Raw genomic sequence first — 56,051 nt, forward strand, 5'->3', positions numbered from 1 at the left:
TCATAGGAACGGCATCCTGAAGCTGAGTTCGACCGAGCTTCACGACCGTTGCGAAGGCCGCGGCACGCTCCTCGAACGACGCAACCAAGGAGAGCAGCGCAACTTCCAGGCTTTCGTGCGCCAGGATGAGTGAAAGACGGACGGCGGTCGGATAGACGTCGTTCGTCGACTGTGAGCGATTAACGTCGTCGTTAGGATGCAATGGCCCATTACTGCCGCGAGTGTTTCCGAGCCACTCATTTGCGAGACTCGCGATCACCTCGTTGGCGTTCATGTTCATTGATGTCCCGGCGCCACCTTGGATAGGGTCGAGTGGAAAGGCGTCGTGGTGGCGCCCTGCGATAATCTCGTCACAGGCAGCGGAAATCGCCGCACGCTTTTCCTGTGAAAGAATACCCAGTTGTGCATTGGCGTTGGCGGCAGCCTGCTTCGTCATCGCCAGTGCAATGAGGATATGGGGGAAACGGCTGATTTTCATTCCGGAGATGCGGAAATTCTCGCGCGCACGCTGCGTCTGGGGACCCCACAATGCGTCCGTCGGAACTTCGACGAATCCAAGGCTGTCGTATTCGCGTCGAGACTGTCCGTTCATTGCGACATCTTCCGCCAATCATGCCTTGAAGGGGCCTGCCCACGCGCATCAGGTTAATGGCGTTGGCAGTGCCATTCCCAAATCCCTCGTCCTGCGAACGGCGAATACGATGTGAATGTCATAGTCGCCAGTGGCGGCAGCCCTCTTTTTCCCAATCCCGCGCTTCGAAAAATAAGATGATCCTGCGTGCTGCAAGCGAGCTAAACATGACCGATCGCAAATGAACCGAAGTCGAACAATGTCCATTCATCGAGCGGTTGAAATACTCGATCGCCTTATCGCTTTTGCCACCGTTAGCCGCGCCTCCAATCTCGACTTGATCCAATACGTGCGAGGGTTCTTGGGGCAGATCGGGATCGATTCCGAGCTCGTTCACAATGAAGAGGGCACGAAAGCCAACATCTATGCGACCTTGGGCAATCCCAATGCCTCAGGTGTCCTCCTTTCAGGCCACACTGACGTCGTACCCGTCGATGGTCAGGCATGGAGTAGCGATCCCTTCCGCATGACAAGTCGGGACGATCGCCTCTTCGGACGCGGAACCGCCGACATGAAGGGCTTCATAGCCTGTGTGCTCGCTCTGATCGAAGAAACCGCCGGACGAACTTTCCAACGCCCGCTGCATGTCGCCTTCAGCTACGACGAGGAGATCGGCTGTGTGGGCGTTAGACGCCTCATCGACATTCTGGCCAATAACTCGACTCGTCCGTCCATGTGCGTGATTGGCGAACCGACCAGCATGCAAACTGTTATCGCTCACAAGGGAAAGGTGGCTGGGCGAATTACCTGCACGGGCCGCGAGTGCCATTCCAGCCATGCCCCTGAGGGACTGAACGCAATCCACCTCGCAACGGACATGGTGTCGATGATACGCGAACTGCAGGACAGAATTGTCGCCGGCGAGGACCACGACCCTGGCTTCGTGGTTCCATTCACGACACTTCACGTTGGCACAATCAGTGGCGGAACGGCTCTGAACATCGTCCCCAACCATTGCAGTCTCGACTTCGAGATCCGCAATATTCCAACTGATAATCCGGAGCGTCTCCTTCAGCGCATCGCCGGCAAAGCGAGCGAACTGACGGAAGGATCACAGGCACGCTTTGCCAATACCGGCATCACTGTGGAAATCGTCAACACCTATCCGGGGCTGAACACGAATTCCGAAGCGGCCGTGGTACGGCACGTGCAGAAGCTCACCAATGGCAGCTCACTCGGAAAGATAGCATTCGGCACCGAGGGCGGGCTTTTTCATGAACGTCTCGGTATTCCGACAGTTATCTGTGGTCCAGGAGATATTCGCCAAGCGCACCAGCCTGACGAGTTCATCAGCCTCGATCAACTGTCGCAATGCATGACGATGTTGCGTAGGCTCGGCGATGAATTAACGGTGTAGACGAGCCGCTATCGCCAAGGCAACATGCCGGGCAACTCGCCAGTGGAGATCAGTGCCCGACAGTGATCTTCGAAACATTCCGTCGCCCGCGTCTTGCGCAATCCTTTTAGGCTAGCAATGCCTAGAACCATGGGAGGGTGGTTTCCGCCGAGACGGACATAAGCAAGCTTCTTCCCATTTACGGCATGCATGTTCATAGGCCTCGACGTCATTAGCGAATAGCCGAACCCGCAAGCGACGAAACTGCGCACAGTCTCAGGATATTCGGAACTGGCCACTGTGTTCGGCGTCAGCCCCTGCGTCATGAACAGCGAGAGGAAATATTCCTTGCTGAGTGGCATGTCCAACAGGATGAACGGCCTCTCGGCTAAATCGGACAGCTCAATCGAGTTCCGACCTGCAAATGGGTCATCGGCCGCCAGCAAAATATAGGTCGGCAGCTCGGCCAATGGCTCAAAGCTTATGTCATCTGTGAGATGTATGGCATAGGTCAGCGCCAAGTTGATTTCAGCGTGGCGCAGCTTGGCGATCAAAGCTGCTTCATCATCTTCGGAAACCCGTAGCTTGACTGCCGGATACTGCGCAAGAAACGCTTTGCACAATTCGGGTATGAGCATTGGGGCAAACGTTCGGAATGACCCGACATGCAGCGGGCCAGATACCGACTTGGCTACTTCGTCGGCAATGCCGTGGAGTTCTTCCGCTTGCAACAGCAGCGCCTTGGCTGCGTGCATCAGCCTCTGGCCCGCCGGCGTCAGCGACAAGCCCTGGGCGTGATGACGGACGAAAAGCTGTAGACCGAATTCAGACTCTAGCTGTGAAATCGCGGCGGAAATCGACGGCTGCGAGATATTGATGCGCTCCGACGCCAGGGTAACGCCCCCGACCTCGCCGGCAGCTACAAAATAAGAGAGCTGCCTAAGCGTAAAGCGCATCGAGAAACTACGCGGATCCAGGTCGTTCACGAGACCCTGCGCCAAGCTCAGATTCAAGCCAGTTCCTCGCCGCGTTCGGACGATTGTATCAGGAACCGCAGCAAACGATGGCTGCTGCACGATTCACTGTCAAGGTCTATTCGCCGGCTACTCGTCACCGGGTACGCCGTATGAGGGAGCGGCCGACGGGTTCAGCCCGCGCGCCACGTAGGCGTCCATTTGCGGCTCCCACAACTCCCACAGCCGCTCAAGCTCTCCTATCGGATCGGTTTCGCGCCAATCAACACGAAGGTCCGCCACCGGCCATGCCACGTCTCTAACCAGCAGCATGCCGACCGAATGGACCGGGCCCTCCTCGCCTCCTGCTGCCAGAGCAGCCTTCATCGCAGCGATCAGCCGGGCACCGAGCGGAGCACTGACCTCGGCCAAAAAAGCATCGACCATCCGCTCCGGCACGACCGGACTCGAGAGTAGATTCCCGGCGGCCACGACATCCTGCGCGATGACGGTTCGGTGCGTGCCGAGCGTGTTCTTGCCGGAAAACGTTGCTCCGTTGCCCTGCCTATCGACCAGAGCAAGCTGTCGATAGTCGAGGAACTTGGCCTCGGCTTTGATCTGCTCCAGGGCCCTGGCTGCGCTGAGACCTGAGGCCATCAGATCAAGGCCGCGCGGCCCAAGCGTCGGATCCGTGATGTTTTGGGTTGCTACCGCCCCGACGCCTGCGCGTGCGTGAGCGCAACGCGCCGCGACGCAAGGGCTGGAGGACGAAACTGCGATACCGAACATGCCGGTCTTTGCGCACCGGGCTGAAATCGAAAAGGTCAAGTTAGGTCTCCATTCACGCCGCGTCGGGGATCACAGCAGTCACCTCGATCTCGACGACCCATTCCGGCCGCGCCAGTGCCGGGACGACCAAGCCGGTAGAGCAAGGGTGAACGCCCTTCAGCCACTTGCCCATCTCCTGATAGACGGCTTCCCGATAGCGGATGTCCGTCAGGTAGACCACGATGCGGCAGATGTGGGCCATCTCACTGCCCGCTTCTTCGAGCAGCATCTTGATGTTCTGCATCGTCTTGGCAGTTTGTGCGCCGGCGTCGCCAACGTGAAGGCATTCCCGCGTATCGAGATCCTGCGATACCTGTCCGCGCAGAAAAACCATGGTGCCGCGTGCGACGACGCCTTGGGACAGATCGTTGTCGAGCTTCTGCTCGGGATAGGTCGTGCGCGTGTTGAAGGGGCGAAGGCGCTTGTGGATCATGATGACAACTCTTTTCGGGGAATAGAAAGGCTCGCACCAACTGAATGGGCAATCGGCGCGAGCGTGGGAGGAAAGCTAGCTGGCCGCTGCTGACAGTTTCGACGGCCCGTAGACACGATCCGACAGGTCTGCGGCCTCTTTGGTAAAGCGAAGCGGCTCGTTCCAGTCGAAATTGTTATAAACCGCCGCGAGATGGGCGAAGGGAGGCGCCTGGGCGAACAGTTGGAAGGTCAAACGGTGCCCGGCATAGTCAGAATTCAGCAGATCGCGCGCGAAGGCGAGCAACTTACGTCTGTCCTCCGCCTGCCAGTTATCGTTCAGGGTGTAGAACTTCTTCAGCCATGGTCCAGCCTCGGGATCGCGGAAACTTGCTGCATCGGGCGTGACGCAGATTTGGCCACCGCAGAGTTCCCTTGCGATATGCATCATGAGATGAAGTTGCGAGCAGGCTAGAACACGGCCAGTCATGAGGAACGACTGGTTCGGCATCATCAGTCCAGCAGGGCTCCGTTCCGCCTCCGCGATAGCGGCCGTCAGGTGGGCATTGATACCCTCTCGATAGCAAGCGAGCGTGGCCAGTTTCTCCTGTACCGCCTGCTGCTTCTCCAGGCCCGTCTGGCGGACGTTCCAAAGGGCGGCGCCAATCATCATGTCGGCAAGCTTCAAATTGCGCTGGACGAAGGCAAAGGCAGAATAACGGTGCAGGGTGGACCGGATGAACTGAGCGGCTTTCGTGTACTGATAAAACAGTACATTCTCCCAAGGGATCAGGACGTTGTCGTAGATAACCAGAGCGTCGATTTCGTCGACACGATTGGACAACGGATAGTCCTCCGCCGGCGCGCGTCCGGCAAAGCCGGTACGGGTGATGAAGCGGAGATCCGGTGAGGAGAAATCGCAGATGAAGCCGACGGCATAGTCGGACAGCTTCTCATCGCCCCAGTTGGCGATAGTGGGCTTTGTAAAAGCCTGGTTGGCATAGGCGGCAGCAGTTTCGTATTTAGCGCCGCGAACGATGATGCCGGCGTCCGTCTCTTTGACGACATGCAGCAGCATGTCTGGGTCTTGATCCTGCGGCCGCTTCGAACGATCCCCCTTGGGATCGGTGTTTGCCGATACGTGGAATGGATCATTCTTGAGGACTGTGTTGATGTGCCGCTCGATGTTGGCGCCAAAACGCGGATCCACCTCGTTTAGCATTTCCCGGCCGTCGAACAGCGACCACATTTCGCCGACGGTCTCGTCGCCGACTCGAGTGACAATGCCCTTCACATCTTCCAGCACAGCATCGGTCGAGCGACGTTTGTCATGCCAGTCCTGCTGCGTGTAGGGTAACTTCAGCCCGATTGCATAGCGCTCGCCGCCATCTTCATAGGTCATCGTCGCGCTATGCTGCGGCTCATGGGCCATGTCGTAGATGCGCGCCCTTACATCGACGATGGGCTTGAACATCGGATGAGTGGTGACGTCCTTGACACGCTCGCCATTGATCCACACCCGTCGACCATCACGGATGGACTCCCGATATTGGTTGCCGGTTCTGATCATTGAAATGCCTTCCTTTCAGGACTTCACGTCTGCGCGCTGGCAGTGCTAGTTGCTCGTTGGCAATGTGGCCGGGTGGCAATACGCCCGCCGACAATGCGCCAGTGGCGCTCTCTGGGTGGCGGTCACGTCCACCACACGGCCAACAAAAATGGTGTGGGTTCCGACGTCGTGACTGCTATGCACGACGCAGTCGAAGGTGCTTGCAGCGTCAGGCAGACGCGCGGCGCCAGTCGCGGCAGGTTCCCATTCCGCACAGCTGAAGTCGAAAGCCTGGCCCTCGCGTGGATGACCAGCAAACACATCGGAGATGCTATCTTGGTGGGCGGCGAGAAGATTGACGCAGAACACTCCGTTTGCGTCGATTGCCTCACGGGCAGGACTGCGACGATTGACACATACGAGTAGCATTGGCGGATCCGCTGAAACGGAAGCCATCGCGCTGACGGTCACACCGAACAAACCGGCCTGCCCATCGGTGGTAATGATGTTGACACTAGTCACCGCGCCACTCATCGCGGAAACAAAGGCCGTGCGATCGACGGTCGGAAATCTCGGCTCGACAGCCGTCAATGCCGGCGAAGGGGTATCCGATTTTTGAAGTGTCGACATTTTTTCGTCTTTCGACTTGCCTATCGAGAATGCTCAATGGGCAAAATATCGCGGCAAAAGCGTCATTTGTATAATAGAACTTAGATATCCGTTGGCTCGGTATTCCTGATCCAACGCGGCTGTCGAAAATCAGATTTCTTTGAAATGGCGTATGATCGCTTCAATCGCGAACTCGTATCCGGCAGGCCCCAAGCCTATCAGGCATCCGGAGATGACATGGGAAATAAAGGAATGGTGGCGGATCGGTTCACGCTTGAAGACGTTGCTTACATGGACCTGGAAGACAGGACCGCTAAACCCGACTAAGGCGTCCATCAAGCCGAGGGATGTATAGGAGAGGCTGCCGCCGTTGATGACCAAACCGTCAGCCTCCCTTCGCGCGTCGTGAATCCAATCGATAAGGGTGCCCTCGTTGCTCGACTGGCGAAAACGTAGGGACGCGCCACTCTGTTGCGCTCTGTCACGGCATAAGCGTTCAATGTCCGGAAGAGTAAGCCGGCCATACAACCCGGAGGGGTCCAACCCGTAGAGATTGGTGTTCGGGCCGTTCAGAACGTCAATCTTTAATGTGTCCGACATTCTTTCCCTCGAGTTGAAACATGGTCCCGATCACCGGCAACTTTGGCACGCCAGGGTCCCAGTGAGGCGCGACAGCGGCTGCAGTTGGCGAGGTGCCTCCGCGCCCCAACGGCACGCCCCATTTCAGTTCTAGGGTCCAGATATTCAACTGTCCGGCCTAAGCCGATCGTTCCGCGAACGTCGATCTTGGACACACGGTATCCACCGCCGCTATTTTCTCGAGCGGGCAAGAAAGTCGATGAACAAGGATGGCTGCGCCGCCGATGCCACGTGCAGTGGACTGTCAAGCGACAGCATCACCCTTCCCGGAGAATCAATAGTAATCCGGCCAGACAGCAACGGAATTGTCTCGCCAATTCGCCTCAACGCCACCTCGTAGCGGCCACGTTCGGGAATCAGTAAGGCTTCGGGCCATCGGGTTGTCCACTCGCCTGATTGGCGGATTGCCTCGGACGGTAAGTCGACCTCGAAACCCCAGTTGTAGCCGAGCATTTCGTTCGCATCCTCGATATTGCCCGCCAACAAAAGGTTGCGCACCAGCGTCGACGAACAACGCACATCACCCCATTCGATCTCGTCGACGGCGGTCACCGAAAACCCGCGGTTCTGCCCCATGCATCGCAACAGATTCACATCGCCGCGGCGGCGCGCGCCAAAACGAAAGTCGCGCCCGACAACCAGATGTGAAATGCCCAACCCGCAGACAAGAATGTCATCGACGAACTGTTCTGGTTGCTGGCTGGCGAATGAATGGTCGAAACGCGGGCTGTACAGGAAACTCATGCCGAAGCGCGAAAATGTCTCCATCTTGCTGGCCGGCGTGCTCAGTCGGAAGGCGCCGGCCTCCGGCGCGAACAATTGGCGCGGGTGGGGCTCCACCGACATGACGCCAATCGGTTTCAGTCCCGCCTGCTCTGTGGCTACATCCAACAGCGCCTGATGCCCACGATGGAACCCGTCGAAGTTGCCCAGAAGTATGACGCCTCCCTTCAGCGTATCCGGTGCGACGGCCGCGTCGGTCACCAGGTGCAAGGGACACCCGGACGTTTTGGTGTGAAAGGCATCGTCATCAGACAAGATGTCTTGCGAGCAATACGGTTGCCGCTGCGCATCGCATGAAGCGCCAGACCGCCACAGCTTGATTGGGTTCTGGGTTTCGATCATCTGTTCCATGGTTCGAAAAGCTAGTCTACTTTCAGGCCTCAGGAAAATATCAAACCAAAAGCATCAGCATCAGGATCGCCGATCTAGTCCCATCATCGATTGATTGCCGGGCTTCAAATTTCCGGCGCGAAAACGGCGATCAGACAGTCCCCACCGTCAGGCACTGCCACCTCCAATTGAGCGGCGTCGCGCGCCACCAGCGTCTGGCCGGGCCCCACACGGAGGGCTGCAACCCAACATGGGGCGCCAACAACGTGGACTGCGACAAGACCGCCTCGCGGCACGCACAGCGTCTCGTTCACGCTGCAGCGCAGCGTTCGGACTGTGCTGCTCCAACGCACGCGCCTCGTCATCACGTTCATAACCAGCGCGGAACCAGATGATAAGCGCGTCTTTGGCGAAAGCGCGCTATCAAACCGATAGGGTGCCAGATGATCCAACACCACCTCAGACCCATCGGCAAAGCTCAAGACGAGCGGATTCTCACTCAACCGGATGATCGTGCGGTCGATTCCTGGAAAGGAGGAAAATTGCGCGTCGTCGACAATAGGAGCACGGCTGATGCGAATATCGAAATCCGCGTGCGTGGCTTCCTCCGGCAGCAGAAGGACATCCTCGGTGACCCCCCTGCCGTTCTTCCAGGCAGTCCTGTGATAGGCGTCCTGCGACAGTAGTTGGAGCATCTGCAATTACCTTTGGATGGATTCACATGACCTCGCGTCTGTAATGGCCGGCTGTGTCCATTCGTTTCTTTCCATTATTAGGTTCGGGCATGCGACCCCGGGCTCGTTGCAACCGCGCACCTCGGCACCACATGCATGGCACCAGCACCACGCTTCCAAGTAGACAGACGAGGAATTGGATGGTGGGGCAGCCCAACGGCTTCCCCACCACGTTGCAGGTTCAATGATCGGTCCAAGCGCCGTCCTTGACTTCCTTGATCTCGATCTCGACCGGTATCTCGGTCTGGCCGCTGCTGTCGAAGCTAGTAGTGCCCAGAACGCCGTCATACTTGATGGCGCGGATCGCATCGGCAAGCGCCTTCTTGTCCTGGATGCCCTTGTCCTTGATTGCCGTCAGAAGGATGTTGGTCGCGTCGAAGGCGTATTTTGTATAAGGGCTTTCAGGATCAGCGAACTTGCGCGCCGCATAATCCTTGTCGAGCTGATCGATCTTGGGATTGCTCTGCGACTTGGGATAGCTCACCATCGTGCCGTTGGCGGCATCGCCGGCAATCTTGATAAACTCGGGATCATAAAAGCCAGAGATGCCGATCATCGGCACCTTCAAGCCGAGTTCGATCATCTGCTTTCGCAAGATGCCCGCTTCGGTAATTACGCCGCCGAAATACACTGCGTCGGGCGACAGGCCTTTAATGCGCGTCAGAATAGCGCGGAAATCCGTGGTACCGACCGGAGCTGCTTCAGAGGCGATGATTTCACCGCCCTTCTCCTTGTAGAATTCGGTAAACCACTTGGCGTTGCCCTGCCCGTAGTCAGTCGTGTCGGAGACGATCGCAATCTTCTTCGCCTTGAGATCGCCGGCTGCCCACACCGCAAGCGGTTTGTTTTCATTGACCAGCGTCGGCGTGACGCGGGTAACAAAGGGCAGGTTCATTTCGGTGATCTTGGGGCTGATCGCGCCCCAGACGATGAAGGGCATCTGATAGCGATCGAACTGTGGGATCGTCGCAAGCGCGACGGAACTGTTCCAGTGGCCGATGGCGCCGACGACTTGAGGGTCGTTGACGAGTTTCAGGGCAGCTGCGACGCCGGTCTGCGGATCGGCGGCATCGTCAAGCACTACAGGTTCCACATCAAAGGGGAATCCGTTTGCGTTGGCCTGCTCGATGGCGAGCAGGAATCCGTTTTCGGCGCCAATCCCTTGCGGGGCGTTGCCGCCGCTTATCGGGCCTAGAAACCCGAGTTTGATCGTGTCTTTTGCGCTGGCCGTCTGACCAAGCGACACGGTGATGGCGGCAGCTGCCGCGGTTGCTAAGCTCACGCGCCAGATTGTGGACAACGTGTCACAAAATCGATTCCCCATTGAGTGCTCCTTTTATCGCCTGCGAAAGCGCGGCGTCGTTAGCGCCTGCTTGTGCTGTGGGCGCTGAGGAAGATTGCACTGAGGCTAAGTCGCATAAAATTCGTTTTTCCTGATCTAGAGATGCGGAAATTGCGCGGCTCAGTACCCTTGCAATTGAGCGCGATAATCTGCGATCCGGATATAGTGGTAGTGCTTGGATGGTTTGGCTCGTCCGGGCGAAGAGCTAAACGGGGAGTGAGCCCATGGGCACCGAACTGCTGCAGCAGGGGTTAAACTGGATAACCTTAGGATGCATTTACACGTTGATCGCCGTTGGCTTCAGCTTACTGTTCGGCGTGTTGAAGGTAATCCACTTTTCTCACGGCGATGTTGCGCTCGTTGCGCCCTTCATTGCGCTGGCGACCCTACAGGCAATGTTGGGTTCGCTGTCGGGCAGCAGCGGTGGGCTCATCCTCTTTGTTGCGTGCGCAATCGCCGTTCTGGCTATCGGGCTCTTGGGGGTCTTTTTGGATTGGCTTGTAATAGGCCGCTTTCGCGACGCGCCGCCGATGATGGCATTGGTGGCTACCGTGGCCCTCGGTATCGTCTTACGTGAGTCCGTCCGGCATCTGTTTCCGAACGGAAGCAATCCTCAGCCTTTCCCGCTGCTCGTTGAGACCAGCGTTGCCTTACCTGGCGTTGGCACGATCCCAGGGTTCAACATCTTGGTGATCACGACCTCGGTAACCGTCATCGTTCTACTGTTCGTTCTCCTGCAGCGGACACCAGCCGGCATCCGTATTCGTGCAGTGTCGCAGGATCAACAGATAGCCCGGCTGATGGCTATAAATCCACGCCGCGTGTTTCGATCCACCTTCTTTATCGCGTCCGCAATCGGCGGCGTTGGCGGCCTGTTCTATTCCAGTTATGCCGGCGTGGCTCGCTTCGACTTTGGCATTCAAGCCGGGTTAATCGGCTTCTCCGCGGCGGTCGTCGGGGGCCTTGGAAGCATGCCCGGCGCTATTGTGGGGAGCATTCTGATCGCGGGGCTTGATACATTCGTCCAGGCAGTTGTCCCCAACGGGGCTGCTTTCCGGCTCGTATTCGCCTTTGCTCTTGTCATTGTCGTGCTCGTCTTCAAGCCATCCGGCTTGTTGGGTCGAACGCTTGTCGAAAAGGTGTGAAGCGATGAGTGCCACAGCTGTCTCGTCAAGAACCCAGTCCTTTCCAGTCCGAGATGTTCTCACTGTCGGGGTGGTCGAATTGTTGGGAGCTGCGGCGCTGCGACAATTTCTGCTTTCAGACGATTGGCGGATCGTAGCGGGACTGCTCGTCGCGTTTGGTGCCTGTCTCGCGATCCTTCAGAGGCGAGGTGACATCGAGGATCTGATCATCGGCAGTTTTGAGCGCTCGCGTCTTCTGGCGGCTTGTCTCGGGATTGCGGTCGTGACGCTGTTCCCGTTCCTGCTGGCCGGCAACACCTACGCGCTCCATTTGCTGATCGTGGGGCAGCTCTATGCCGTTCTAGCGCTGGCGCTCAATTTCCAACTCGGAAGCGCCAACATCCCGAATTTTGCTACGGGTGCCTCATATGGTATCGGCGCGTACGCATCTGCCCTGTTGGCAATCAATTTCGGTGTCAGCTTCTGGCTCGCGCTGCCTGCGGCCGCAGTTGTCGCGACGGCATTTGGCTTCCTTCTTGGCTTGCCCTCAATGCGTGCCAAAGAGAGTTACCTAGCGCTGGTCACGATCGCATTCGGGGTTGTCATTCAACAATTGCTGAATAACTTTGATTGGACGGGCGGTCCAAACGGCTTGGTCGGAATTCCGGTGCCGAGCCTGTTCGGACACTCCTTCGCATCGCCCATCACGATTTTCGGCTTTTCACTGCCCAGCCAGGCAAACTTCTACTACCTGTCGGCTGTCCTGGTGGGCATCAGCATCTTGTCGGCACAGCGCCTGCACGGATCGCGGGTGGGCCTGGCATGGAATGCCCTTCGAGCGGACGAGTTGGCTGCACGTTGCCAAGGCATCAATGTGACCTGGTACAAGGTCCTTGCTTTCGCGGTCGACGCATTCCTTGCTGCGTTCGCAGGTACGATCTATGCCTTTTATGTTGGCTTCATATCCCCCGACAATTTCACCTTCCTCGTGTCCGTCACCATCATGACGATGGTCATCGTCGGCGGCATGGACAATACCCTGGGTGTCATCGTCGGCGCCATGATGCTGACGTTGCTGCCCGAGAAACTACGCGCCTTTTCGGACTATCGCATCATGTTCTTCGGCATCGTGGTCATCTTGTTCCTGGTAATCCGTCCTCAAGGATTGTTCCCGCAGCGAATCCGCCGCTACGGAGGTGGATTATGAGCACTTCTGTATTGCGCGGCGAAGGCCTAACCATGCGTTTCGGCGGCCTCGTGGCTATCGATTCCGTCGATTTTTCGCTGCGTCCCGGAGAAATTCTCGGCATCATCGGTCCTAACGGTGCAGGCAAGTCGACTCTATTCAACGTCATTTCCGGGCTTTACAGGGCCAGCGCTGGCAAAGTGTTTCTTGGAGAGCGTCTGCTGAACGGCCAAGCCGCCCACAATGTCACCCGTTTTGGCATCGCCCGCACGTTCCAGTCTAGCCGGCTGTTTTCGGATCTAAGCGTCCTCGACAACGTCATCATCGGCATGCACACGCGCTTGCGAAGCGGCGTCCTCGATGCGCTGTTAAGACCATCGAGGGCTCGGGCAGAACTGCTCATGGCAGCGGGGCACGCGAGCGAACTCCTGGCGGCGGTCTCGACCGGGTTGCACGCTCAGCGGCATCGGCCGGCCTGCGAACTCGCGCAGGCTGACAGGCGACGGCTCGAGATTGCCCGCGCGCTTGCCTCCGACCCCAAGGTGCTCATGCTCGACGAACCATCGTCAGGCATGGACGATCGGGATACGGATGCTCTTATGAATGATATCCGCGCCATTTCGGCCCAGCGCCCGGATTTGTCGGTGATGATCATTGAGCACGATATGCGATTGGTGGCGGAATTGCCGCATCGTGTGATGGTGATCGACTACGGTCGAAAAATTGCCGATGGGCAGTTTGCCGACATTCGATCGATGCCGCGGGTGCAGGAAGCCTATCTAGGACGGAGGGCCAGCAATGCTTGAGCTTTGTTCGGTCAGCACGAACTACGGCGTTGTCGCCATGCTGCGGGATTTTTCGCTGCATGTTAAGCCCGGTGAGCTTGTCTGTGTTCTTGGTCCCAACGGCGCCGGCAAGACCACCACTTTCCTGGCTATTGCAGGGCTTCTGCCGTTGGCAAATGGCCGCATCGTTATCACTGGCCAGGACTTAGCAACAATGAAAACCGAGTCCCTTGCGGGGCGCGGCATCGGCTTCGTACCTGAAGGGCGTCGTCTGTTTCCGGAATTGACGGTCCGGGAGAACATCTGGCTTGGTTTCGATGCAGCACGCGGCGCAGGCAAGTTCGACGAGCGCCTTGAAGCGATGGCAACTCTGTTTCCCCGCATCAAGGAACGTCTGCGCCAGCCAGCGGGAACGCTTTCCGGCGGCGAGCAAGCTATGGTCGCCCTGGCCCGAGCTCTTGTTGCCGAACCGAAACTAGTCGTCATGGATGAACCGTCGCTGGGCTTGTCGCCCAAGCTGATCGACGAGTATTTTGATATTGTGGCAGAGATCAATCGCCGGGGCACAACGGTTCTGCTGATCGAGCAGAATGCCGAGAGGGCTTTGTCGATCGCCCATCGCGGCTATCTCCTGATCAAAGGCCGCATTTCGGCGAGCGGCACGGCCCAAGACCTCCTAGGCAACGACGTTGTGCGTAAACTTTATCTCTGAGTTGTCGGGACGCGGGAAGCTAGTAGTGGGTGATACTAGCCTTTCCCTGTGGTTCCCTTTGCAAAAAGGGGTAACTGAAAACTATGAGCCTCAGCGTGTGATCGTCATACGTCCAGCAAGACTGAAACGCGATCCCGGATGCAGAAGCCTTACGCTGGTCGCGATCATCCCCCGCGACCAAGTGCGCCTACGCAGCAGGAGAATCGGATCGCCCGGTTGCATTTCCAGAAGCGCCCGGGCTGTTTCGTCTCCAGGTATGGCCTGGATGATATGCTCGACTTCCTCCAGGGGCCCTGCAGCCATGAGATGTTCATTCGGCGTGACCAGCGAGAAATCCTGATCGAGGTAGTCCGGTGAAAATCGGGGATTCACGAACCGATCCTCGACTTGCAGGGGCCGACCATTTTCTCTGTGGACCAAGAGCGAATGAAACACAGTCGACCCGGGCGTCAGATTCAGTTCCGTAGCCACAGCAAGGTCGCTGTTTAGAGCTTCGAGCTTATGGACCTCCGTTGTGTGGTGGTTTCCTCGAGCCTCTATCTCGGCATGAATATTGCGCAGTTCCATAAAAGTGGACTGCCGACTCCGCGCCGCAACGAATGTTCCGGCACCTTGCTTACGGACCAAGACACCTTCGGCGGCGAGGTCGCGCAAGGCAATATAAACGGTCATTCGAGACATACCGAACTGCTCGACGAGTTGAGCTTCCGACGGTATCTGGAAGCCTTCCGGCCATTCGCCCGACTCGATCTTCCGCAGGACATGATTGCGGACCTGCTGGCCGAGCGACAGCCCAACTGCATCGGCTCCCGCCAGCGTCGAGTGGCGAGGGCGCATCCGCTTGTTCATATTCATGATTAGTTGTCCATTAGTGGGCGAACGCCACCTGTTTGTACTCACTATCATACATTCAGGACGGGAAATCAGATAGCAAGACCTTCGCCTGAGGCGTCCGCCGATTATCGCTCCGCCACAGTGGTCTCGACTACAATTTCAAAGTACCTTGGCTAAGAAGGCCTGCGTTTGTGGGTGCGATGGGTTTCCCAGCACGTCCCCCGGCCGACCTTGTTCCACGATCTCGCCGCCAGCCATAAAGACGACCCGGTCGGCGACTTCGCGAGCAAATGCGATCTCATGGGTCACGACGACCATGGTCATGCCGCTTTCGGCGAGATCTCGCATCACGTCCAAAACGTCGGAAACCAGTTCGGGATCGAGAGCACTCGTCGGCTCATCGAACAGGATCAGTTTGGGTCGCATCGCGAGCGCACGTGCAATTGCCACTCGCTGTTGTTGACCGCCTGACAACTGCCGGGGGTACGCAGCTACTTTCTCGGATAAGCCGACACGCTTCAGGATGGCATGCGCCCGCTCGCGCACTTCCTCCCGCTCCTCGCGCTTCACCCCGACCGGTCCTTCGATCACATTCTGCAAGACGGTCATATGCGGGAACAGATTGAAATGTTGAAACACCATGCCGATGTGAATGCGCTGACGGGCTATTTCATTTTCGTGCATCTCCTGGAGATGGGCACCGCAATCCTTGTATCCGATCAGTTCACCGTCGACTCGGATGCGACCAAAATCGATCCTCTCGAGGTGGTTGATACACCGAAGGAACGTGCTCTTGCCCGAACCCGACTGCCCAAGCAGGCACATCACCTCGCCTTGTGAAAGGGAGAGATCAATTCCCTTCAGAACTTCAAGGGCGCCGAACGACTTTCGCACGCCCGTCGCTTGCATCATGATCCTGGCCGATGGCTGTAGCGCGTGTACGGTCATGGCGCATTCCTCTTTTCTTCCGCTTTAGGCGCGCGCCCCCCCGCTATGCCAAAAAACTGCCGGATGCTTTGCAGAGGCGTCAACGGCAAGCTGCGGCTTCCACCACGGGCATAGTGGCGTTCAATATAATATTGGATCACGCTCAGCACCGAGACGATGGCCAGGTACCAGATCACCGCGATCAGAAGCAGCGGGATCGTTTCGAACGTGCGTGTGTAGATTGTCTGTGCCGCAAACAACAATTCGGGCACAGCGATGATGCTCACCAGGGCGGACATCTTGAGCATATTGATGGTGTCGTTACCGAGCGGCGGAATGATGACGCGCATCGCTTGAGGCAGCACCACGCGCCGCAGCAGCCGCGCACGCGACATCCCGATCGACTGGGCCGCTTCTGTCTGACCATGGTCGATCGAGATGATGCCGGCGCGGATGATCTCCGCACTATAGGCCGCCTCGTTCAGCCCGAGCCCGAGGATGGCCGCTGTGTAGGGTGTAATCAGCGCATTGGCGTCGAGTTCGATGAAATCGGGACCGATAAATGGGATGCCCAGCGTAATGTGCGGAAACAGCGCCGAGAGATTGTACCAAAGAAGCAATTGCACCAGCAGCGGTGACCCGCGGAAGAACCAGACGAAAAGCCAAGACGACCCCGACAGAACAGGGTTGGGCGATAGACGCATGACCGCGAGCATCACCCCCAGCGCCACCCCCATTACCATGGCGATGGTTGTCAGTTCGAGGGTGCGCCGCACCCCAAGCATGATTGTCTCCGAGGTGAAATACTCACCAACGACCGACCATTCGAAGCGCGGGTTGGTGAGAAGCGAATGTACCAGCATCGCCGCAAGAAGGGCTACGAAGGCAATGGCCACCCAGCGCCACGGGTGCCGGGCCGGCCTGATGACCAGGTTGACCGTCGGCTCGACGCTCATTCCCTTGGAACTGGTCTCGTTGATCGACATGGCAAACTCCCGAAATTGTGTCAGCTGGGTGGCGATTTCAGTGCCTCATTTGCCCTCGTTGATGGTGGCCTTGCTGACGGCGCCGACCTCTTGGCCCCACTTCGCTAGGATCTTGCCGTACGTGCCTTCATCGATCAGGGCCTGCAAAGCCCCCTGCATGGCCTTGGCCAGTTCGTCTGAGCCCTTGGGCAGAACCAGCCCGTAGGGGCGCGGCGCATAGGAGGTACCCGGCACCTCGAACTCGCCCTTGTGCTGCTGGGCAATATGGGCGCCGGCAGCGGTATCGATCATGGCAACGTCGGCGCGGTTGGACTGCAATGCCAGTACGATCTTGCTGGTGCCGGGAAGGACTGAGGCATTGACCTCCGGCTTGCCGGCTTTGACGCAGTCCTCAGAAGCCTTTTTGGCGTCCTCGATTTCCGTCGTGCCCTTGTCGATCGCTGTAGTGATGCCGCATAGATCGCCAAGGGTGTGAATGCCCTTGGGATTTCCCTGCTTGACGAGGAAGCCGCCGCCGGACGTGAAGTAATCCACGAAGTCGACCTTCTTTCGGCGTTCCTCGCTGTCGGTCATCGCCGACATCGCCATGTCGTAGCGGTTGGCGGCAAGGGCGGGAATAATGGCGTCAAAGCTCATGTTGGAGAATTCGAGCTTGATCGCCAGTTTCTGCCCAAGCGCCTCGGACAAATCCTTGTCGAGGCCGATGATCGTGGTGTTGTCCGAGTCGTAATATTCGAAGGGCGGGTATTCGACGTTACTTGCCACCCTGATCGTGCCGGCTTCCCTGAGTTTGCTTGGCAGCATTGCGTTCAAGCTTTTGTCGACAGTTGTCGTTATGGCGGAGTCGGCTTGCGCAGCACCCAGGCAGGGCCCCAAAAGCATTAGTGCGGCTGCAGCACCCGAGGCAAAACGAACTCGATAAAGACGTCCAATGCTCATGTCCTTGCTCCCATTAATGTCGCGATGGCGACGTTGATAAAGTCTTGAAAATGCACGCATCGCGCCTCGCCCATTTCGACGTTTTCGCGAGGCGGTTTTTGCTCTTGGATCCCTCTAAGAATCTCGGCCTGTCCGGCTCTGTCTGGCGCAGCTATTCCTGCGGACGATTCTGCGGGAATGCGCTACGCGAAATTTCTCCCCGGTTCCGCTGCGCACTTGCCAATAGCGCAACATACATACTCATATATACAACTTGGCAAATAAGATTTTGTCAAGCGTGATTTCACCCGCGATTGCCTAGGAATCATCTGAATCTCGAAACCTTCAGCCGCCGAGCATGTCCAACAGGAATTCAAACCCTTTTAGGATTTGCGCCCTTAAGAAGCTTGACAGGGCCTACGCTGGTGCGTGATGTTATCAGTCACATATACCAATTAATGCAAGTGAAGTTGGCAGCGAATGAAGACGGGCCAGTGAAGGGCGTCGGCACGTTAGGTGTGCAAGTCATTGATCGCGGCAAAAGACGGGCCATTGAGGGTCGTCTCCCAGTCTGCCCCTACCATTTGGAGTTTCTCCGTGGAGAAGAAGATGCAAATCGTTGCACTGGCGCCCAGCCGCAGGCTGCTCGGGGTACCGGGCTATGGTAAAGGACGGGCAGGCCAAGCGCAGTTTTTCAGGCATCGCCTGGGGTCGAACGAGGCGCCTGACGGGCCCAGTCTAGCGGTGCGGCTCGCTGCGGCGGAAGCGTTCGCCGACGCGCAGCACTACCCTGACTTGCGTGGGGAGACGCTCACCGCAGCTCTCGCGGAGCGTCATGGCGTCACGGCGGACATGATAGCCGTATCCGCAGGTTCTATCGTCCTGTTGGATCAGCTGATACGCGCGTGGTGCGATCCGGGTGACGAGGTGGTCGCGCCATGGCGCTCTTACGAAGCCTATCCGATTATCATTGGTGTTTCAGGCGCATCTCTGGTCGAGGTGCCGCTCGACATCGATCACAGGCTTTGCGCCGACAAGCTAGTGTGGGCGATAGGGCCGCGTTGTCGTGTTGTTCTGATCTGCAATCCGAATAACCCGACAAGCACCGAACTGCCACCTGAGGCGATCGACGAATTGATCGCAACCATCCCATCCCACGTATTGGTAGTCCTTGATGAGGCCTATGCCGACTATGCGGCGAACGCACAGACTGTGGCGGAATCGCCGCGCGGAAGATTGGAACGGCATCCAAATCTCGTGGTCCTACGAACCTTCTCCAAAGCTTGGGGGCTGGCTGGGATGCGGGTTGGCTACTGCGTTGCAGCAACACCGATTATTGCAGCCATCCAGTCCGTGGCCCCTCCATTCCCGCTGCCAGGTCCGGCACTGGCGGCAGCCCTCGCTACTCTAGCAGAACCGGAAATAGTAGCGGCGCGCGTGGCACGCAACGCCGCAGAACGCACTCGAATGTCTGAGGGATTAGCCGAAGCTGGGTTACCGACAGCGAAGTCGGCAGCGAATTTCGTTTGGCTGCCGGTTAAAGACCGGGCCGAAGCGCTGACCAAGCATCTGAGCACCGCTGCCATAGCAGTGCGTTGTTTCGCGGGCGAAGGCGTCCGCATCACCACTGGCACTGAGGCCGACACCGATGCGTTGCTTGAATCCGCGGCGGGTTGGCGACCCTCTTGATACAGCGTTGGCCCTCATATCACGGCACTCCGACTCTCCAAGGTTAAGGACACAAAATGGCTACGGCACTTGAACTAGGTTCCAATCCAATCAACCTGGAAGACCTACTAGCGGTCACGCGGCAACGCCGTCAGGTGACACTGTCGGACAGTGCTCGCGCTGCGATGCGGATCAGTGAAGACTGGGTAGCCGGTTTTTCCGCCCAAATGGATAGCGGTGAACCGACCGAGGCCGTCTATTCGATCAACACCGGCTTTGGTTCGCTGTCCGGGCGTCAGGCTTTCAAATCCTCGGCGCAGGCGCGCGATCTCTCGCGACGGCTGGTCATTTCGAATGCAGCCGGTGTCGGCCGCCATCTTGACGAAGAGGTGGTGCGCGCGGCCATGCTCATACGCGCTGTAAGTCTTACTAGAGGCTATTCCGCAACGCGCGCAGAGGTAGTCGAGACGATCTTTGCAATGCTGTCGCGAGGGGTGACGCCGGCGGTTCCGGAATATGGGTCGCTGGGGGCAAGCGGCGATCTAATTCCTCTGGCCCACATGGCCCTTGTCATGTCGCGCAATGAAGCCGGCGAGGCCGAAATCGACAGCGGCGAGGCCTACTTTGAGGGCAAGCTGATGTCTGGCGTCGCCGCAATGAAAGCGGCTGGCATCGAGCGCATTGTGCTCGGTCCGAAGGAAGGGCTTGCCCTGCTCAATGGCACGTCGTTTTCCACCGCCCAAACGGCATTGGCTTTGGCTGATGCGGAGAACCTTCTTGCCAGCGCCGAAGTGGCGGCCGCCATGTCGATCGAGGCGCTGATGGGATTCGGCGATGCTTTCATTCCCGAACTTCACGAGGCTCGAGGCCATGCTGGGCAAATTCGTTGCGCAGCCAATATCCGTTCACTTCTGAAGGGAAGCGGTTTGATCGATGGCGGCGTCGGATGCGATCCTAAACGCCAGCCGCCGCAGGACGCTTATTCGTTGCGCTGCGTGCCGCAGGTTCTCGGACCCGTGCGCGATACGCTGAAGTTTATCCGTGGCATCGTGGAAACAGAAATCAACGCTGCCACCGACAATCCGCTGATCTTTGCCGATCGCTTGCCGGGCCGCAAGTTGAAGGCAATTTCGGGGGGCAATTTCCACGCCGAATACGTCGCGTTCGCGGCCGATTTTCTTTCGATTGTTGTGACCGAAATCGGCAACATTGCCGAACGACGGCTGTTTCGCCTGAACGATGGCACGCTCAACCGAGGGCTTCCCGACATGCTGGTGGCCAGTGAACATGTCGGCATGGATTGCGGCTATATGCTGCCGCAATATCTTGCCGCGGCGCTCGTATCAGATTGCAAGACCCTGGCGCATCCGGACAGCGTGGATTCGATCCCAACCTGTTCAAACCAGGAAGATCACGTGTCGATGGCCAATAATGCCGGGCGGCATGCTCGCCAGATCGTCAAGAACATCGAAAATGTCGTCGGCATCGAAATTCTGATGGCTGCGCAGGCTCTGGAATTGAGGCTGTTCGAACAGAATGCCGGGCATCACGTTTTGGCGCCGGCGAGTCGAGCGGTGCTTCAGATGTTGCGTAGTCACGCCGCAACAGATGGACGCCCGATTGATCACCTGACTCAGGATGTCGTGCTTTACCCCCGCCTGCACGCAGCAACCGAACTCGTCCATTCCGGGGCGGTGCTAACCACCGCAACTCTAGCCATAAGATAGGGTCTCGCTGAAATGACAAGCAACGGTCTCCCCGAGACATTGGCTGATGCGCTGCAGACTCGATTTGCAGAGCGTTTCCAGACCGGAATGGCGATTTGCGCTCAACATGGGGCCACAACGACCTGGCTTGAGAACCAACCTCCAGATGCGGTGGTCTTTCCCCAGAGCACAGCGGAAGTCGCCGAGATCGTCGCCCTATGTTCCGCATCACAGGTGCCGATCATTCCGTTTGGCGCGGGCAGTTCATTAGAGGGGCAATTGAACGCGCCCTATGGCGGTGTTTCGGTCGACCTGACGCGGATGGATAGCATCTTGGCTGTGCATCCAGAGGATATGGATTGCGTGGTGCAGCCGGGCGTAATTCGAAGTCGACTCAATGAGCATCTGCGCGACACCGGGCTGTTCTTCCCGCTCGACCCCGGCGCCGATGCCACGCTAGGTGGAATGGCGGCAACGAGGGCATCCGGTACGATGGCTGTGCAGTACGGCACGATGAAGGACGTGGTCATGTCCGTCGAAGCAGTAATGGCAGATGGCCGCGTGATCCGTACGGGGCACCGAGCTCGCAAAAGCGCCGCCGGCTACGACCTGACACGTCTCCTCGTCGGCTCCGAAGGCACTCTCGCTATCATCACTGAATTGACACTTCGGCTTCAGGGGATTCCTGAAGGGATTGCCGCCGCAAGGTGCAGTTTTCAAAGTATCGAAGCGGCGAGCAAGGCCGTCATCGCAGTGTTACAAACCGGCTCGCGCGTTGCTCGGATTGAACTGCTAGACGCCTTGACAGTCAAAGCTGTCAATCGCTACTCCAAGCAATCTCTGCCTGAGATGCCGCTTCTTTTAGCTGAATTTCATGGCAGCCATGCTTCTGTTAAAGAGCAATCGCAAGCCTTCGCCGAAATCGCCAGCGAATTCGGGGCGGCAGATCTTGTCTGGACCGCCAATCACGAGGAACGCGCGCGCCTTTGGCAGGCACGTCACGACGTGTTCTGGGCGGTGCTGGGCCTGCGGCCGGGGGCGAAGGGCATCAGCACCGATGTCTGCGTACCAATCTCTCGTTTGGCTGAATGCATCGTGGCGGCGACCACGCATGCCGAAACCCTAGGCCTGATCGCTCCAATCGCGGGACATGTCGGGGATGGAAATTTTCACAACCTGATCTTGATCAATCCGGACAGCCCTGAGGAGGTTGCCGCCGCAAAAAGCTACATCGGGTGGCTGAACCAACTGGCACTTTCTATGGAAGGCACGTGCACCGGCGAGCACGGCGTAGGACAAGGCAAGCAGGCGTATCTTGTGGCCGAGTTAGGCCCAGCCTTGCATGACATGCTGGCAATCAAGAGAGCGCTTGATCCGAAAGGCATCATGAACCCTGGGAAGATGCTGTACGGCGAGATAGGTGGACATTGATTTCCCTCCCGGCGCGTCCCGGTTCAGCCCGACTGCCGCATGCAATCGATCGCGTTGCCCCTCCGCAGTTCGCCGCGCCGGAGGTGAACCGCGACAAGGTCGGGTTCCCAGACGCAACGGGTTCCGCGAGATCCGACCCCATCAGAAGCGTCGAGCGCCGACATCGGCGATCAAGGTAGCCAGCATGGACTCATTTCCGGAACCTCATGTGACCGTATGGCGTCCACGCAGCTTGGTGAACGTCGATACGCTGGGTTGATGATGGCTGAGGCCAGAAGATTGAGCGTTGTGATCGCTGAGCGAAATCCCCTTGTCGTGACGGCGCTTGGTGACATGATCAAACGCGACTGCCATTTCGAACTTGTTCAGAGTGTTCGGAGTGGGGCGGCCTTCATTGAGGCCGCGAGTGCTGACAAACCCGCCTTCGATGTTGCCGTTATCGGTTGGCGGCTGTTGGACATGGACGGTGCCGGGGTCCTCGCCGAACTTAGGAAGCGCGATCTCGATCCCCGCGTCGTGATTTTTGCCAACGACCACGACATTGGAATCTTGAAACAATGCGTGCGTTTGGGGGCGCGCGGCTTCTGCTACCAGTTCGACGATCCCCGCATCTTGCTTGACACAATGCTCGTCGTCGCAGGTGGGCGAATTTGTATTCCTTACATCGACGTTACGAAAATAAACGATTCGCCGCTTTCGACGCTCACGCCGCGAGAGCGTGAATTACTTGGAGTCTTGGCCGACGGTTGGACGAATCTGCAGATTGCCACTCGCACCGGAATTTCAGAGAACACCGTGAAGTATCATTTGAAAAACTTGTACGACAAACTCCACGCCAATAATCGCGCTATGGCAGTGGCACTCTACATAAAAGAAAGAGCTGCGATACGCATGTGATTTCTGCGCTGGAGATGTTCAGAACATATTTCGTTCCTCGCATTCGATCAACGACCAAGTGCATCTGCCAATCTTCTATTCTAAATGCGAGGGCCATATGGCGGAGTTGAAGAAAACGGAAGGGGATTATCCCCTTGACGCAAGTACGGCATTTTTGTATAAAGGGGCATGAAACAGAACCCCAGCAAGTCGCCAGCCTTTTCAGTCCGCGATTTCTTCGCCCGCTTCCCGGACGACGACGCTTGCCTGAACCACATCATGGAAGTTCGCCACGGTATGCGGCATCCATGCCGGCGTTGCTTTGAGATTTCAACTTTCCATCGCATGACGGAACGTCGGGCCTTTGCTTGCGCTCATTGCGGCGACCACGTTTACCCGACCGCTGGCACCGTCTTTGAAGATACCCGTACGCCCCTGCAATCGTGGCTCTATGCGATCTATCTGTTCGTCACGACACGTCACGGTGTTTCCGGAAAAGAGCTTCAGCGCCAGCTTGGTGTGACCTACAAGACGGCTTGGCGCATGGGCATGAAAATCCGTGAGCTTATCGGCTCGACGGAAGACTTCGGTATGCTGCAAGGCCATGTCGAGATGGACGAAACCTATGTGGGCGGCTATCGCCCCGGAAAGCGCGGTCGCGGCGCGGCTGGCAAAACCATCGTCATGGGCATGAAGGAACGCGGTGGCGACATTCGCACGGAAGTCATTCCGAATGTGAAGATGACCACACTTCGCGGCGTGACCCTGCGCAACGTTGAGAAGGGCTCTGTCGTGTCGACCGACGAACTCATGTCCTATGGGTTACTAACCGGCGACGGCTTCAAGCACGGCACTGTGACCCACTCGGAAAAGGATTGGTCGCATTACGATTACCGGACTGGCGAAACTCACTCGACAAATCATGTCGAAAGTTTTTGGAACCTGTTCAAGGCGTCGGTTCGCTCGACGCATATCCATGTCTCGGAAAAGTACATGGACCGCTACCTTGCGGAATTCACTTTCCGGTCGAACCACCGCGTGATGCAGAACGCGATGTTCGACCTGATTGTGGCTCGTGTTTGATGACTTTGGAAGCGGCTTTCAGGAAGGCCGATTCATCAATAGGGCCGACGCCCGCCGCCTCTTGCTGGCGGATAAACTCGTCTAATTTGTTAGCCTTGATAGCTTCTGCTAAAGACAGCAATCCGACCTCCGGATAAACGAAAGGGAGCCGCTAGGCCCCCTTCGCAAGTCACTCCCACAAGGGGAAACGGACACCCCTTCGGGGCCGCGAGTGGGTCTGATATAGACCCTGCATATTAACAAATCAACACCAAAATGGTTCCTGCTAGGTACCTCACAGGCACCTTGAGTCCTCTTGCCAACCTCTAAGCGCTTGGTTTTGGCAGCCATTTCAGCACCTTGGCTAGAATGTCGTTAAATTCGCCAATCGGTATCCTGGGGATCACCATAGCAGGCCCCAAACGCTTCGTAGAGAACGTATATAGATGATTACAGACTACCCAGCTATCCCGATGCCCATCGACCTTTATGGACAATTTGTGTGCCCACTCCGCGCTCTTTCCCTCTTGAGGGTCAGTCGAGACAGGCAAGACAGTCACATGGCCATGGAGCGTGTTCTTAAATGACAGGATGACGACTGGTCGGGGGAGCCGGCCCTCCTTCCCCATTTCCGGAACGATATAGTCCTCGGGAAAGGTGCACCAATAGATTTGACGGATAGACGGCGCGGCCTTGATCCGAAGCGTCAACGGGGCTCTAACTGAAACGATTTCGACCGTTTCAATCACCGTCGTAGAAGTGGTTATGACCTCAGTCACGGCATAACATCCATTTGCACACAAACGAGATTTCTGATATAAGCGTGCCCGCCGGAGCACCGCTGCTTCGCAACGTCAACCGGCGGGACTTTGTTAGTCCAATAACACCATAGGCTTCGAACGGCCCTTACCGTCTCCCTAGTTTGTGGTTCTGTGTCGCGACCGCCGGCAAGCTAACCGCGACACACTCGAAATCAGGAAGCGGGAGCATCTTTGGATGCTGCCGCTTTTTTCATTTTCCGCGCAGTCAGATATTGGACAAGAGACCAAATTGACTGCTTCACGTTGTCATCGATGTCGGGTTCCGTCATGAGATCGATGAGCTGATATTCAAGCGCCTTACCGTGTTCGACGCGAGTGTGAGCCTCATGAGCCGAACTCGTATTTTCTGCCTGTTCCTCTGGTTTGGATGATTTCCGCTTCTTACGCCCATTTCCAGATGCTGTCCGTGTGTATGTGCCCTTTTCCAATCGAGGGCCGATGACGATATCTGCCGCCTTTGCGGCGTGCAGGTAAAATGTCCGGCACTTCCTTAGAACGTCTTCCTTGGCGTTTGTTCCGCTCTGAAACGCTTCCGCGAACATCGAGGGAGTAGCCGTCTTCAGGTCCACCCTCTTCAGGAAGGGATAGGACGTGTCCAGCGTGCGGCGAAGCGCTACTGGAAAATCTGTTGAGCCGTAGCTATTCACCAATATTTCTAGGTCATCTATCGGGTTGCCATTTTCGTCCATCAGCCCTAGCGACCGAAGAGCAACAAGCAATTGCGAGCCAAGGCCGCCTGAAAACCTGCGCAAGACGGATCGGTCGATGCGAGGCGGCACGCCGGACGCTTTGAAATCCTCCAGAAGCGTCACAAACGACTTGAAGGACACGTAAGGCGGTGTCCGCCCGACGACCGTACTTTCCTGCTGCGTTCCGTTTTCCATGAGCGTGTCCTTTTGCCATCTTTGGCTGATCGTAAATATCCAAAGATGTTCCAAACCACAAGGGACAATTCTTAAGGACGGAATATGGGCCGGATAACGGGCCGGTATTTAGGCAATGTTCCATGGTTTTGATGGCGGCAAAAGGCTACCCTCTCTATAATCTGGCAGAAAGGAGACGGCGATGAAAAAGCGTTGTGTTGCAATGGCTTATGGGAAGCGCCCGCTCGACCGACTGGCGATCGAGGAGACGGATAGGGTAATTTATATCCAAAATCCACAGGTGATGGATGATAACGACGAAACAGCAAATGGGGCTGTAGGCTTCCCGAAGGAATTCGTCTTTGAACCGGACGATCAGTGGCTAGGCGAACTGATGGCGGCTTTTGAGGCGGGGGATTCGGCAAGGCTTGATTCGCTCTGGAGCAAGGGAAACCCGCTCTCCTTATAGGCGATTATTCGCACTTGCTTGAAGGGGATAATCCCCAAACGGAAAACAGCAACCAGACAGGTGCGACAGCAGCACAGGCGAAGAAAGTCGTGCAGGCGGCAGTCGCACCCATTCGTTCAATTCCGCACATGCAAGATCCTCACGCCGTTCGGGATGCCAGGGAGAAGGTGCTCGAGGTTGCAATAGGCCGCGAGGTTCGCGCCGTCCGTAAGAAGCTTGGCATTACGGTCGCGGATCTCGCAAGCACCACGCACCTCTCGCTCGGCATGTTGTCCAAGATCGAGAATGGGATAATATCGCCGTCGCTTACCACCCTTCGGACGTTGTCCGACGCTCTCGGCGTGCCGCTTACTGCATTTTTCCGCAAGTTCGAGGAGGAACGGAGGGCCGTGTTCGTCAAGGCGGGTGAAGGTCTCGACGTCGAACGGCGAGGCACCCGGGCCGGACATCAATATAGATTGCTAGGCCACATCGGCTCAAACACCAGCGGCATCGAGGTTGAGCCTTATCTCATCACGTTGTCAAAAGGCACCGATGTCTTTCCAATGTTTCAACATGACGGCATGGAGTTTCTCTTTATGCTCGAAGGAGAGGTCGTCTACCGCCACGGCTTCAACCTCTATCGGATGCTGCCGGGGGATTGCCTCTTCTTCGACGCCGATGCGCCCCATGGTCCAGAGGAGTTGACTGCGCTACCGATCCGCTACCTCGCGATTATCTCCTACCCGCAAACCGGCAGTCGTGATTAGATACCGGCTCTGCTGCTGTGTCGGTAAGTCTCGACAAATTTCGTTAAGAGTGGTGCGGGTGGTCGGGCTCGAACCGACACTCCTTTCGGAACTGGATTTTGAATCCAGCGCGTCTACCAGTTTCACCACACCCGCAAAGCACTAACTCATTGATCTCTAGCCGCTCTCATGCTGCACCTACGGGAAGCTCTACATCGTCCCGCATCTCGGCCAGATCAAGGTGCCCGATGTCACGCGGGCCGACATCGCGAACCTCATGAAGAAGATGTCGAAGACCCCGACAAACGCGAACCGTGTTCTGGCTGCGGTGCGTAAGATGTTCAACATGGCCGAGGTCTGGGGAATGCGGCCCGACGGGTCGAACCCATGCCGACATGTTCCTAAGTTCCCAGAACGGGGAAAGACAAGGCTGATCACGGACGCGGAGACGAAGCGCCTCTATCAGTACCTCGACAAGGCAGAGGCCGAGGGCCTGGAGCACCCCTTCATCCTCCTCGCGGTCCGGCTCCAATTCGAATTCGCCGCGCGCATGTCGGAGATCCGGCAGCTCGAATGGGCTTGGGTCGATCTCGACAACCGGCGCATCGAATGGCCCGATAGCAAGACCGGCGTTATGTCCAAGCCGATGAGCGCGGAGGCGGCCCGGCTGTTCGGGACGGCCCCGCACTTGGAGGCCTCGCCTTCGTCTGCCCATCAATCTTCGATCCAAACCTCCCGATGTCGAAGCACACCTACTATCACGGCTGGAAGCGCATCCTTGAGCGGGCCGGCCTGCCGCACATCGGCACGCACGGCATCCGACACCACTCGGCAACCGACATCGCCAACTCCGGCGTGCCGGTGAAGGTCGGCATGGCGCTCACCGCGCATAAGACCGTCACCATGTTCATGCGCTACGTCCACACTGAGGATGACCCAATAAGGGCGGCCGCCGAGGCCGTGGCGCAGAGGCGTCTGACCCTGATCGGTGGTGCGCCAGTAGTCCCAGCCCCAACGCTCGTTCCCGAGCCAATCGTCGCGCCGCCCACCATCGCCCCCGAGCCCGCTGAAACGCTGACCCAGGCGGCAGATCAGAAGCCGCTTGGTCTTGTCGACGGCAAATACTCCTCACGCACCAAGCTCGGAAATTACAGGCCGTTCCGCCACCGTAGCGGCCAGAACCGGGCAGTGCCTCCCGGGACCAGGCGCGCAGGCGGTGAGCAGGAGGCCTCCGATGTCCAATAAGCCGACGCAGCAGTGCTGGCCGGCGCGGGACATCCTCCTTCGCTACAATTCTTGGATGATGCAGGGCCGATCCGGTTCGTCGATACCGAAGCGGCCGCGCGTTACTTCGCCTTGGAGGCCCATACCCTTGAATGCTACCATCCCGCGCGATGTCGACCGGCTGCCGGCGGCCACCTTCGAGCTCCACGAGATATCTATTGCGGCTGCACCTGAAGACCCCGTCGACTGAAAATCAACCAACCCAGCCCTAATGCCAACGCGGCATTCAGCAGCGCCAGCCCGGAAAGCGTCGCCAGTGTGCCGTAGGCGCCGAAGCGCTCGAGCAGCAGTGCACCAAGCGAAGGCGCCGCCGCCTGAGCGATCAGGCTCGGCATGGCAAGACGGCCCATCAGCTGCGCGTAACCATTGGAGCCGAACAAGGCGAGCGGCAGAGTGCCACGCGCAATGGATTCCAGCCCGATGCCCGCGCCGTAGAACGCTAGTGCCAACGGGACGATCGGTATACCGACCCAGAGCGCCGAAACTCCGATAGCGACGAACGTAACCGACGCGAACTTGGTCCAGATCGGGTGATGAAAGCGCGCGATCATCATCTCTATCGTCCGGGCAGCCACCTGGGAGGGGCCGACGAGCGCCCCAAGCCCCGCTGCTGCGGCAAGGGTCATGCCGCTCCGTTGCAGGATCGTCAGCAAATGCACTGAGAGGGTCGAAGAGATCACGGCTGCAAGTGTGAGCGTCGCGGCGAGGACGACCATGATCGTGAGATTGGGGGCGATTTGCAGGGCAGGCGTCGCTGCCCCAGTCGGTCGGGCTTGGGCAGCCGGTTGAGGCACGCCGCGAGGCAGAACCACGAGGTAAAGCGGCAAAGCAAAGCAGAGCTGAACTGCGGCGTAGACAACACAGGTCCCGCGCCAGCCGATATCCCCCAGCAAAAAGGCTGAGATCGGCCAGCAAATCGTGCTCGCAAAGCCGCCAAACAGGGTGAGCGTCATGATGGCGGAGCGCGCCCCATGGCCGTAGAGCCGGCCAAGGGTCCCGAACGCGGCATCGTAGAGCCCCGCTCCCATCCCGAGGCCGATGACGAGCCAGGCGACGATATACGCGGCCAAGGTGGGAGCGACCGCCAGTCCGATCTGGCCGAGCCCGATGCATGCGGCGCTGAACGCCAGAACGGCGCGGCCGCCATGCCGTTCGATCGAAGATCCGACACGCGGCGAGATCACTCCCGCCGTGAGCAGCCCCAGAGACAGGCCCCCCACAACCCAGGCCAGAGGCCAACCCGTGTCTGCAGCGACTGCAGGAGCAATGACCGCGGGGAGATAGTACGACGATCCCCACGCCATGATCTGTGTCACACCGAGCGTCGTGATGATCGTACGGCGACTGCGCACGACGGCGGCCGAAGGCGGCAATTGGGTCATGCTGCGGCGCTGCAGCCGCAGCCAGCCTTTCCACTTTCCTTGGCTTGGACATCCGCGACACAGCAGGCATCAACGGCCACCGGCGCAGGACCACCGCAGCAGCCCTTGGCCGAAGTCCCGATGATAGACGCCGGAACGGTGCACACGCCCGTCTCCGGCAGCACCAGTTGCACCGCATCGGCAGCCGCCAGGTCGCCAGCGATCGCCGCAGCGACTGAGCGGACCTGCTCGTAGCCCGTCAGCAGGAGGAACGTCGGTGCACGGCCGTAGCTTTTGATGCCGACGGTGTAGAACCCGGGTTCAGGGTGGCTGAGTTCGCGATGGCCGTGCGGCGGGACGTCGCCGCAGGAGTGCTCATTGGGATCGATGAGCGGCCCCAGCGCCTTGACGCTTTCCAGCCACGGATCGAGATCCAGCCGAAGCTCTCTCGTCAAGGTGAGGTCCGGGCGCTGGCCGGCGGCCGCTACAATCCTGTCAACCGGCCCGATGGTTTGCGGGCCGTCTTTGGTTTCTCCGTCGACGACCAGGCGGCCGTCAACCACACGGATTGCGATTGTGGAAAAGCCGGTGACAAGTCGGACGCGGCCACTTTCTGCCAGCTCCCTGACCTCGGAGCCTAGTTCACCACGTGCCGGCAGCGCGTCAGCATCGCCGCCGCCGTAGATCCGGACCAGATCGGTGCTGCGCGTGACCCAGATTGCAGAAGTGCCCGCGGCGATCTCCGACAACCTTGCCAGTTCGAGCAAAGCATTGGCGGCGGAATGGCCGGCGCCGACCACCATTGTGGTACGGCCCGCATAAAGGTGGCGATCCCGGCCGAGGACGTCAGGGATGCCATAGGCGATCCGGTCGTTGTTCTCGACCTCGCCTTCGGCGGGGACACCGCCGGCGCCAAGCGGGTTCAGCGTTTGCCACGTGCCCGACGAATCGATGACAGCGCGCGCGGCATCGCGGCGCCTGCCGGTGGGGGTCTCAACCACCACCATAAAAGGCTTTTGCCCGCGACCTTTGCTGACAACCTTGTCAGCGCCCCAGCGGGATACAGCGACGACGCGGGCATTGGTCTCGATTGACGGCGCCAGTTCCGGAAGCTGCGCGAGTGGGATCATGTAGCGGTCTACGATCTCATCGGCGGTCGGAAATGCCTCGAGTTCGGGCATTGCCCATCCGTGGCCTTCGAGCAACTGCCGGGCGACCGCGTCGACGCAATAACGCCAGGGTGTGAAGACCCGCACATGGCCCCAATCCAGAAGATTCGAACCGGCTTGCGAGCCGGCCTCGTACACCTTCACCTTCAGTCCACGGCTGATCAGTTGAGCTGCGGCGGCCAAGCCGACGGGACCTGCCCCGATCACTGCCACCGGGAGAGACGCGATGTCGTTCATTTGTTCGATCCTTCCAGCATCTTCGAATTATAAGGGCAAAAAAAATCAGGCGACCGCTTTGCTGACCGATGGCGCGCATTTGGCGTCGGCACAGCACTCGTCAGCTAGATAGCCGATCAAGGCGTTCATCCCTGGATAGTTGGCGCGGCAGATCAGCGTCGTCGCTTGACGTTCCTGGGTTACACAAGTCCCGTATCGACCAGCCGCTTGAGATGATGCGACAGCGTCGACGACGGGATATCGAGCTTCTCCTGGATGCTGCCGACCGGAAGGCCATCGTCCCCTGCCCTCACCACGATGCGGTACAGCTGCAGGCGCGTCGGGTTGCCGAGAGATTCGAGCTGCGATGCTGCTTGTTCGAGTTTCATGGAATAAGCATACATCCAGCCGCTCGTGCCGTCAAGCCAATTTCGAATAATGTCGAAATATGCAGTCGCCCCTCTAGGCGGCCTGCAGATCAGGTTTCGTCGGCGCGTGGACGACCAGGCCGAGGCCAATCAGGATCACCGCCCCTCCGGCCAGCACATAAGCCCGACACAGCGGCAACGCGGCGGCGTCTGGTCGCGCCGCGCGGGTGCCGCCGTGCGGGGTCTGTTGCGGTTGCACCTGAAGGTTCCGTCGACTGACAAGCAGCCATCCCAAACCGCATGCCAAGGCGACGTCGATCAGCGCCAGGCCTGAAAGCATCGCCAGCGCGCCGTAGGCAATGCGCCAAGGGACGGCGCAGCCGCCTGGGCAATCAGGCTTGGCATGGCAAGGCGGCCCAGGGCGTGCCGATCTTCCGCGATGGCGATCTAGCACTCGTTCAGTTGATGGCCTTCGCGGGTCGACTGATGCCGATCATACCAACCCCGAATGATACGATCAGCCACCATGGCAACCAGTGCGATCGCCAAGCCCGATGTGAGACCGAGCCCGGCGCTTGCATTGCCTAGGGCGATGTAGACCTGTTGACCGAGATCCTTGGTCCCGACCAGGGCCGCGACCACCACCATAGACAAGGCGGCCATGATGGTCTGATTCAGGCCGAGCATCACGTTCGGCATGGCCAGCGGCAGCTTGACCTGGAACAGCAGTTGCGCTGGCGTGCAGCCGCATTGCCGGCCCGCCTCGATGCAATCGACACGCACGCTGCGGATGCCATGCTCGGTGTAACGGATCGGTGGCACGATCGCGTAGAGCATGATGGCGATCAGAGCTGTAAGTTCCCCCACCTTGAAGAACATCAAAACCGGAATGAGGAAGACGAACTGAGGTATCGTCTGCAGTGCATCTTGGACAGGTCGCAGCACCCGTGACACCGTGTCGCTGTGTGCCGCCCAGATGCCGAGAGCCCCACCGATCGCCAAACACAACAGGACCGCCAGGCCGCAGAGATAGGCCGACTGCATGAAGGGCTCCCAGAGTCCCGTCAACAGGATGAAGATGCAGCTCGAGAGCGCGAACAGCGCAACCGAGCAACCGGCGCATCGCCAGGCCAGGGTGACGATCAGCGCGATCGTGGCGGGCCAGGGGAAGGTGGAAAATCCGAAGAAGAAATAGAGCGCCGCGACGATTACAGCCAATGCCGGACGCCAGTCAAAGCGCAGCGCGAGGCCATAGGCGATGACGGCTACCGATGCCACGTAAATGGCGATCACCGTTGGGGTTAAGGCGATACCCCAGGAGAGCGGCGTTACGGCGCGGATCATGCCAATCCGGAGCGGCAGGATAAAGTAGTAGAGAACCCCGTTCTTGAAAGCCTCGATCGGGCCATCAAAGCGCGCAACGAGGCCCAGGACCCAATGATTGACGGCATCGGCGTCGATCAGGCCCGGTGTGGAGTCAAAGGGGAGCGTGACGGCGATGCCGCTCAGCCGGATGAGCCACGCGCCGACCAGTGCACTGGCGATGACGCTCCACATACGCCGGCTGGTGAGCCAGGCCGGGTGCTGCGAAGCACCGCCATGCCCGGCCAGTCCGAGCGTGATGCGGTCCATGACCATCGCGAGAAGTGCAATTGCGCCACCGGCCAGCAAGCTCTGGCCGAATGCGGCCGCGCGCATCGAAGACAGGACTTCCCAGCCGATATCCGCGAAGCCGCCGATGATCGAGGCGATGATCATGATGCTGAACGCGGCCATCGTCGTCTGGTTGATCCCGACCAGGAGCTGAGGTGCCGCCGTCGGCACATCCACCAGCCAGAAGCGCTGCCTTGGCGTGCAGCCGCTCATCATGCCAGCCTCGGCAATGTCGCTCGGGACACGCTCAAGACCGAGTATCGTATTCTTCACCATGAAAGGGATGGCATAGACGGCGCTAGCAATCAGCCCGACCACCGGGCCAAATCCGAACAACAGCAGCAGCGGGATGAGATAGGCGAAGGCGGGCATCGTCTGCATCACGTCGAGCGCGACGTTGATGGTTGCCCGCGCCTGCTTCACCTGAAAGGCGAGGACGCCAATGGCAAATCCCGCGAAGACGGAGATTGGAATGGCCAACAGGACGAGAGCCATGGTGTTCATGCTCTGGGGCCAGTATTTGGTCACCAGGAGATAGCCGAGTGTAAAGATCGAAAAGGCGGCGAGGCGATAGCCGCCGGCACGCATTGCGATAACGCCGACCACGAGCATCGTCATCGGCCAGGGAAGCCATTGCAGGCCAGTTTGCACACCCACCATCGGCCATTTGAGCAGCCAGGAGATGCCGCGAAACACCGGCCGAACCTGGTCGGTGACGACCGTGCTCCAGGCGTCCACCCATTGTGCTATTGGCACGACCCAATCGGGGGGATAGGTGGCGAGCCAAGGCAGGACGTCGCGTAGTGCCAGGCAAAGCACCGTAAAGAAGCCCACCGCCATCCAGACCGACAGGCCTGCATCCCAGTGCAAGCGCCGCGGTGCGGCTGTGTCGAGCTCACTCAATGCCGCCGTTCCCTGTCTCGCTCAAGGATCTGCAATACGGTTTGGCGATCGATCGTCCCGACAATGTTTTCGGCTGCGTTGACCACACGGAACCCGGTGACGCCGGTGGCGACCTTGGCCACGAGCTCCTCCACGTCCACCGTGTCCAGCACGGTCTCCATGCTCGAGCCGCAGTCGACGTCGCTCTGAACGGCGATATCGGCCGCATGGACCGCGCGAAGCAACGATATGTCTTCGACAAACTGCGCCACGTAGTCGTCGACCGGATTGCGCAGGATATCGCTTGGTTGACCGATCTGGATGATCTCGCCCTGGCGCATGATGGCGATCCGGTCCGCCAGGCGGAAGGCTTCCTGGATGTCGTGGGTGATGAAGACGATGGTTTTGCCGAGCTTCTTCTGGAGCCTCAGAAACTCGTCCTGCATCTGCCGCCGGATCAGCGGATCGAGCGCGGAAAACGGTTCGTCGAGGAACCAGAGCCCTGGCCCGACCGCCAGCGAGCGTGCAATACCCACGCGCTGCTGCTGGCCGCCGGAAAGCTGATGCGGAAAGGACGTCTCGCGACCTTCGAGGCCGACGAGCGCAATCATTTCCATCGCCCTCGTATACCGCTCGCCGACGGAACATCCCTGAACGCGGAGCGGAAAGGCCACATTGTCGAGGACGCTCAGATGCGGCAGCAACCCGAAATGCTGGAACACCATGCCCATGCTGCTGCGACGTAGCTCAATCAGCCGCCGCGGGCTGGCGGCGAGCAGGTCCTCGCCGTCCAGGAGCACCTGGCCATGGCTGGACTCAATCAGCCGTGAGAGACAGCGCAGCAGTGTCGATTTTCCCGAGCCCGACAGGCCCATGACGACGAAAATCTCGCCGACATGGACATCGAAGCTAGCGTCGATCACCGCCGGAATTTGCCCACCCTGTTTCAGCCGTTCACCCACGGCGCGCGGGTCGCCGGAGAAGAAATCCCGCTTTTGGACGAGGCGTTCGGCAGGGGCGCCGTAGACCTTCCACAGGCTTCGGCAGGACAGCTTTACAGGCCGGTCCGGTTCCGCCTTGGTCATGGCGCTGGCTCCCCCTCTTACGAGTGTCAGTGTTGGGGTCATTTGCCGATCGCCGGTCCCCGGGCGGCGGCGCCCCGATCTCGAGGTACCGCCGACATTGGGCGGCCGAGCGGTTCTCGCATCAGCGTGTTGCCTCCTGCACCCAGGGCTGCCAGACCGCCTGATGCTGGTCGATCCAGGCGTTGACGACCGTGTCGATGTTCTGGCCCTTTCTGTCGATCGCCAGGATCATCTGCTGCTGGGTGGCCGCGTCCTCCCGGAATGCCTTCAGGAATTCGTAGGCCGCCGGCCATTTGTCTTTGAAGCCCGACCATACCACCTTGTGGACCTCGGGAGGATTGATGCAGTGATCGTTGTCCTGCGACTTGCAGGGCGGCATCGTTACCCAGCCCATGTCGGCTTCCGCGAAGATGTAATGCGGTGCCCAGAACATCATGAGCAGAGGCTTCTTGGCCGCCACGGCGGATTCCAGCTCGGCTACCATCGCGCCCTCGGAGCCGCCCGGCACGGTGGTCAGGGGCAGGTTGTTGTCCTTGATGATCTGCGCGGAGCGGGAGCCCCAGTCGGCCGGGTAGTCGAGCAGACGGCCGTTCGGGAAAGTGTCCGGGCTCGTCAGCGCCTGGACGCAGCCGGGCTTGGTGAGCGCAGTCCAGTCCGGCAGGCCGGGGCAGACATCCGTCATGTATTTGGGATAGACCCAGCCCTCCTTTGTCTCGAGGCCGAGCTGGCCAATGTCTTCCACCTTCCCCTCCTTCAGCACCTTCGGGAAGATGTCGCCCACATTGTTCATCCAGATCTCGAGTGTCACGTCGAGCGTGCCGTCGGCGAGGCCGGTGAACTGCGGATAGCCACCCGCGGTCACATACTCGATCTTGTAGCCCATGCGTTGCAGAAGGGTCCCGACGATATGCGTGGTCACATGCTGGCCGGTCCACTCGGCCATTACCAGCTTGATCGGCTCGTCCTTGGCCCCCAGGTCGGCGGCCCGCGCCGCGCCGGATCCCATTGCGATGAGCATCGCCACGAGCGAGCCTGAGGTGAACCTGAAAAATCTCGACTTGGACATTTCTTTTCTCCCAGTTGTTGTCATTGTCCCCGTTCTTTTTCCGACCACGGGAGCCGATGTCAGTGCGACGTCAGCCCTCCGTCGATGTTGATCGACTGTCCGGTAACGCTCGGCGCCAGTGCCAGATAGATTGCGAGGCCGCCGATTTCCTCGGGCGTCTGCGGCCGGCCCTGCGGCACGAACTCCAGCACATGACGCTGCCAGGACTGCTCCGCCGTTTCCCCTTGCTCCCTGAGTTCGTCCGACAGCATGTCCCACATGTGCGTTTTTACGACACCGGGGCAGATCGCATTCACGGTGATGCCGTCGCGGGCGACCTCCTTGGCAAGCGAGTTGGTGAAGCCGAGCACCGCATATTTGGAGGCGCTGTAAAGAGCCAGCTTCGGATAGCCGTCCTTGCCGGAAACCGACGAGATGTTGATGATGCGCCCGAAGCCCTTACGCTTCATCGCGGGGACCGCCGCCTTGCAAGACAGGAACACACCCTTGGCGTTGATATCCATCACCCGGTTCCACTCCGCTTCCGCCACGTCCTCGACAGCGGCGACGCTGATGACCCCGGCGCAGTTGACGGCGATGTCAAGCTGGCCGAATTGCCGTTCGACATGCGCCACCAGAGCGACGAAGTCGTCCCATTTCCTGACATCGACGACACGCGACTCGGCCCGTCCGCCTGCTACGCGGATTTCAGCGGCAACGGTCTCCGCGGCGTCGGCGTCGATGTCGGTTACGACGACCACGGCGCCCTCGCTCGCCAGCGCCAGGGCAATGCCGCGCCCGATGCCGCGACTTGCTCCCGTCACATAGGCGGCGCGCCCCACCAGCCGACCGGTCATGCCGCCGCTCCCACATGCGCGCAGAGGATGGCGTTGACCTCTTTCATGGCCTCCAGCTGAGGCATGTGGCCGACGTTGGGGATCAGATAGGCCACAACCGACGCGGGCAGTTGCCCGAGCGGGTCAGGTGACAGGATGGCGTCCTCCTGTCCCCAGACGACAGTGACCGGGATCGTCGGATTCTCGGCGCTCCAGGCCGTGAAGGCCGACAGCAGCACCGTGCGCTGGTGCCCATCCGGGAAGCATGCCGCGACGATCTTCGCGAGTGCCGCCTCGGCGCCGTCCAGCCGCTTGTTGCGGGCGACCCGGTCGGCGAACTCCCGGCCCACCATCGCGGGGTCGGCAAACAGCCTGCCCAGGCAGCGCTGCAGGTCGCGCGTCTTCGTGGCGGCAAGAAACTCGGTCGGGAACGTTGGATCGATGCCCTCGGCAAGGCCGAGAGGCGCGATCAGGGCGAGCGAGGCGACGCGGCCTGGATGTGTCAGCGCCAATTGCAGGGCAGTGCCTGCCCCGAGCGAATGGCCCACCAGATGCACCCGCTCCAGCCCAAGCGCGTCCATGGCCTGCACGACGGTTTCGGCAAGCTCCGCGAGATCTCCGGTTCGTATCTCTTTCGTCGACTCGCCGTGCCCCGGCAGGTCGATCGCATAGACTGCCCGGTCGATGGCGAGCGACGCCTGGATCATCTGCCAGGCGTCGAGATCGCCGCCGAAGCCGTGGATCAGCAGGGCCGCCGTGCCACCCTCACCGACCCGCAGATAGCGGAGCCTGCGTCCATCCGGCAGATCGAGTTGCCTCGGCTCCGGCGCCTGCGCCGACGCCTTGCCGGCCGCGCTCTCGGCGAAACGGGCGATGAAGGCATCGACCTCGGCGTCCAGAACGGTCTCGTCGGCAAGGACGCCGATCAGGGCGCCGCAGGCCCGCGTCTCCCCCGCGGTGATGACATGCCGGCGCAGCACGCCGTCTTCCTGCGCTTCGAGCATGTTGGTGACCTTTGCCGTCTCGATTTCGGCAAGCTCCATGCCCGGCACGACGCGCGCACCTTCGGGCACGAGCCATTCGACCAGCGTTCCCTCCTCCATGGTGAGTCCCCAGGTCGGCATCGATATGGGTGTGATCTGCATCGTCATCGCTTTCGGTCGGCGTTATTTGTTGAGCAGTTGGCGGACGACGGCTTCGATCCGCTCAGCGTTCGGGATGTAGGCGGCCTCCAGCACTGGCGCGAAAGGGACCGGCGTGTGGGGCGCGGTCACGCGCCGGATCGGCGCCTTCAGCGCGGGGAAGGCCTTGTCCGCGACGAACGCCGCGATCTCGCTGGCCACGCTGCAGCGCGGATTGGCTTCGTCGACCACCACGAGGCGGCCGGTTTCCGTGACGCTCTCCAGGATGGTGTCCTCGTCGATCGGCGAGGTAGTGCGCGGATCGATGACCGTCGCGTGGATACCGGACGCCGCGAGCCGATCAGCGGCCTCCAGCGCGACATGCACCATCCGCGCCAGCGCGACGATCGTCACGTCGCCTCCCTCGCGAAGAACGTTGGCTTCTCCGAAAGGCACCGTATAGGCCTCGTCGGGCACCTGTCCCTCGATGTCGTAGAGCTTGGTGTGCTCAAGGAAGATGACCGGATCGTCGTCGCGGATGGCTTCGATGAGCAATCCCTTGGCGTCATAGGGCGTCGACGGGATGACGACCTTCAGGCCTGGAACATGGGTGAAGAAGGAATAGAGGCATTGCGAATGCTGCGCCCCGGCGCTGAAGCCGGCGCCGAACATCGCCCGGATGACCAGCGGCGTCTTCGCCTTTCCGCCGAACATATAGCGAAACTTGGCGGCCTGGTTGTATATCTGGTCGAAGCAGACGCCGATGAAGTCGACGAACATCAATTCGGCAACCGGCCGCAAGCCGGTGACGGCAGCGCCCGCCGCCATTCCCATGATGGCACTTTCGGTGATCGGCGTGTCGATGACGCGCTCGCGGCCGAAGGCACCGACCAGCCCGCGCGTTACTCCCATGACGCCGCCATAGGCATCGTCCACCCCAGTGCCGCCGGCGCCGCCGGCGACATCCTCCCCGATCACGACCACGCGCGGATCGCGCCGCATCTCGGCATGGAGAGCTTCGTTGATCGCCTGGCGGAAGGTCTTCTTTGACATGCGGTGCGTCCGATCAATAGCTGAGATAGACGTCGGCCAGCAGGGCGGAGGGCGACGGATCGGCCGCCGCCCTTGCCCTCACCACTGCTGCCGCGATTTGCTGTTCGACCTCGGCGTCGATGGTGTCGAGTTCGGCCGCCTCCAGAAGTGCCGACGTGCCGACACGAGCGCGGAAGCGGAGCAGCGGGTCCCCGTCCGCCCGCGCCGTCTGCAGCTCCTCCTTGGACCGGTAGCTCTGCGGATCGCCGCAATAGTGGCCGTGATGGCGCACGCAGCGCGCCTCGATGAAGCTCGGCCCTAAGCCACCGCGCGCTCGTGCGAGGGCTTCTGCCATCGCCGCATGGACGGCGAAGAAATCGAGCCCATCGATGCGCTCCGCCGGCATGCCGAAACCGGCGGCACGAGCGGCGATGTCCTTGCAGCCGACCGCGTAGTCGACGCCGGTTCCCTCTGCATAGCCATTGTTCTCGACAACGAAGACGACCGGCAGCCTGAGGACAACGGCCATGTTCATGGCCTCGAACATCGTCCCCTGGTTGGACCCGCCATCGCCGCTGAAGGCGACGGCGACACGGTCGGTTCCGAGCGTCTTGGCCGTCAGTGCGGCCCCGACCGCCAAGGGCGGGCTGCCGCCCACGATGGCATTGGCGCCAAGCATGCCACGCTCGATATCGGCGATGTGCATCGAGCCGCCCTTGCCGCCGCAGAGGCCGCCCGCCTTGCCGAAGATCTCCATCATCATGCCATCGATATCGCACCCCTTGGCGATGCAATGGCCGTGGCCGCGATGGGTCGAGCCGATGTAGTCGCGGTCATCGAGATGCATGCAGACACCGACGGCGCAGGCTTCCTGACCGCTATAGAGGTGAACGAAGCCCGGTATCTCGCCATTGGAGAAAGCGCGGTTCACCGCATCCTCGAAAGCGCGGATCGTCCGCATCTGGCGATAGGCGGCGCGCAATGTCTCCCGGCTCATCTGCATGAGTGGGTCCCCGGCCAGGTGCGCATCGAGCTTGGAACAGTGGCGGGCGCGACCATATCGGCCAACATTCCGCCGTCGACCGCAACCTCGTCTGCCGCGCCGCCTGAAATCAGCGCAACTCTGTCGTTGAGCCGGCCCATTCGCCTCTCCCTAAACCTCAATGCGATCAGAGCAGGTTGGCGTTGGGACAGGCTCTTGTCAACAAAAAGTTGACTAACAAGCCAATTTTTTGGCAGAGTGCCAATTTATAGGCTCATGGCATAATCTGCCTTGACTGTCGCCCCGGCCGCGTGCTGTCAGTGGCTAGAGCCCGTTCCATCCCGATGGAATCGGAATGAGGCTCTATCTCTTTGTTTGAGCATGATCTCTGGACAAACGGAGACCGTTTGTCCGAGAAAACCGGACTCCAATTTTCGGAATCATGCTCCAGAGGACTGGATGAAAACACGAATTCGCGACATACGCCGCAAGGACATGCAGGAGGTGGCGTTCGACATCCTTGCCGAGGAGGGTTTTCATGGCGTGACCCTGGCCAAGGTAGCCGAGCGCCTCGGCATGTCACGCGGCCTGGTCCACCACTACTTCACCAGCAAGGATGAATTGTTGGAAGCCGCCGTCCGCTTCGGCAATCGGCTGATCTCGGAACAGATCGCGGCGAGCCTGCGCCGCTGCAAGACGCCGCACGAACGTCTGGCCACGATCTGCAATGGCAATTTCGACGAGCGGATGTACATCGCCAGCCGGGCCCAATATTGGATTTCCTACTGCGCGCAGGCGACCTTCTCCGCACGCTTTGCAAGATTGCTTAATGTCCAGAACGCGCGCATGCGCAGCAACCTGCTGCACGAACTGCGCCAGCTCCTGCCCAAAGTGGCAGCCGAGAGCGCGGCGGAAATGATCGCCATGTTGATGGATGGCATCTGGGTTCGCATGGCTGTGACCAAAGCCGAACCCTCGCGAGAAGCCGCGCTGTCCATGTTGACCAGTTTGGTCGACAGTCTGTTGGGTTCAAGCAGTCCGCCGACATTCGGTCGTCTGCCAAGATCCAAACGCCAGTAGGGCAGAAGAGATAGTGCGGGGAATTCCTATGTCAGTGCGCTGGCGAGCCACCCAGCTATAGCGTCAGAGCGAGTCGTAGACTACATCGATCAAGGCCTTTCTGCGTGGATCTATGTCGTCGAAGCCGAGCATGTTGTTCGTAACATAGCCGAAGCCGAGAGCAGCGCTCGGATCGGCAAACCCAACACTGCCGCCCCAGCCGGTGTGCCCGAATGTTTGCGGCGATGCGCGGCCGGCGTACACAGGATCTTCGATCTGATAGCCGGCGGCAAATGCGGCTGGCATCCCGAAGCTTTCATCCATGCCGCGGAAGCGAGGTCGCGCTGCTTCCTCGATTGCCCTGCGGCTGATCAGCGGCTTGCTCTGCCAGGCGCCACCGGCCGCCATCGTGCCGTAGATACGTGCCAGTGCATGTGCCGTCGACTGGCCATGCCGCCCGGCACCTTGGCGGCCCGCCATGCGCGGTCGTTGGGCGCCAGTGCCCTGGGTACAGGATTGTCGCAGGCGTGGGGAAAGGGAGAGGCGCACACGAAGTCGATCCAGTCCGAAGCCTTCGGTCCGGCGATCATCTCGGCGACCCTGTGGTCGTCCTGCTCCGGCAAGCCAATATGAAAGTCGGCCCCGATCGGACGTGCGATCTCATCTGCAATGAAGCGGCCGATGCTGCGCCCGTCGACACGACGCAGGACTTCACCAGCAAGGTGGCCGTAGGTCAGTGCGTGATAGATGCAGCGGCTGCCCGGCTCCCACAGCGGCGACATGGCGGCAAGCGCGTCGACATAAGGCACCCACGCGAGCAGGCCTGCCTCATCCGTGGGCATAGTCAGGCCATTCAACCCAGCCTGGTGCGACATCACCTGCTCTAGAGTGATGCGATCTTTGCCTCCGGCGGCAAATTCCGGCCAATAGCGTGAAATGGGCGCCGCATAGTCGAGCATGCCGCGGTCGACCAGCATCGCGACGGCCAGTGCAACTATCCCTTTGGTCGAGGACCAGGTATTGATCAGCGTGTCGTGGCGCCAAGGTTGGTTTTGTGCGGCATCCGCATAGCCTCCCCACAGATCGACGACCGTTCTGCCCTCGATCACAACCGACACGCCCGCGCCGCGATCTAATCCTTGTGCGAAATTTCCGGCAAACGCATCGCGCAATCTGGAAAAACGCGGGTCGCAACTACCCTCAATCATCATGACGGGTTCTCACCAAGTGACGTCGTTACAAGCAAGCCTCAACCGAGAGCCGTCAGTCGAGCGTGCCACCGGCGTTTGAGACGATTGCCCGCATGATGCGGTCGGAGATCATGGCGACGAGAGCAATGGACAGGCCAGCCACCAAGCCTTGGCCTGCGTCAGCTTTGCTGAGCGCGATATACACTTGCTGTCCGAGATCCTTTGTACCGACCAGCGCCGCCACCGGAAGCATGGACAGGGCCGCCATGATTGTCTGGTTTACGCCGAGCACGACAGCTGGCTTGGCAACCGGCACCTCGACATGAAGCAAGCGCTGCCAAGCGGTGCAGCCGATCTGCCGTGAGGTCTCTATAAGGTCTAGCGGGACGCTTCGAATGCCATACTCAACATAGCGAATTGGCGGCACGATTGCATATAACGCGATCGCAATCAGGCCAGTAAGTTCGCCCACTTGGAAGAACATCAAGGCGGGGATCAGGAAGATAAACTGTGGCATGGTCTGAAGCGCGTCGCATACTGGCTTCAGAACAGCTGAAAATCGGTCGCTTTTGGCCGCAGCGACCCCCAGCAGTCCGCCGAAACACATGCATATCAGCACGGCAAGAAGACAAAGATAGAGCGATTGACCGAGGGGGCCGTAAAGGCCGGTACCGACGATGAAGCACGTTCCGAAAGCGGCCAGGGCCGCTAGACGCGCGCCGCTGACCGACCAGGCCAGACCTGTGACAATGATGATAAATGCCGGCCACGGAAACCCGTTGAAGCCGACGAGCAGTAGGGTCGAGGCGATCAGCACGCCAACCCCGAGCTGCCATTTGCCTTTGAACCAGAGCCAGGCGGCCAGCACCAATGCCAGACTGCAATAGATGGCATTCACCTGGGCTGTCCAGTCGAAGCCCCAGGTGAAGGAAGTGACGGCGCCGACCAAGCCAATGCGGAGCGGCAACATGAAATGATACAGGACAAAAACTTTGAAGGCGTCCAGTGGCGCGGAAAAGTCATGCACAAGGCCAATGACAAAGCTGTTCAGTCCAGACGGGTCGATGACCCCGCCCACACTGTCGGCCCAAGCCATGCTGGAGGGCGAGCTGTTGAAAAGGACCGCTATAAGAAGGGGTAGCACCAATAGCACGGCCGTTCGTAACCCTTTGTGCCAGGTCGTCGGCGTCCTGTCGCGCGGCGGCTGGGCCATGCCGAAGGTGATACGATCAACGACCATCGCCAAGACCGCGATTACGAGGCCAGACAGGAGGCTTTGACCGAATTCCGCCTTCCGCATCGAGCTCAAAACTGCCCAGCCGACATCGTTTAAGCCGCCGATGATGGCCGCCATGATCACCATGCTGAAGGCCGCCATCGTGGTCTGGTTGATGCCCGTCAGGATCTCGCGCTTGGCTGTCGGCAAAATGACATTCCAGAACCGTTGCCGGCGCGTACAACCGGCCATGCTCCCAGCTTCCAGAAGGGATGGCGGGACGCGCTCCAGGCCAAGCATCGTGCAATGGACCATAGGCGCGATCGCGTAGACGAGACAGGCAATTAGCCCGACAATCGGCCCGAAACCGAACAGCAGCAAGAGCGGTATCAGAAACGCGAAGGCAGGTACCGTTTGCAACAGGTCTAGCAACACCAGGGTGATATTGCGGGCAGAGCGGGAAGAGTGCGCGGCGACGCCCAACAGGAAGCCGATGCCGACAGATAGCGGCACGGCCAGCACTACCAATGACAGGGTATTCATACCCTGTTCCCAGTACCCAGCCAAGACAACATAGCCCAGCGCGGCCACTGTAAACAGCGCGAGCTGCAAACCGCGCGCCAACCAGGCAAGCACTCCGAAAAAGACGATCATCGCGGGCCAGGGCATCCAGCGCAACGTGGCACTGCAGGCGTCCAAGGTCGCGCCCAGCACCGTAGCGAGGGCCGCGCAAAGTGGCGTCAGCAACGGAATGAGGATGGCGAATAGGCTGGATATCACCGACGCGACCGGCAGCAGCCAAGACGTAGGGTAAGTCACAAGCCAGGGCAGCGCCGAGCGCATCGCGACGCAAAGCGCGATACAAGCCAGAACGATGATCCAAAGCAACTGCCTGGATTTTATCGGCAAGCTCTCGTCTTGGACAACAAAAGCCTGTTCGGCGCTCATGTGGCGCCCCGCTGGATTGTGTCATTGGCGAGCACTTTGGCAATGACCTCGGATCGCAAGAGACCGACCCGGCCTTCCCCTTGACGGGTGATCACAAACGATCGCGCGCCGGCGATGCTTTGGGGCAAGAGTGCCTCGATCGGCACGTTGGCGTCGACTTCGTGGATGCCTTCACCGCCGTTCCAGTCGCTGGGGATCGCTTCCATGACCGAGCCCGCGGTCACCACCTTTGCGAGGGACACTTCTTCCGTAAAGCTCGCCACATAGGAGTCGATCGGGTGAAGCATGATCTCGGCCGGCGTTCCGATTTGGATGATACGGCCTTCGCGCATGATTGCGATTCGATCGGCCAGCCGGAAAGCTTCCTGGATATCGTGCGTGATGAACACAATCGTCTTTTGCAACAGGCGCTGCAGTCGCAAAAACTCGTCCTGCATCTGGCGGCGGATCAATGGATCAAGAGCCGAGAAGGGTTCGTCGAGAAACCATAGCTCCGGATTGACGGCGAGCGAGCGAGCAATGCCCACGCGCTGCTGTTGTCCGCCCGACAGTTCGTGCGGCATGCTGCGCTCGCGTCCCTGCAGGCCCACCAACGAGATCATTTCGCGGCCCGTCTTCAGGCGTTGCGAAAGGGGCATCCCCTGCATTCTGAGCGGGAACAACACATTGTCGAGCGCATTGAGATGCGGCAGCAGGCCGAAGCTTTGGAAGACCATGCCCATGACTTTGCGCCGAACCTCAACCAGTCGACGTTCGGTGGCCGTCAGCAGATTTTCCTGTCCAAGCCACACTTCGCCATGGGTTGGTTCGACGAGGCGCGATAGACACCTTATCAGGGTCGATTTGCCTGAGCCGGACAGACCCATGACAACGAAAATCTCGCCTTGTTGAACGTCAAAGCTGACATCCGCCAAGGCGAGGAAATTCCCGGCCGATTCCAGTCGCCGCTTGAGCGTTCCAACGGGCTCGGTCGACGAAAGAGCCATTTCCAGCGCTTTCGCAGGCCGAGGCCCGTAGATCTTCCAAAGATTGCGGGACCTGAGCTTGGCCATCGCCTTGCTCGCGGAGCCTGATTCACCATCGGGATTGGTCATGTCCAACATTTTCGTCAGCGTGTTCTAGAGCGGCGGTGAACGGATCCCAGCGTTCACCGCCGGCGACCGATCCAGGCTTGGATCAGTTCTGAGCTGCCTTGACCCATGCTTGCCAGTCGCTCTGATGCTGCTCCAACCAGCCGTCGACAGCCTGATCGAGGTTCTTGCCCTGCTTGTCCACGGCGTAGATCATCTTCTGCTGATCGTCGGCGTGGATCTGGAGCGATTTCATCAACTCATAGCCGGCTGGCCATTTCTCGTGGAAACCCGACCACACCACCTTGATCACAGGCGGGGCGACGATGCATTCGGCCAAGTTCTTTTCGTCACAGGGCGGCATTTTGAGCCATTCCACGGGCACCTCGGCCAGCACCCAATGCGGCGCCCAGAAACGCATCAGCAAAGGCTTGTGGGCCGCCACGGCCGCCTGCAACTCGGCGATCAGCGCGCCTTCGGACCCGGCAGGCACAGGCGTGAATGGGATTTCAGCATTCTTCAGTTCGGGCCCGCTCGCTGATCCCCAATCGGCCGGGTAATCCAGTAGGCGCCCGTTTGGAAATGTCTCCGGCGTTGCCAGCGCTTGCACACAGGCGGGATCTTTCAGTGCCGTCCAATCGGGCAACGTCGGACAGGCGATCTTGGTATCGGCGGTGAAAAGCCACCCGTCCTTGGTCTCGAGGCCGAGCTGGCCGATTTCCTCCAGCTTCCCTTCTGCCTTGGCCTTCGGATACACATCGCCAAGGTTGCTCGGCCAAACTTCAGGCGAGATCGACAGGCTGCCGCTCGCGATGCCGGTGAACTGCGGCAATGTACCAGCCGTTACATATTCGACCTTGTAGCCCAGTTTTTCGAGCAACTTGCCCGTGATATGCGCGGACAGGTTTTGGCCGGTCCATTCGTTGATGGCGATCTTGATCGAGGTGTTGGTATCCCCAAGCGGTTTCGCCTGCGCCGCAGGGGCGATGGCCAGACCTATGGCTATTGGCAGTGTCCATAACGCGAGCTTGCAACCAACCATGAACTCTTCCTCCCATTGTCGTCGTTCTTCTTGTCGAGATCAGGCTTCCAGCGCATCAGTTGGTGGCACGGGGCGCTGGGGCACTGATCGGTGCAAATATCCCTGCAAGCATACCGCCATCGACAGGCAGCTCAGCCCCGGTCACAAGTCGCGCTGCATCCGATGCCAGGAAGAGAATCGCCTCGGCGATGTCCAAGGGCACCGGAAGCTTGCGCATCGGCACCACGCTGCTCAAACCAGCCACAGCCGCTTCGCGGCCGCCCACCTCCTGGGCAAAACTGGCAAGCATCTCCGAGTCGACATAGGTTGGATGAACTGAATTGCAGCGCACCGGCAGCGAATTGGCCGCGCAATAGATCGCCACACCTTTGGTCAACAGCCGCACAGCTCCCTTACTGGCAGCGTAGGCAACGGCGTCATCGGCGGCGATGTTGCCGTAAATTGAGGAGATGTTGACGATCGATCCTGAATTGCTCCTTGCCTTCATCGCCGCGACGGCGGTGCGGCAGCCCAGGAAAGTCCCCGTGGCATTAATATCCATGGTGCGCTGCCATTCAGCGAGCGAGTAGCTGAGGAAATCGCCATCGCTCCAGATTCCAGCGGAATTGACCAGCACATCGAGCCTGCCGGCACGCTCCAGAACTGTGTCGACAGCACTTGACCACGATGCCTCTTTGGTCACGTCGAGCGGAACATAGGAAGCCGACGCGCCGATCTCAGCAGCTGCGGCCTCGCCGCGCTGGCGATCGATGTCGCCTAGGAAGACGGTGGCCCCTTCGCGCGCAAAAAGCCGAGCGGTCTCCCTGCCGATTCCTGAAGCCGCGCCGGTGATGAGGGTTACTTTGTCGCCCAGCCGCGCGGCCATGAGGTTGCTCCTTCCAGTGCAGGTCTCTCAAAGCCTATTCAGCCGTCGCCGGTGCAACAATGGTGCCAACGGTCACCATCCGGCGTTGCAAAGATGCGCCATCCAGCGTGACCTCAGCCCAGCCGACGGCCGGGGTCGGTTCGCGACAGATGCTCCTCCCAGGCAATGTGAGGAATGCGGTGAGCCAGGTAGTCGCTCACTTGCGCCAGCGCCTCGAGGGCTGAAATCTTGGCTGGCCGCAACCCAAGCCTCAACCAGAGGCCATCGATAATGGTCGTTATGCCAAGCGCGACTGTCCCACATTGCTCCGCTGGAACAAGGCCGGATAAGGCGCTCATCAAGTTCGAATGCATGCGGGCGTGGACGACACGCTGAATGCGGGCGAGCTGCGGCTCGCGGGGCACCTCGGCACAAAGCGCCAGCCATGCATGGCAGATTCCTGGCGTGAAGAATGCGGTGCTGAAATTGCCTGCAATAATCGCCCATAGGCGCTCGTCGGGACTGCGAGCCAATCGCATCTGCCGGATAACCTCATCGCGCAACAGGGAGTTCGAATGGCGCATCGTGTGCTCGAACAGCTCCTGCTTGGTTTTGAAGTAGTGGTGGACAATGCCTTTTGAGGCTCCTGCCTTCTGCGCAACCTTCTCAATCGTGGCTCCAGCCATACCTTCGCTTTGGAGCACCTCGAAGGCCGCATGGCGCAACTCGCGGCGTCGAATCTCACTGATTTTTGTCAGGCTCATGAGTCCATATTGACATGTTTGGCCAAAAGGATCAAGAATTGGCCAGTCGACCAACTTTTAGGCCGAAAGGCCAAGGAGCAGAGATGAACGTTCATTCTCCGATGAGCAGGCTTGTCCCTGATCCCGGTCAGATTCGGTTTGAAGTTCCGAACGGTATGGCGAGGCTTGAATTCTGCACCGCGATCGGACGCGCAAGTGCGGCAATCGGCGATGAAGCTTTCTATGACAGATTGCTGGAGGTCATGGCCTCTTTGGTCGAGGCCGATCAGCTTTCCTTGGTTCGGTATTCGACTTCCGGAGCGCCGGACCTTATCATCCCGCGTGAAATCCGTGCTGAGGTTGCCGCCCCTTACGCATCCGGTCTCTACACGCTCGACCCGTTTCACGATTATTGGCGCAACGTTGGACTGCCCGCCGTCTGCACGCTGCGTCGACTGGCGCCGGACGAAATGTGGAGGAGCCGTTATGCCCTGGAGTTCCTGCGCGCGGCCAGCATTAGTGACGAGATTGCAGTGTTTCTGCCGCCGTTAGGGGGGGCCAGTCCGACTCTGATTGTCGATCGCGCCGTCGGTGAATTCAGACCTTCGGAAGTCGCGACAATTGAGAATGCGTTCCCCTTGTTGGCCGGCCTGCACGATGCCCATTTGAAGGCCATCATCAGTCATGGCCTGGCAGCGGATGCCACTGAGAAGCCGCTACGCCTTCTTGACCGACGGGGCGACGAACTTGCTGCAAACAGTGCGTGGCGCAGGTTGGTGGCGGACCCAGGGGGCGGATTGGTGGAGGCGCTGGTTGAGCTCTCCGCCACGGGCAAGAGGACGGCATTGCTGCCTGACGGTCGGCTTGTGGTCAGATCGGCATTGGGCGTCGATTTTGGTGCGGCGCCAGGGGGCCAATGCGACCAGGTGGAGGTTTCTGCGATGCAGGCACCCCGTGCTGATCGCAATGGCTGGCTCTCAGTCCTTACCCACCGCGAACGGCAAATCGTTGAATTGACGCTCGAAGGCCATCCGATCGCGAGCATTGCAGACCGCCTCGGTGTCAAACGCGGAACAATCAAAAACCACCGCCTCCGCCTTTACCAGAAGCTCGACATCACCACGGAACGCGAGCTGTTTCTCACCTATGTCCAGTACTTACGAGCGACGGGCTCTTGACGGCGCCCTCACTCTGCCGCAGAGCGAAACTCCACATCAGCGACCCTGGGAACGGGCAGCTTGGTGCGGCCGAAGCCAAGGGAGCGGGCCCGCTTTCGGCCTCGCTTGAGCTCGCCTTCCAGCTCTGAGAAATAGATATCCTGATCGAGTTGCATCGTGTGCCGCGCCGATGCGTAGTAGCGGCTCATGTGCTTCTTCTCATCGGCAACAATGGTTCTCTTCTGCTCTTCCACGTCCGGCAGCGCATAATCGCCTGCCAGGTATGCCGCGATCCACTTTGCCTGCCGATCGGCGAGCGCGAAGAGCGTTATGCTCGGTTGAGCCAAGGCGATGAAGAAGAGGTTCGGGATCCCTGGCTTGAGGACCCGCTTGAACAGGGGAAGGCGGTTGCTCGGCGCCGAGATGAAGGTTGGGTCGAAGAAGGGAAAAGAGACCTTGTAGCCAGTGGCCCAAACGATGATGTCGATCTTCTCGCGGCGACCGTGTTCGAAGACCACGCTATCGCCGTCGAGCTCGCTGATGCCCGGCCGAATTTCGATATCGCCCGACGCGACCAGCGTTGGAAATGTGTCCGAGACCGAGACATGCGCTTCGAAAACGCGGTGGTCAGGCTTCGGCAACCCAAAATCTTCCATGTGACCGACCGCGAAATGGAAGATCCGGCGGCCAACCCAGCGCTGCAGAGAGAGTGGCAGCCACGGATAGAGTTTGCCCTTGTCGGCAGGCTTGCCAAGGAGGAAGCGGGGAAAGATATGCGCCCCGCGCCGCGTGCTTACAAAAAGCTTCTTTGTGATGTGGCGCGGGCTCAGTTCATTGGCGATATCCATCGCGGAATTGCCCATGCCGACGACAAGGACGCTTTTGCCCCGGAAATCAACCGGCGTAAAAGGGTCGCGATAGCCATGCGAGTGGAGTTGCATCCCGTCGAACTTGCCTGGATAGGCGGGGTCGGGCAGACGCGAATCCCAATGGTGCCCGTTGCAGACGAACAAGGCATCATATGAGCGCGTTTGGCCGTCGCCCAGGCGGATCTGCCAGGTGCCGTCGGCATCGCGGTCTGCCTTCTTCACCTCGGTGTTGAGTTTGACCTTACCGGTCAGGCCGAAGTGGTCCATGTAGGACTGCAGATACGCCAGCACCTGGGTGTGATGCAGGTAGTGGGGGGTATCGGCCGGCATCGGAAAGTCGGCGAGTTGCAACTGCAGCTTCGAGGTATCGATATGCAGCGAGCGATAGGCCGCCGACTTCCCATTCGGGTTCTCGAACGCCCACTGACCGCCAACACGGTCGCTCATTTCGAACCAATCGAAAGGAATGCCTCGCGCGGTAAGTGCTTTGGCTGTGACAATCCCGCTGCAGCCAGCTCCGATGATGCAGCATCTGGGAAGGGTATCTGGCTTCATGGCAATGGCTCCCGCAAGACAAATGTGATCGTGGCGGGAACCTAGTTCAGGCATTGAGACGCCAACAATGGTGCCGACGGTCACCATCCGGAAGGCTGGCCTTCGCAGGGATGCGCTCAATGGTGACCGTCGGCACCATTGGCGTGGCGGCGAGCGGTGAAATAGCCTTGGTCATTGACGAAATCACCTCGTTTGCCGGAGCCATCTTATGCCCCTCGACCACCCAGCGCCGGAGAGCACCGCCTCCCCGTTTCAGGTGCCACCGCTGCTTGCAGGTCGGCGCGCCGTTGTCACAGGCGCTGCTCGCGGGATAGGTAAGGCGATCGCCGACGCTTTTGAACAGGCCGGCGCGACTGTTTTCCGACTTGACATCAGATCATCTGAGACCGTGCGAGCTTGCGATATCGCGGATGAAGACTCGGTCAAACGTGCCTTGGCAGAGATAGCTGCCGAAGGCCCTATCGACGATGTCGTCCACGCCGCCGCCATCGGCGCCGTTGCATCTCTGGCTGATATGCCAGTGGCAGACTTTCGGCGCGTGCTAGACGTAAACGTCATAGGCGCCTTTCTTGTTGCGCGGGAGGGATCGCGGCATCTGCATCGCGGTGGCAACCTTGTCCTCATCGCATCACAGTATGGGCTAAGGGGGTGGCCTCTGTGGGGAGCGTATTGTGCGTCAAAGGCTGGTGTCCTGCGGCTGTCTGATGCGTTGGTGGGGGAGCTCGCGCCGCGGGGCATACGCGTCAATACGATTTCGCCTGGCAGTGTCGATACCGAGATGGTTGCGACAACGACTGCCAATGTTGCGCGCGAGGCCGGAACTGACCCGGCAACCATACGCGCCCGCTATGAAGCAGCCATCCCCATGGGCCGCTTTGCGCAACCGCGGGAGATTGCCTACGTCGCCGTGGCACTCTGCTCGGGGCTCTGCTCGTATGTGAATGGTTCCAACATTGTCGTGGACGGAGGCGAGCTTTCTCGCTGAGGAGCGCCCCTTGCTGCACGGCAGCAGTCACGCTAGACGCTTCTAGATTCGCAGACAGATTGGTTGCTTTTCGCACAGCCTGATGAGGTTGGCGCGGCCGATCAGAACACGACTAACGGGTATCGGTGATGCCATGTCGGGCAGCACCGGTCGTCCCGGCGCAGAAAGGGAGACGAAAATGACCCAGCGGGTGATGATCACGGCGGGAGCTTCGGGCATTGGCTGGGCTATCGCAAGGGCTTTCGCCGATAGCGGGGCCAAGGTCCATATTTGTGACGTCGACGAGCGCGCGTTGCGCACCGTTGCACAGACATACCCGCAGATCGTGGGCAGAAAAGTGGACCTGGGCAATGAGACGGCGGTCGACAAGTGGTTCGACGAAGCGCTTGGCGATCTCGGTGGGCTCGATGTTCTCATCAACAACGCTGGCACCAAAGGTCCGACCGGCCATGTCGAGGAACTCAAACTGCAAGACTGGCGAGATTGTCTGGGCATCTGTCTCGATGCGCAGTTTCTTTGCGCCAGGCGCGCCGCACCGGTCATGAAGGCTCAGTCTTCCGGCAGCATCGTCAACATTTCTTCGACCGCCGGCCTCTACGGCTATGGGCTGCGAACGCCCTATGCCGCAGCCAAATGGGCTGTCATCGGGTTCACAAAATCACTGGCTGTCGAGCTTGGTCCCCACAGCGTGCGCGCCAACACGATCTGCCCGGGCTCCGTCAATGGCGCGCGCATGCAGCAAGTTATCAAGGCCGAGGCCGAGAGCCGCGGGGTCGCGATCGAGCTCGTCCAGGAGGAATATGTCCAATCCCAGTCCATCAAACGCTTCGTGGAACCCGAGGAGATTGCGGATATGTGTCTCTTCCTGGCGTCACCGGCCGCAAAAATGGTGACGGGCCAGGCCATAGCGGTCGACGGCCACACCGAGACATTTCACATTTAGCGCAGCGCCAGGGCCAAAGGATAGACAATGCCGGTGGACACCGCTGATTGGAGAATCTGCACTTCAACGCGTGACCGTCTGGGTGAGAGTATTTTATGGCACCCGGTCGAGCAGTCGCTCTATTGGATCGACTTCTATGGCCCTACCGTTCATCGCCAAAGACGGGGTAGCGGCGTTGTCGAGAATTGGAAACTGGATTTCGCCGAGACGATGGGATCGCTTGTCCTGACGGACAAGGGCCTCCTTCTTGCGATGGATCACGGGCTTCATCTTCTCAACACAGATACTGGGAAGACAAGATTCTTTGCTGACCCCAAAAACGGCCAAATGAATCTCGTCTACAATGACGGTAAGGTTGACCGCGCGGGGCGCTACTGGATCGGGACCTATGACGTGTCTGAAAGAGATCCAAAGGCGCTCTTCTTTCGCAAGACCCCGGACGACGGCTGGGTCGTTGGCGACGAAGGCTTTGTGATATGCAATGGCCCTGCCTTCTCGCCAGACAATCGCAAGCTTTATTTCAGCGACACCGTCGCTCATCGCATCCTTTCCTATGACCTGGATGAGCATGGATCGATATCGGGCCGCCGCGTGTTCTTCACTTTTGCAACCAGGGACGGGATGCCCGACGGACTGGCCGTCGACAGCGCTGGCAACGTGTGGTGCGCACTCTATGGCGGCAGCAAGGTCGCGTGCATTGACGCTCGGGGGACGCTTCGAAGGTCGCTTTATTTGCCGGCCACTTTCGTTACAAGTCTCTGCTTCGGCGGGCCAGAATTGAAGACGCTGTATGTGACGACGGGTTGGAACAGCAGCACGACGGAAGCAAACAAGGCAGACGACGTCGGCGGCGCGGTCTTCATGCGGCCAGTCGATATTCCAGGTATGCCAGAGCCCATCATCACGCTTTAGGATGGGAAATGTAGATCATGCCGGGTTCGGACGACGGCTCGTGAGTTGTCATCGTCAGCATGTCGACACTTGCTGCCCCGGCCGACGATGTCCGTGGTCACACCTGGAAGTGTCAGTGGTGCCGATGGTCGGCGCAGTCTGAGACGTCAAACGTATCCAGATCGGGGGATTGGCGATAGCCGCCGGCAAAATGCGCCCCGATCGCAGGATATTCCCGAGTATCCTGGTAAAGGTGGGTGGGGGACACGATTCGAACGCTGGTGCGACAGTGAAATGATCGCCGTTCTCAAAGTTCGTTGGCCGATAGTTGGTGCGGGTGGTCGGGCTCGAACCGACACTCCTTTCGGAACTGGATTTTGAATCCAGCGCGTCTACCAGTTTCACCACACCCGCAAATACTAACTCATTGATCTCTCAACGCTCTCATGCTGCACCTAGGCAAAAGCCGAAAGAGCGAGAATTGAGAAGCGGCATACTCCTAACTTATGGAAACACATCGGTATTACGCTACGTGCGGAAGGTAGACGCAACCTGATTTTGAGTCGAGCGCGTCTACCAATTCCGCCATAGGGGCTCAGGCCAGGAGGCCTGGATGGGCGCGGACTATACGGTCGGAGGCCTGTTCGTCAACTGGCCAAAGCGACGACACCACGCTTTCCTGAAATTCGCTTTCCGATTTCGGCAGCAGCGCTGAACAGCCTGCGGGCAGACGAAACTGCTCGATGCCACTCCGCCGATCGATCAAGATGTTGGCGCTGAGGCCGCGGCAATGCCACCTCTGCCATTCTGGCGCCCAACCTTGAGACCGAAGACCAGACGCAGAACCGCGGAGCGCGCGGCGATTGCGGCGATCGCCAGGCTTGTTGCGAACGACAGGGTTGCCACCGTCGCATATTTGAGGAACGGCGCGTCGACCCAGCCTAGCAACCAGAAGCCGATGAGCACGATCACCGTCTGGTGGACGATGTAGAACGGCATGGCAATTGCGCCGAAGCGGGTGAGGAACGGCAGCGGCCGCCAGAGATAGGCGCTGCCATAGCCAATCAGAGCGACCAGGCACGTCCACTCCGCCACCGTCCGCAGGGCGAGGCCGGTGCCGAGCGGCGGCACGAAGGGCATCATTCCAAAGCGTAGGGCTAGCCAGCCAGCCGACAGGATGGCGCCCGCCAGCACCCATGTCCGGCGGTGGCATCGGGCGGCAACGGTCAGGTTGGGGCACGCCATGGCAAAGGCGCCAGCCAGCAACAACCACATATAGTGGAAATTGTTCGCCCAGTCGTCGATGAGAGCGTGAGTGCTTGGGAAAGAGGGGCGAAGCGTCAGCTCGATGAGCAGAAGCGGCAGCCCCAATGCCGCCAGCACCGCGCTCCCGGCGACAGGCGACAGCAGGATTCGCTGCCTTTGCATGGTCCAGCGCAGAAGCAGCAACGGCGGCAGGAGCAATATCGAGAATACGAAGAGATAGGCCAGGAACCAAAGATGGTGCCAGCTGAAATTTCCGTGGGGGTAGCAGCACGATGTGAAGAAGCTGGGATAGAAGGCTAGAAAGCTGCCGCTGAAATCGACAGGGCTGGTGCGCAGGGCAACGAGGGGCGAGATCCGCTCCACATAAACTTGCGGCGGTACGACGATGATCATGCCAAGAAGCAACGGCACGAACAGGCGCTGGAAACGCTCGCTCAGGAAGCGGCGCGCGCTTCGTGCGCCCAGGCTTGCATACGCGCTCATACCGGCCAGGAGGAACAAGAGCGGCATTCCAACGATGTTGAAAACGGCGACGAGCACATCGGCGGCAATGAAGGTCTGCGCATTCTTGATATGCCAGTCCTCGCTGTCGAACAGCCGGGCCGAGTGGAACAGGATGAGCGCAAGGACGACGAGCGCCCTCAGGTGGTCGATGAAGAGTTCGCGGTGCGGGTAAGCGCTTGACGCTGGAGACGACATCCTCTGTTCCCGTGATAGATTGGCGATGCGGTCGGTCTAGAGACGTCCGTGCCGCATTGCAGCCGCCATGTGACGAGCGGCGGATGGGTGGTGCAGGCGGCGACAAGCCGTGGCATCGGAGGGCCGATCGGCGGCGGTGGAGGACAAATGGCGGACATGCCGCGGGCGGATAAGGGGCAGGATCTGGAACGCCGCGTCCTGCGTCGCATCTTCTGGCCGGCTTCGGTCAGCCTCGCCGGCGTGGCCATGATCAACGTGATGACGCTGCTTACGGAGGCACAGCGCGCAGGGACTCCGCT

54 protein-coding genes, 2 tRNA genes and 1 pseudogene (2 of these 57 cut by a window edge) are annotated in these 56,051 nt (G+C 59.6%); 19 read left to right on the forward strand and 38 right to left on the reverse strand.

Annotation, left to right across the window (positions count from 1 at the left end):
• Positions 1-592, reverse strand: partial view of an aspartate ammonia-lyase gene (locus BPNPMPFG_RS17315; RefSeq protein WP_258589950.1) — the start only. 806 nt of this gene lie to the left of the window's left edge; 592 of the gene's 1,398 nt are visible here — the first part of the coding sequence; it begins with the start codon at positions 590-592; its stop codon lies beyond the left edge, outside the window.
• A 238-nt stretch (positions 593-830) separates the two neighbouring features.
• On the opposite strand from BPNPMPFG_RS17315, the gene argE reads away from it, so the two are divergent.
• Positions 831-1,988 (forward strand): acetylornithine deacetylase, encoded by a 1,158-nt coding sequence (gene argE, locus BPNPMPFG_RS17320; protein WP_258589951.1) that lies wholly within the window; start codon positions 831-833, stop codon positions 1,986-1,988.
• A gap of 8 nt (positions 1,989-1,996) precedes the next feature.
• On the opposite strand, the gene BPNPMPFG_RS17325 is transcribed toward argE, so the two are convergent.
• From BPNPMPFG_RS17325 to BPNPMPFG_RS17365, 9 genes are all read right to left on the reverse strand, one after another.
• The gene (locus BPNPMPFG_RS17325; protein ID WP_258589952.1) at positions 1,997-2,980 is read right to left on the reverse strand and encodes a LysR family transcriptional regulator; all 984 of its coding nucleotides are present in this window, start codon (positions 2,978-2,980) and stop codon (positions 1,997-1,999) included.
• A gap of 90 nt (positions 2,981-3,070) precedes the next feature.
• Entirely contained in the window at positions 3,071-3,748 is a 678-nt protein-coding gene (locus BPNPMPFG_RS17330; RefSeq protein WP_258589953.1) for a DUF1028 domain-containing protein, read from the reverse strand.
• A gap of 13 nt (positions 3,749-3,761) precedes the next feature.
• Positions 3,762-4,181 carry a RidA family protein gene (locus BPNPMPFG_RS17335; RefSeq protein ID WP_258589954.1) on the reverse strand — a complete coding sequence of 140 codons (420 nt, stop codon included), beginning with the start codon at positions 4,179-4,181 and terminating at the stop codon, positions 3,762-3,764.
• A 75-nt stretch (positions 4,182-4,256) separates the two neighbouring features.
• A complete protein-coding gene (locus BPNPMPFG_RS17340; RefSeq protein ID WP_258589955.1) occupies positions 4,257-5,729 on the reverse strand; it encodes a 4-hydroxyphenylacetate 3-hydroxylase family protein in 1,473 nt (490 codons plus the stop codon).
• A gap of 45 nt (positions 5,730-5,774) precedes the next feature.
• Positions 5,775-6,338 (reverse strand): flavin reductase family protein, encoded by a 564-nt coding sequence (locus BPNPMPFG_RS17345; RefSeq protein WP_258589956.1) that lies wholly within the window; start codon positions 6,336-6,338, stop codon positions 5,775-5,777.
• Between the two features lie 129 nt (positions 6,339-6,467).
• On the reverse strand, positions 6,468-6,917 hold the full coding sequence (locus tag BPNPMPFG_RS17350; protein ID WP_258589957.1) for a type II 3-dehydroquinate dehydratase: 450 nt from the start codon (positions 6,915-6,917) through the stop codon (positions 6,468-6,470).
• A gap of 210 nt (positions 6,918-7,127) precedes the next feature.
• On the reverse strand, positions 7,128-8,081 hold the full coding sequence (locus BPNPMPFG_RS17355) for a hypothetical protein (protein WP_258589958.1): 954 nt from the start codon (positions 8,079-8,081) through the stop codon (positions 7,128-7,130).
• Positions 8,082-8,194: 113 nt separating this feature from the next.
• Entirely contained in the window at positions 8,195-8,764 is a 570-nt protein-coding gene (locus BPNPMPFG_RS17360) for a HutD/Ves family protein (RefSeq protein ID WP_258589959.1), read from the reverse strand.
• A gap of 220 nt (positions 8,765-8,984) precedes the next feature.
• Positions 8,985-10,085, reverse strand: a complete 1,101-nt coding sequence (locus BPNPMPFG_RS17365; RefSeq protein ID WP_258589960.1) for a branched-chain amino acid ABC transporter substrate-binding protein — start codon at positions 10,083-10,085, stop codon at positions 8,985-8,987.
• 284 nt (positions 10,086-10,369) lie between these two features.
• Between BPNPMPFG_RS17365 and BPNPMPFG_RS17370 the strand changes: the two genes are divergently transcribed.
• The 4 genes from BPNPMPFG_RS17370 to BPNPMPFG_RS17385 are packed head-to-tail and all read left to right on the forward strand — an operon-like array spanning position 10,370 to position 13,952.
• A complete protein-coding gene (locus tag BPNPMPFG_RS17370; protein ID WP_258589961.1) occupies positions 10,370-11,290 on the forward strand; it encodes a branched-chain amino acid ABC transporter permease in 921 nt (306 codons plus the stop codon).
• Positions 11,291-11,294: 4 nt separating this feature from the next.
• Positions 11,295-12,476 carry a branched-chain amino acid ABC transporter permease gene (locus tag BPNPMPFG_RS17375; RefSeq protein WP_258589962.1) on the forward strand — a complete coding sequence of 394 codons (1,182 nt, stop codon included), beginning with the start codon at positions 11,295-11,297 and terminating at the stop codon, positions 12,474-12,476.
• Positions 12,473-13,261, forward strand: a complete 789-nt coding sequence (locus tag BPNPMPFG_RS17380) for an ABC transporter ATP-binding protein (RefSeq protein ID WP_258589963.1) — start codon at positions 12,473-12,475, stop codon at positions 13,259-13,261. Before BPNPMPFG_RS17375 ends, BPNPMPFG_RS17380 begins: the two co-directional genes overlap by 4 nt.
• Complete coding sequence (locus BPNPMPFG_RS17385) at positions 13,254-13,952, forward strand: ABC transporter ATP-binding protein (RefSeq protein ID WP_258589964.1); 699 nt, start codon at positions 13,254-13,256, stop codon at positions 13,950-13,952. Before BPNPMPFG_RS17380 ends, BPNPMPFG_RS17385 begins: the two co-directional genes overlap by 8 nt.
• Positions 13,953-14,042: 90 nt before the next feature.
• On the opposite strand, the gene hutC is transcribed toward BPNPMPFG_RS17385, so the two are convergent.
• The 4 genes from hutC to BPNPMPFG_RS17405 form a co-directional block, all read right to left on the reverse strand.
• Positions 14,043-14,807: a histidine utilization transcriptional repressor HutC gene (gene hutC / locus BPNPMPFG_RS17390; protein WP_258589965.1), complete on the reverse strand. Its 765-nt coding sequence runs from the start codon at positions 14,805-14,807 to the stop codon at positions 14,043-14,045.
• A 138-nt stretch (positions 14,808-14,945) separates the two neighbouring features.
• Entirely contained in the window at positions 14,946-15,734 is a 789-nt protein-coding gene (locus BPNPMPFG_RS17395; RefSeq protein WP_319945939.1) for an amino acid ABC transporter ATP-binding protein, read from the reverse strand.
• The gene (locus tag BPNPMPFG_RS17400) at positions 15,731-16,699 is read right to left on the reverse strand and encodes an amino acid ABC transporter permease (protein ID WP_258589966.1); all 969 of its coding nucleotides are present in this window, start codon (positions 16,697-16,699) and stop codon (positions 15,731-15,733) included. Before BPNPMPFG_RS17400 ends, BPNPMPFG_RS17395 begins: the two co-directional genes overlap by 4 nt.
• Before the next feature lie 45 nt (positions 16,700-16,744).
• Entirely contained in the window at positions 16,745-17,503 is a 759-nt protein-coding gene (locus tag BPNPMPFG_RS17405; RefSeq protein WP_258596797.1) for an ABC transporter substrate-binding protein, read from the reverse strand.
• 711 nt (positions 17,504-18,214) lie between these two features.
• On the opposite strand from BPNPMPFG_RS17405, the gene BPNPMPFG_RS17410 reads away from it, so the two are divergent.
• The 5 genes from BPNPMPFG_RS17410 to BPNPMPFG_RS17430 all read left to right on the forward strand — a co-directional run bounded on the left by BPNPMPFG_RS17410 (position 18,215) and on the right by BPNPMPFG_RS17430 (position 24,381).
• Positions 18,215-19,306, forward strand: a complete 1,092-nt coding sequence (locus BPNPMPFG_RS17410) for an aminotransferase class I/II-fold pyridoxal phosphate-dependent enzyme (protein WP_258589967.1) — start codon at positions 18,215-18,217, stop codon at positions 19,304-19,306.
• Positions 19,307-19,362: 56 nt separating this feature from the next.
• Complete coding sequence (locus BPNPMPFG_RS17415) at positions 19,363-21,012, forward strand: HAL/PAL/TAL family ammonia-lyase (RefSeq protein WP_258589968.1); 1,650 nt, start codon at positions 19,363-19,365, stop codon at positions 21,010-21,012.
• A gap of 12 nt (positions 21,013-21,024) precedes the next feature.
• Positions 21,025-22,422, forward strand: a complete 1,398-nt coding sequence (locus BPNPMPFG_RS17420) for an FAD-binding oxidoreductase (protein ID WP_258589969.1) — start codon at positions 21,025-21,027, stop codon at positions 22,420-22,422.
• A 261-nt stretch (positions 22,423-22,683) separates the two neighbouring features.
• The gene (locus BPNPMPFG_RS17425; protein ID WP_413776877.1) at positions 22,684-23,319 is read left to right on the forward strand and encodes a LuxR C-terminal-related transcriptional regulator; all 636 of its coding nucleotides are present in this window, start codon (positions 22,684-22,686) and stop codon (positions 23,317-23,319) included.
• 168 nt (positions 23,320-23,487) lie between these two features.
• Positions 23,488-24,381 carry an IS1595 family transposase gene (locus BPNPMPFG_RS17430; protein WP_258589971.1) on the forward strand — a complete coding sequence of 298 codons (894 nt, stop codon included), beginning with the start codon at positions 23,488-23,490 and terminating at the stop codon, positions 24,379-24,381.
• A 305-nt stretch (positions 24,382-24,686) separates the two neighbouring features.
• Here BPNPMPFG_RS17430 and BPNPMPFG_RS43195 read toward each other — a convergent pair whose 3' ends face one another.
• Positions 24,687-24,989 carry a type II toxin-antitoxin system PemK/MazF family toxin gene (locus tag BPNPMPFG_RS43195; protein ID WP_413776878.1) on the reverse strand — a complete coding sequence of 101 codons (303 nt, stop codon included), beginning with the start codon at positions 24,987-24,989 and terminating at the stop codon, positions 24,687-24,689.
• Positions 24,990-25,333: 344 nt separating this feature from the next.
• Positions 25,334-26,065: a DUF5343 domain-containing protein gene (locus tag BPNPMPFG_RS17435; RefSeq protein ID WP_258589972.1), complete on the reverse strand. Its 732-nt coding sequence runs from the start codon at positions 26,063-26,065 to the stop codon at positions 25,334-25,336.
• A gap of 181 nt (positions 26,066-26,246) precedes the next feature.
• Here BPNPMPFG_RS17435 and BPNPMPFG_RS17440 point away from each other — a divergent pair, with 181 nt between their 5' ends.
• Entirely contained in the window at positions 26,247-26,513 is a 267-nt protein-coding gene (locus tag BPNPMPFG_RS17440; protein ID WP_258589973.1) for a hypothetical protein, read from the forward strand.
• An 89-nt stretch (positions 26,514-26,602) separates the two neighbouring features.
• Positions 26,603-27,262, forward strand: coding sequence for a helix-turn-helix domain-containing protein (locus BPNPMPFG_RS17445; protein ID WP_258596798.1), 660 nt, complete (start codon positions 26,603-26,605; stop codon positions 27,260-27,262).
• A 50-nt stretch (positions 27,263-27,312) separates the two neighbouring features.
• Here BPNPMPFG_RS17445 and BPNPMPFG_RS17450 read toward each other — a convergent pair.
• A tRNA-Leu gene (locus tag BPNPMPFG_RS17450) sits at positions 27,313-27,397 on the reverse strand.
• Positions 27,398-27,979: 582 nt separating this feature from the next.
• Between BPNPMPFG_RS17450 and BPNPMPFG_RS43620 the strand changes: the two genes are divergently transcribed.
• On the forward strand, positions 27,980-28,486 hold the full coding sequence (locus BPNPMPFG_RS43620) for a tyrosine-type recombinase/integrase (RefSeq protein WP_495885003.1): 507 nt from the start codon (positions 27,980-27,982) through the stop codon (positions 28,484-28,486).
• Positions 28,487-28,680: 194 nt separating this feature from the next.
• Here the strand turns inward: BPNPMPFG_RS43620 and BPNPMPFG_RS17460 are convergent, their stop codons facing one another.
• From BPNPMPFG_RS17460 to BPNPMPFG_RS17510, 11 genes and pseudogenes are all read right to left on the reverse strand, one after another.
• Positions 28,681-29,907, reverse strand: a complete 1,227-nt coding sequence (locus tag BPNPMPFG_RS17460) for an MFS transporter (protein WP_258589974.1) — start codon at positions 29,905-29,907, stop codon at positions 28,681-28,683.
• Positions 29,904-31,292 carry an NAD(P)-binding protein gene (locus BPNPMPFG_RS17465; protein WP_258589975.1) on the reverse strand — a complete coding sequence of 463 codons (1,389 nt, stop codon included), beginning with the start codon at positions 31,290-31,292 and terminating at the stop codon, positions 29,904-29,906. Before BPNPMPFG_RS17465 ends, BPNPMPFG_RS17460 begins: the two co-directional genes overlap by 4 nt.
• Before the next feature lie 45 nt (positions 31,293-31,337).
• Positions 31,338-31,660, reverse strand: a pseudogene (locus BPNPMPFG_RS17470) (ArsR/SmtB family transcription factor).
• A 73-nt stretch (positions 31,661-31,733) separates the two neighbouring features.
• Positions 31,734-31,979, reverse strand: a complete 246-nt coding sequence (locus tag BPNPMPFG_RS17475; RefSeq protein WP_258589976.1) for a hypothetical protein — start codon at positions 31,977-31,979, stop codon at positions 31,734-31,736.
• Positions 31,980-32,086: 107 nt separating this feature from the next.
• Complete coding sequence (locus tag BPNPMPFG_RS17480) at positions 32,087-34,195, reverse strand: ABC transporter permease (protein ID WP_258589977.1); 2,109 nt, start codon at positions 34,193-34,195, stop codon at positions 32,087-32,089.
• Positions 34,192-35,259, reverse strand: coding sequence for a quaternary amine ABC transporter ATP-binding protein (locus BPNPMPFG_RS17485; RefSeq protein ID WP_258589978.1), 1,068 nt, complete (start codon positions 35,257-35,259; stop codon positions 34,192-34,194). Before BPNPMPFG_RS17485 ends, BPNPMPFG_RS17480 begins: the two co-directional genes overlap by 4 nt.
• Positions 35,260-35,380: 121 nt before the next feature.
• Positions 35,381-36,277, reverse strand: coding sequence for an ABC transporter substrate-binding protein (locus tag BPNPMPFG_RS17490; RefSeq protein WP_258596799.1), 897 nt, complete (start codon positions 36,275-36,277; stop codon positions 35,381-35,383).
• Positions 36,278-36,384: 107 nt separating this feature from the next.
• Positions 36,385-37,161 carry an SDR family NAD(P)-dependent oxidoreductase gene (locus BPNPMPFG_RS17495; RefSeq protein WP_258589979.1) on the reverse strand — a complete coding sequence of 259 codons (777 nt, stop codon included), beginning with the start codon at positions 37,159-37,161 and terminating at the stop codon, positions 36,385-36,387.
• Positions 37,158-38,285: an acetoin dehydrogenase dihydrolipoyllysine-residue acetyltransferase subunit gene (locus tag BPNPMPFG_RS17500; protein WP_258589980.1), complete on the reverse strand. Its 1,128-nt coding sequence runs from the start codon at positions 38,283-38,285 to the stop codon at positions 37,158-37,160. The genes BPNPMPFG_RS17495 and BPNPMPFG_RS17500 overlap by 4 nt, the downstream gene beginning before the upstream one ends.
• 21 nt (positions 38,286-38,306) lie before the next feature.
• The gene (locus tag BPNPMPFG_RS17505; protein ID WP_258589981.1) at positions 38,307-39,314 is read right to left on the reverse strand and encodes an alpha-ketoacid dehydrogenase subunit beta; all 1,008 of its coding nucleotides are present in this window, start codon (positions 39,312-39,314) and stop codon (positions 38,307-38,309) included.
• A gap of 13 nt (positions 39,315-39,327) precedes the next feature.
• On the reverse strand, positions 39,328-40,296 hold the full coding sequence (locus tag BPNPMPFG_RS17510; protein WP_258589982.1) for a thiamine pyrophosphate-dependent dehydrogenase E1 component subunit alpha: 969 nt from the start codon (positions 40,294-40,296) through the stop codon (positions 39,328-39,330).
• Between the two features lie 483 nt (positions 40,297-40,779).
• Here BPNPMPFG_RS17510 and betI (BPNPMPFG_RS17515) point away from each other — a divergent pair, with 483 nt between their 5' ends.
• On the forward strand, positions 40,780-41,355 hold the full coding sequence (betI, locus tag BPNPMPFG_RS17515; RefSeq protein ID WP_258589983.1) for a transcriptional regulator BetI: 576 nt from the start codon (positions 40,780-40,782) through the stop codon (positions 41,353-41,355).
• A 63-nt stretch (positions 41,356-41,418) separates the two neighbouring features.
• Here betI (BPNPMPFG_RS17515) and BPNPMPFG_RS17520 read toward each other — a convergent pair whose 3' ends face one another.
• The 7 genes from BPNPMPFG_RS17520 to betI (BPNPMPFG_RS17550) form a co-directional block, all read right to left on the reverse strand.
• Complete coding sequence (locus tag BPNPMPFG_RS17520; RefSeq protein ID WP_258589984.1) at positions 41,419-41,814, reverse strand: serine hydrolase; 396 nt, start codon at positions 41,812-41,814, stop codon at positions 41,419-41,421.
• A complete protein-coding gene (locus BPNPMPFG_RS17525; protein WP_258589985.1) occupies positions 41,706-42,545 on the reverse strand; it encodes a serine hydrolase domain-containing protein in 840 nt (279 codons plus the stop codon). Before BPNPMPFG_RS17525 ends, BPNPMPFG_RS17520 begins: the two co-directional genes overlap by 109 nt.
• A gap of 52 nt (positions 42,546-42,597) precedes the next feature.
• Positions 42,598-44,688 carry an ABC transporter permease gene (locus BPNPMPFG_RS17530; RefSeq protein WP_258589986.1) on the reverse strand — a complete coding sequence of 697 codons (2,091 nt, stop codon included), beginning with the start codon at positions 44,686-44,688 and terminating at the stop codon, positions 42,598-42,600.
• Positions 44,685-45,782 carry a quaternary amine ABC transporter ATP-binding protein gene (locus tag BPNPMPFG_RS17535; protein ID WP_258589987.1) on the reverse strand — a complete coding sequence of 366 codons (1,098 nt, stop codon included), beginning with the start codon at positions 45,780-45,782 and terminating at the stop codon, positions 44,685-44,687. Before BPNPMPFG_RS17535 ends, BPNPMPFG_RS17530 begins: the two co-directional genes overlap by 4 nt.
• An 82-nt stretch (positions 45,783-45,864) precedes the next feature.
• Positions 45,865-46,800 (reverse strand): ABC transporter substrate-binding protein, encoded by a 936-nt coding sequence (locus BPNPMPFG_RS17540; protein ID WP_258589988.1) that lies wholly within the window; start codon positions 46,798-46,800, stop codon positions 45,865-45,867.
• 55 nt (positions 46,801-46,855) lie between these two features.
• Entirely contained in the window at positions 46,856-47,665 is an 810-nt protein-coding gene (locus BPNPMPFG_RS17545) for an SDR family oxidoreductase (RefSeq protein ID WP_258589989.1), read from the reverse strand.
• Positions 47,666-47,778: 113 nt separating this feature from the next.
• Positions 47,779-48,408 carry a choline-binding transcriptional repressor BetI gene (gene betI / locus BPNPMPFG_RS17550; RefSeq protein WP_258589990.1) on the reverse strand — a complete coding sequence of 210 codons (630 nt, stop codon included), beginning with the start codon at positions 48,406-48,408 and terminating at the stop codon, positions 47,779-47,781.
• Positions 48,409-48,491: 83 nt separating this feature from the next.
• On the opposite strand from betI (BPNPMPFG_RS17550), the gene BPNPMPFG_RS17555 reads away from it, so the two are divergent.
• On the forward strand, positions 48,492-49,565 hold the full coding sequence (locus BPNPMPFG_RS17555; protein ID WP_258589991.1) for a helix-turn-helix transcriptional regulator: 1,074 nt from the start codon (positions 48,492-48,494) through the stop codon (positions 49,563-49,565).
• Positions 49,566-49,573: 8 nt separating this feature from the next.
• On the opposite strand, the gene BPNPMPFG_RS17560 is transcribed toward BPNPMPFG_RS17555, so the two are convergent.
• Positions 49,574-50,968, reverse strand: a complete 1,395-nt coding sequence (locus tag BPNPMPFG_RS17560; RefSeq protein ID WP_258589992.1) for a flavin-containing monooxygenase — start codon at positions 50,966-50,968, stop codon at positions 49,574-49,576.
• A 208-nt stretch (positions 50,969-51,176) separates the two neighbouring features.
• Between BPNPMPFG_RS17560 and BPNPMPFG_RS17565 the strand changes: the two genes are divergently transcribed.
• The 3 genes from BPNPMPFG_RS17565 to BPNPMPFG_RS17575 all read left to right on the forward strand — a co-directional run bounded on the left by BPNPMPFG_RS17565 (position 51,177) and on the right by BPNPMPFG_RS17575 (position 53,808).
• Positions 51,177-51,953, forward strand: coding sequence for an SDR family NAD(P)-dependent oxidoreductase (locus BPNPMPFG_RS17565; protein ID WP_258589993.1), 777 nt, complete (start codon positions 51,177-51,179; stop codon positions 51,951-51,953).
• Between the two features lie 88 nt (positions 51,954-52,041).
• A complete protein-coding gene (locus BPNPMPFG_RS17570; RefSeq protein WP_258589994.1) occupies positions 52,042-52,896 on the forward strand; it encodes an SDR family oxidoreductase in 855 nt (284 codons plus the stop codon).
• A gap of 27 nt (positions 52,897-52,923) precedes the next feature.
• Positions 52,924-53,808 (forward strand): SMP-30/gluconolactonase/LRE family protein, encoded by an 885-nt coding sequence (locus BPNPMPFG_RS17575; protein ID WP_258589995.1) that lies wholly within the window; start codon positions 52,924-52,926, stop codon positions 53,806-53,808.
• 308 nt (positions 53,809-54,116) lie between these two features.
• Here the strand turns inward: BPNPMPFG_RS17575 and BPNPMPFG_RS17580 are convergent.
• A tRNA-Leu gene (locus tag BPNPMPFG_RS17580) sits at positions 54,117-54,201 on the reverse strand.
• A 348-nt stretch (positions 54,202-54,549) separates the two neighbouring features.
• The gene (locus tag BPNPMPFG_RS17585) at positions 54,550-55,752 is read right to left on the reverse strand and encodes an acyltransferase family protein (protein ID WP_258589996.1); all 1,203 of its coding nucleotides are present in this window, start codon (positions 55,750-55,752) and stop codon (positions 54,550-54,552) included.
• Positions 55,753-55,899: 147 nt separating this feature from the next.
• Between BPNPMPFG_RS17585 and BPNPMPFG_RS17590 the strand changes: the two genes are divergently transcribed.
• Positions 55,900-56,051, forward strand: the start of a protein-coding gene (locus BPNPMPFG_RS17590; protein ID WP_258589997.1) for a LytTR family DNA-binding domain-containing protein. Its footprint extends 718 nt past the window's final position; the window shows 152 of its 870 coding nt (coding positions 1-152); its start codon is at positions 55,900-55,902; its stop codon lies beyond the right edge, outside the window.

This window comes from Mesorhizobium sp. AR07 (assembly GCF_024746815.1).
In the GTDB taxonomy this organism is placed as follows: domain Bacteria; phylum Pseudomonadota; class Alphaproteobacteria; order Rhizobiales; family Rhizobiaceae; genus Mesorhizobium.

Coding starts and splice junctions, on each gene's coding strand:
- argE (WP_258589951.1), top strand. CDS start 831: ATGTCCATTCATCGAGCGGTTGAAATACTCGATCGCCTTATCGCTTTT.
- BPNPMPFG_RS17335 (WP_258589954.1), bottom strand. CDS start 4,181: ATGATCCACAAGCGCCTTCGCCCCTTCAACACGCGCACGACCTATCCC.
- BPNPMPFG_RS17340 (WP_258589955.1), bottom strand. CDS start 5,729: ATGATCAGAACCGGCAACCAATATCGGGAGTCCATCCGTGATGGTCGA.
- BPNPMPFG_RS17345 (WP_258589956.1), bottom strand. CDS start 6,338: ATGTCGACACTTCAAAAATCGGATACCCCTTCGCCGGCATTGACGGCT.
- BPNPMPFG_RS17350 (WP_258589957.1), bottom strand. CDS start 6,917: ATGTCGGACACATTAAAGATTGACGTTCTGAACGGCCCGAACACCAAT.
- BPNPMPFG_RS17355 (WP_258589958.1), bottom strand. CDS start 8,081: ATGATCGAAACCCAGAACCCAATCAAGCTGTGGCGGTCTGGCGCTTCA.
- BPNPMPFG_RS17360 (WP_258589959.1), bottom strand. CDS start 8,764: ATGCTCCAACTACTGTCGCAGGACGCCTATCACAGGACTGCCTGGAAG.
- BPNPMPFG_RS17370 (WP_258589961.1), top strand. CDS start 10,370: ATGGGCACCGAACTGCTGCAGCAGGGGTTAAACTGGATAACCTTAGGA.
- BPNPMPFG_RS17375 (WP_258589962.1), top strand. CDS start 11,295: ATGAGTGCCACAGCTGTCTCGTCAAGAACCCAGTCCTTTCCAGTCCGA.
- BPNPMPFG_RS17380 (WP_258589963.1), top strand. CDS start 12,473: ATGAGCACTTCTGTATTGCGCGGCGAAGGCCTAACCATGCGTTTCGGC.
- BPNPMPFG_RS17385 (WP_258589964.1), top strand. CDS start 13,254: ATGCTTGAGCTTTGTTCGGTCAGCACGAACTACGGCGTTGTCGCCATG.
- hutC (WP_258589965.1), bottom strand. CDS start 14,807: ATGAATATGAACAAGCGGATGCGCCCTCGCCACTCGACGCTGGCGGGA.
- BPNPMPFG_RS17395 (WP_319945939.1), bottom strand. CDS start 15,734: ATGACCGTACACGCGCTACAGCCATCGGCCAGGATCATGATGCAAGCG.
- BPNPMPFG_RS17400 (WP_258589966.1), bottom strand. CDS start 16,699: ATGTCGATCAACGAGACCAGTTCCAAGGGAATGAGCGTCGAGCCGACG.
- BPNPMPFG_RS17405 (WP_258596797.1), bottom strand. CDS start 17,503: ATGCTGCCAAGCAAACTCAGGGAAGCCGGCACGATCAGGGTGGCAAGT.
- BPNPMPFG_RS17415 (WP_258589968.1), top strand. CDS start 19,363: ATGGCTACGGCACTTGAACTAGGTTCCAATCCAATCAACCTGGAAGAC.
- BPNPMPFG_RS17420 (WP_258589969.1), top strand. CDS start 21,025: ATGACAAGCAACGGTCTCCCCGAGACATTGGCTGATGCGCTGCAGACT.
- BPNPMPFG_RS17425 (WP_413776877.1), top strand. CDS start 22,684: ATGGCTGAGGCCAGAAGATTGAGCGTTGTGATCGCTGAGCGAAATCCC.
- BPNPMPFG_RS17430 (WP_258589971.1), top strand. CDS start 23,488: ATGAAACAGAACCCCAGCAAGTCGCCAGCCTTTTCAGTCCGCGATTTC.
- BPNPMPFG_RS43195 (WP_413776878.1), bottom strand. CDS start 24,989: ATGGGGAAGGAGGGCCGGCTCCCCCGACCAGTCGTCATCCTGTCATTT.
- BPNPMPFG_RS17435 (WP_258589972.1), bottom strand. CDS start 26,065: ATGGAAAACGGAACGCAGCAGGAAAGTACGGTCGTCGGGCGGACACCG.
- BPNPMPFG_RS17440 (WP_258589973.1), top strand. CDS start 26,247: ATGAAAAAGCGTTGTGTTGCAATGGCTTATGGGAAGCGCCCGCTCGAC.
- BPNPMPFG_RS43620 (WP_495885003.1), top strand. CDS start 27,980: ATGTCGAAGCACACCTACTATCACGGCTGGAAGCGCATCCTTGAGCGG.
- BPNPMPFG_RS17460 (WP_258589974.1), bottom strand. CDS start 29,907: ATGACCCAATTGCCGCCTTCGGCCGCCGTCGTGCGCAGTCGCCGTACG.
- BPNPMPFG_RS17465 (WP_258589975.1), bottom strand. CDS start 31,292: ATGAACGACATCGCGTCTCTCCCGGTGGCAGTGATCGGGGCAGGTCCC.
- BPNPMPFG_RS17475 (WP_258589976.1), bottom strand. CDS start 31,979: ATGCTTTCAGGCCTGGCGCTGATCGACGTCGCCTTGGCATGCGGTTTG.
- BPNPMPFG_RS17485 (WP_258589978.1), bottom strand. CDS start 35,259: ATGACCAAGGCGGAACCGGACCGGCCTGTAAAGCTGTCCTGCCGAAGC.
- BPNPMPFG_RS17490 (WP_258596799.1), bottom strand. CDS start 36,277: ATGCTCATCGCAATGGGATCCGGCGCGGCGCGGGCCGCCGACCTGGGG.
- BPNPMPFG_RS17495 (WP_258589979.1), bottom strand. CDS start 37,161: ATGACCGGTCGGCTGGTGGGGCGCGCCGCCTATGTGACGGGAGCAAGT.
- BPNPMPFG_RS17500 (WP_258589980.1), bottom strand. CDS start 38,285: ATGCAGATCACACCCATATCGATGCCGACCTGGGGACTCACCATGGAG.
- BPNPMPFG_RS17505 (WP_258589981.1), bottom strand. CDS start 39,314: ATGTCAAAGAAGACCTTCCGCCAGGCGATCAACGAAGCTCTCCATGCC.
- BPNPMPFG_RS17510 (WP_258589982.1), bottom strand. CDS start 40,296: ATGCAGATGAGCCGGGAGACATTGCGCGCCGCCTATCGCCAGATGCGG.
- BPNPMPFG_RS17520 (WP_258589984.1), bottom strand. CDS start 41,814: ATGGCGGGCCGCCAAGGTGCCGGGCGGCATGGCCAGTCGACGGCACAT.
- BPNPMPFG_RS17525 (WP_258589985.1), bottom strand. CDS start 42,545: ATGATGATTGAGGGTAGTTGCGACCCGCGTTTTTCCAGATTGCGCGAT.
- BPNPMPFG_RS17530 (WP_258589986.1), bottom strand. CDS start 44,688: ATGAGCGCCGAACAGGCTTTTGTTGTCCAAGACGAGAGCTTGCCGATA.
- BPNPMPFG_RS17535 (WP_258589987.1), bottom strand. CDS start 45,782: ATGACCAATCCCGATGGTGAATCAGGCTCCGCGAGCAAGGCGATGGCC.
- BPNPMPFG_RS17540 (WP_258589988.1), bottom strand. CDS start 46,800: ATGGTTGGTTGCAAGCTCGCGTTATGGACACTGCCAATAGCCATAGGT.
- BPNPMPFG_RS17545 (WP_258589989.1), bottom strand. CDS start 47,665: ATGGCCGCGCGGCTGGGCGACAAAGTAACCCTCATCACCGGCGCGGCT.
- betI (WP_258589990.1), bottom strand. CDS start 48,408: ATGAGCCTGACAAAAATCAGTGAGATTCGACGCCGCGAGTTGCGCCAT.
- BPNPMPFG_RS17555 (WP_258589991.1), top strand. CDS start 48,492: ATGAACGTTCATTCTCCGATGAGCAGGCTTGTCCCTGATCCCGGTCAG.
- BPNPMPFG_RS17560 (WP_258589992.1), bottom strand. CDS start 50,968: ATGAAGCCAGATACCCTTCCCAGATGCTGCATCATCGGAGCTGGCTGC.
- BPNPMPFG_RS17565 (WP_258589993.1), top strand. CDS start 51,177: ATGCCCCTCGACCACCCAGCGCCGGAGAGCACCGCCTCCCCGTTTCAG.
- BPNPMPFG_RS17575 (WP_258589995.1), top strand. CDS start 52,924: ATGCCGGTGGACACCGCTGATTGGAGAATCTGCACTTCAACGCGTGAC.
- BPNPMPFG_RS17585 (WP_258589996.1), bottom strand. CDS start 55,752: ATGTCGTCTCCAGCGTCAAGCGCTTACCCGCACCGCGAACTCTTCATC.